This window comes from Nonomuraea wenchangensis, assembly GCF_900111685.1.
Taxonomy (GTDB): Bacteria; Actinomycetota; Actinomycetes; order Streptosporangiales; family Streptosporangiaceae; genus Nonomuraea; species Nonomuraea wenchangensis.
Window position 1 is genome coordinate 523,100 of record NZ_FOHX01000004.1, and the last position, 57,671, is coordinate 580,770.

The 57,671-nt window shown below is 71.7% G+C and carries 52 protein-coding genes (1 of these 52 cut by a window edge); 30 read left to right on the plus strand and 22 right to left on the minus strand.

The window, feature by feature from the left end:
- The 4 genes from BMW85_RS14940 to BMW85_RS14955 all read right to left on the minus strand — a co-directional run.
- Positions 1-409 (minus strand): peptidase inhibitor family I36 protein (locus tag BMW85_RS14940; RefSeq protein ID WP_177240684.1); only part of this gene is annotated, 409 nt, incomplete at its 3' end.
- Between the two features lie 51 nt (positions 410-460).
- Entirely contained in the window at positions 461-1,306 is an 846-nt protein-coding gene (locus BMW85_RS14945; protein ID WP_177240685.1) for a peptidoglycan-binding domain-containing protein, read from the minus strand.
- A 159-nt stretch (positions 1,307-1,465) separates the two neighbouring features.
- Complete coding sequence (locus BMW85_RS14950) at positions 1,466-2,101, minus strand: response regulator (RefSeq protein ID WP_091081619.1); 636 nt, start codon at positions 2,099-2,101, stop codon at positions 1,466-1,468.
- Entirely contained in the window at positions 2,098-3,225 is a 1,128-nt protein-coding gene (locus tag BMW85_RS14955; protein ID WP_091081621.1) for a sensor histidine kinase, read from the minus strand. Before BMW85_RS14955 ends, BMW85_RS14950 begins: the two co-directional genes overlap by 4 nt.
- Positions 3,226-3,337: 112 nt before the next feature.
- Here BMW85_RS14955 and lgt point away from each other — a divergent pair, with 112 nt between their 5' ends.
- The 3 genes from lgt to BMW85_RS14970 all read left to right on the plus strand — a co-directional run bounded on the left by lgt (position 3,338) and on the right by BMW85_RS14970 (position 6,417).
- Positions 3,338-4,159, plus strand: coding sequence for a prolipoprotein diacylglyceryl transferase (gene lgt, locus BMW85_RS14960; protein WP_091081623.1), 822 nt, complete (start codon positions 3,338-3,340; stop codon positions 4,157-4,159).
- Positions 4,160-4,235: 76 nt separating this feature from the next.
- The gene (locus BMW85_RS14965) at positions 4,236-5,129 is read left to right on the plus strand and encodes a CPBP family intramembrane glutamic endopeptidase (RefSeq protein WP_091081624.1); all 894 of its coding nucleotides are present in this window, start codon (positions 4,236-4,238) and stop codon (positions 5,127-5,129) included.
- A gap of 28 nt (positions 5,130-5,157) precedes the next feature.
- Positions 5,158-6,417 (plus strand): sensor histidine kinase, encoded by a 1,260-nt coding sequence (locus BMW85_RS14970; RefSeq protein ID WP_091081626.1) that lies wholly within the window; start codon positions 5,158-5,160, stop codon positions 6,415-6,417.
- 15 nt (positions 6,418-6,432) lie between these two features.
- Here BMW85_RS14970 and BMW85_RS14975 read toward each other — a convergent pair whose 3' ends face one another.
- Positions 6,433-7,080 carry a response regulator gene (locus BMW85_RS14975; RefSeq protein WP_091081627.1) on the minus strand — a complete coding sequence of 216 codons (648 nt, stop codon included), beginning with the start codon at positions 7,078-7,080 and terminating at the stop codon, positions 6,433-6,435.
- A 297-nt stretch (positions 7,081-7,377) separates the two neighbouring features.
- On the opposite strand from BMW85_RS14975, the gene kdpF reads away from it, so the two are divergent.
- The 6 genes from kdpF (at position 7,378) to BMW85_RS15010 (ending at position 15,288) form a co-directional block, all read left to right on the plus strand.
- Positions 7,378-7,467, plus strand: coding sequence for a K(+)-transporting ATPase subunit F (gene kdpF, locus BMW85_RS14985; RefSeq protein ID WP_020545538.1), 90 nt, complete (start codon positions 7,378-7,380; stop codon positions 7,465-7,467).
- Complete coding sequence (gene kdpA / locus BMW85_RS14990; protein WP_091081631.1) at positions 7,467-9,128, plus strand: potassium-transporting ATPase subunit KdpA; 1,662 nt, start codon at positions 7,467-7,469, stop codon at positions 9,126-9,128. Before kdpF ends, kdpA begins: the two co-directional genes overlap by 1 nt.
- Position 9,129: 1 nt before the next feature.
- On the plus strand, positions 9,130-11,244 hold the full coding sequence (kdpB, locus tag BMW85_RS14995; protein ID WP_091081632.1) for a potassium-transporting ATPase subunit KdpB: 2,115 nt from the start codon (positions 9,130-9,132) through the stop codon (positions 11,242-11,244).
- On the plus strand, positions 11,245-12,084 hold the full coding sequence (locus BMW85_RS15000; RefSeq protein ID WP_091081634.1) for a potassium-transporting ATPase subunit C: 840 nt from the start codon (positions 11,245-11,247) through the stop codon (positions 12,082-12,084).
- Between the two features lie 61 nt (positions 12,085-12,145).
- Complete coding sequence (locus BMW85_RS15005) at positions 12,146-14,623, plus strand: DUF4118 domain-containing protein (RefSeq protein ID WP_245774818.1); 2,478 nt, start codon at positions 12,146-12,148, stop codon at positions 14,621-14,623.
- A complete protein-coding gene (locus tag BMW85_RS15010) occupies positions 14,620-15,288 on the plus strand; it encodes a response regulator (RefSeq protein ID WP_091081637.1) in 669 nt (222 codons plus the stop codon). Before BMW85_RS15005 ends, BMW85_RS15010 begins: the two co-directional genes overlap by 4 nt.
- Before the next feature lie 11 nt (positions 15,289-15,299).
- Here BMW85_RS15010 and BMW85_RS15015 read toward each other — a convergent pair whose 3' ends face one another.
- Positions 15,300-18,083 carry an AfsR/SARP family transcriptional regulator gene (locus BMW85_RS15015; protein WP_091081638.1) on the minus strand — a complete coding sequence of 928 codons (2,784 nt, stop codon included), beginning with the start codon at positions 18,081-18,083 and terminating at the stop codon, positions 15,300-15,302.
- A gap of 146 nt (positions 18,084-18,229) precedes the next feature.
- Here BMW85_RS15015 and BMW85_RS15020 point away from each other — a divergent pair, with 146 nt between their 5' ends.
- The 7 genes from BMW85_RS15020 to BMW85_RS15050 all read left to right on the plus strand — a co-directional run bounded on the left by BMW85_RS15020 (position 18,230) and on the right by BMW85_RS15050 (position 35,503).
- Positions 18,230-21,688, plus strand: a complete 3,459-nt coding sequence (locus tag BMW85_RS15020) for a LamG-like jellyroll fold domain-containing protein (protein ID WP_091081640.1) — start codon at positions 18,230-18,232, stop codon at positions 21,686-21,688.
- Positions 21,689-21,737: 49 nt separating this feature from the next.
- The gene (locus BMW85_RS51920; RefSeq protein WP_143082287.1) at positions 21,738-28,703 is read left to right on the plus strand and encodes an RHS repeat-associated core domain-containing protein; all 6,966 of its coding nucleotides are present in this window, start codon (positions 21,738-21,740) and stop codon (positions 28,701-28,703) included.
- A gap of 7 nt (positions 28,704-28,710) precedes the next feature.
- Positions 28,711-29,115 carry a hypothetical protein gene (locus BMW85_RS15030; RefSeq protein WP_091081643.1) on the plus strand — a complete coding sequence of 135 codons (405 nt, stop codon included), beginning with the start codon at positions 28,711-28,713 and terminating at the stop codon, positions 29,113-29,115.
- Between the two features lie 69 nt (positions 29,116-29,184).
- Positions 29,185-30,279, plus strand: coding sequence for an alpha/beta hydrolase family protein (locus BMW85_RS15035; RefSeq protein ID WP_218155784.1), 1,095 nt, complete (start codon positions 29,185-29,187; stop codon positions 30,277-30,279).
- Positions 30,249-32,402, plus strand: a complete 2,154-nt coding sequence (locus BMW85_RS15040; RefSeq protein ID WP_091081646.1) for an NACHT domain-containing protein — start codon at positions 30,249-30,251, stop codon at positions 32,400-32,402. The genes BMW85_RS15035 and BMW85_RS15040 overlap by 31 nt, the downstream gene beginning before the upstream one ends.
- A 123-nt stretch (positions 32,403-32,525) precedes the next feature.
- On the plus strand, positions 32,526-33,665 hold the full coding sequence (locus tag BMW85_RS15045; RefSeq protein ID WP_091081648.1) for a PP2C family protein-serine/threonine phosphatase: 1,140 nt from the start codon (positions 32,526-32,528) through the stop codon (positions 33,663-33,665).
- Positions 33,665-35,503, plus strand: a complete 1,839-nt coding sequence (locus BMW85_RS15050) for a glycoside hydrolase family 15 protein (protein WP_091081649.1) — start codon at positions 33,665-33,667, stop codon at positions 35,501-35,503. The genes BMW85_RS15045 and BMW85_RS15050 overlap by 1 nt, the downstream gene beginning before the upstream one ends.
- On the opposite strand, the gene BMW85_RS15055 is transcribed toward BMW85_RS15050, so the two are convergent.
- Positions 35,442-36,857 (minus strand): MFS transporter, encoded by a 1,416-nt coding sequence (locus tag BMW85_RS15055; protein WP_091081651.1) that lies wholly within the window; start codon positions 36,855-36,857, stop codon positions 35,442-35,444. The two genes, BMW85_RS15050 and BMW85_RS15055, sit on opposite strands and share 62 nt — an antisense overlap.
- 198 nt (positions 36,858-37,055) lie before the next feature.
- Here BMW85_RS15055 and BMW85_RS15060 point away from each other — a divergent pair, with 198 nt between their 5' ends.
- Positions 37,056-37,583, plus strand: coding sequence for a DUF7144 family membrane protein (locus BMW85_RS15060; protein WP_218155786.1), 528 nt, complete (start codon positions 37,056-37,058; stop codon positions 37,581-37,583).
- Between the two features lie 25 nt (positions 37,584-37,608).
- Here the strand turns inward: BMW85_RS15060 and BMW85_RS15065 are convergent, their stop codons facing one another.
- Positions 37,609-38,736, minus strand: a complete 1,128-nt coding sequence (locus tag BMW85_RS15065) for an AI-2E family transporter (RefSeq protein WP_245774797.1) — start codon at positions 38,734-38,736, stop codon at positions 37,609-37,611.
- A gap of 155 nt (positions 38,737-38,891) precedes the next feature.
- Between BMW85_RS15065 and BMW85_RS15070 the strand changes: the two genes are divergently transcribed.
- Entirely contained in the window at positions 38,892-39,299 is a 408-nt protein-coding gene (locus tag BMW85_RS15070; protein ID WP_091081652.1) for an SHOCT domain-containing protein, read from the plus strand.
- Between the two features lie 10 nt (positions 39,300-39,309).
- Here the strand turns inward: BMW85_RS15070 and BMW85_RS15075 are convergent, their stop codons facing one another.
- A complete protein-coding gene (locus BMW85_RS15075; RefSeq protein WP_091081654.1) occupies positions 39,310-40,557 on the minus strand; it encodes an amidohydrolase in 1,248 nt (415 codons plus the stop codon).
- 135 nt (positions 40,558-40,692) lie between these two features.
- Here BMW85_RS15075 and BMW85_RS15080 point away from each other — a divergent pair, with 135 nt between their 5' ends.
- The 7 genes from BMW85_RS15080 to BMW85_RS15105 all read left to right on the plus strand — a co-directional run bounded on the left by BMW85_RS15080 (position 40,693) and on the right by BMW85_RS15105 (position 46,612).
- Entirely contained in the window at positions 40,693-41,394 is a 702-nt protein-coding gene (locus BMW85_RS15080; protein ID WP_218155787.1) for a trimeric intracellular cation channel family protein, read from the plus strand.
- A 167-nt stretch (positions 41,395-41,561) separates the two neighbouring features.
- Positions 41,562-41,717, plus strand: coding sequence for a hypothetical protein (locus BMW85_RS49570; RefSeq protein WP_177240687.1), 156 nt, complete (start codon positions 41,562-41,564; stop codon positions 41,715-41,717).
- A 51-nt stretch (positions 41,718-41,768) separates the two neighbouring features.
- Complete coding sequence (locus BMW85_RS15085) at positions 41,769-42,728, plus strand: MvdC/MvdD family ATP grasp protein (RefSeq protein ID WP_091081658.1); 960 nt, start codon at positions 41,769-41,771, stop codon at positions 42,726-42,728.
- Positions 42,725-43,726, plus strand: coding sequence for a TIGR04500 family putative peptide maturation system protein (locus BMW85_RS15090; RefSeq protein ID WP_091081659.1), 1,002 nt, complete (start codon positions 42,725-42,727; stop codon positions 43,724-43,726). Before BMW85_RS15085 ends, BMW85_RS15090 begins: the two co-directional genes overlap by 4 nt.
- Positions 43,723-43,911 carry a hypothetical protein gene (locus BMW85_RS15095; RefSeq protein ID WP_091081661.1) on the plus strand — a complete coding sequence of 63 codons (189 nt, stop codon included), beginning with the start codon at positions 43,723-43,725 and terminating at the stop codon, positions 43,909-43,911. The genes BMW85_RS15090 and BMW85_RS15095 overlap by 4 nt, the downstream gene beginning before the upstream one ends.
- Positions 43,908-46,043 carry a peptidase domain-containing ABC transporter gene (locus tag BMW85_RS15100; protein ID WP_091081663.1) on the plus strand — a complete coding sequence of 712 codons (2,136 nt, stop codon included), beginning with the start codon at positions 43,908-43,910 and terminating at the stop codon, positions 46,041-46,043. The genes BMW85_RS15095 and BMW85_RS15100 overlap by 4 nt, the downstream gene beginning before the upstream one ends.
- 113 nt (positions 46,044-46,156) lie before the next feature.
- Complete coding sequence (locus BMW85_RS15105; protein ID WP_091081943.1) at positions 46,157-46,612, plus strand: SPW repeat protein; 456 nt, start codon at positions 46,157-46,159, stop codon at positions 46,610-46,612.
- Between the two features lie 48 nt (positions 46,613-46,660).
- Here the strand turns inward: BMW85_RS15105 and BMW85_RS15110 are convergent, their stop codons facing one another.
- The 10 genes from BMW85_RS15110 to BMW85_RS15150 form a co-directional block, all read right to left on the minus strand.
- Positions 46,661-48,061, minus strand: coding sequence for an MFS transporter (locus tag BMW85_RS15110; RefSeq protein WP_177240688.1), 1,401 nt, complete (start codon positions 48,059-48,061; stop codon positions 46,661-46,663).
- Between the two features lie 63 nt (positions 48,062-48,124).
- Positions 48,125-49,009, minus strand: coding sequence for a DMT family transporter (locus tag BMW85_RS15115; RefSeq protein WP_245774820.1), 885 nt, complete (start codon positions 49,007-49,009; stop codon positions 48,125-48,127).
- Between the two features lie 38 nt (positions 49,010-49,047).
- Positions 49,048-49,626: a hypothetical protein gene (locus BMW85_RS15120; RefSeq protein WP_091081668.1), complete on the minus strand. Its 579-nt coding sequence runs from the start codon at positions 49,624-49,626 to the stop codon at positions 49,048-49,050.
- Positions 49,623-50,258: a DUF6286 domain-containing protein gene (locus BMW85_RS15125; RefSeq protein ID WP_143082289.1), complete on the minus strand. Its 636-nt coding sequence runs from the start codon at positions 50,256-50,258 to the stop codon at positions 49,623-49,625. The genes BMW85_RS15120 and BMW85_RS15125 overlap by 4 nt, the downstream gene beginning before the upstream one ends.
- The gene (locus BMW85_RS15130; protein WP_177240689.1) at positions 50,255-50,632 is read right to left on the minus strand and encodes an Asp23/Gls24 family envelope stress response protein; all 378 of its coding nucleotides are present in this window, start codon (positions 50,630-50,632) and stop codon (positions 50,255-50,257) included. The genes BMW85_RS15125 and BMW85_RS15130 overlap by 4 nt, the downstream gene beginning before the upstream one ends.
- Positions 50,629-50,805, minus strand: coding sequence for a hypothetical protein (locus tag BMW85_RS49575; protein WP_177240690.1), 177 nt, complete (start codon positions 50,803-50,805; stop codon positions 50,629-50,631). Before BMW85_RS49575 ends, BMW85_RS15130 begins: the two co-directional genes overlap by 4 nt.
- Complete coding sequence (locus BMW85_RS15135; RefSeq protein ID WP_245774798.1) at positions 50,802-51,203, minus strand: Asp23/Gls24 family envelope stress response protein; 402 nt, start codon at positions 51,201-51,203, stop codon at positions 50,802-50,804. The genes BMW85_RS49575 and BMW85_RS15135 overlap by 4 nt, the downstream gene beginning before the upstream one ends.
- Positions 51,200-51,712 carry an Asp23/Gls24 family envelope stress response protein gene (locus tag BMW85_RS15140; protein ID WP_245774799.1) on the minus strand — a complete coding sequence of 171 codons (513 nt, stop codon included), beginning with the start codon at positions 51,710-51,712 and terminating at the stop codon, positions 51,200-51,202. Before BMW85_RS15140 ends, BMW85_RS15135 begins: the two co-directional genes overlap by 4 nt.
- A gap of 142 nt (positions 51,713-51,854) precedes the next feature.
- A complete protein-coding gene (locus BMW85_RS15145) occupies positions 51,855-52,133 on the minus strand; it encodes a DUF6228 family protein (RefSeq protein ID WP_091081674.1) in 279 nt (92 codons plus the stop codon).
- A gap of 5 nt (positions 52,134-52,138) precedes the next feature.
- Positions 52,139-52,468: an Imm8 family immunity protein gene (locus tag BMW85_RS15150; RefSeq protein ID WP_091081676.1), complete on the minus strand. Its 330-nt coding sequence runs from the start codon at positions 52,466-52,468 to the stop codon at positions 52,139-52,141.
- A 100-nt stretch (positions 52,469-52,568) separates the two neighbouring features.
- On the opposite strand from BMW85_RS15150, the gene BMW85_RS15155 reads away from it, so the two are divergent.
- Entirely contained in the window at positions 52,569-52,952 is a 384-nt protein-coding gene (locus tag BMW85_RS15155; protein WP_091081677.1) for an ArsR/SmtB family transcription factor, read from the plus strand.
- Here the strand turns inward: BMW85_RS15155 and BMW85_RS15160 are convergent.
- Together BMW85_RS15160 and BMW85_RS15165 are read right to left on the minus strand one after the other, a co-directional pair.
- Positions 52,945-53,688 (minus strand): ABC transporter permease subunit, encoded by a 744-nt coding sequence (locus BMW85_RS15160; protein ID WP_091081679.1) that lies wholly within the window; start codon positions 53,686-53,688, stop codon positions 52,945-52,947. The two genes, BMW85_RS15155 and BMW85_RS15160, sit on opposite strands and share 8 nt — an antisense overlap.
- Entirely contained in the window at positions 53,685-54,374 is a 690-nt protein-coding gene (locus BMW85_RS15165; protein WP_091081680.1) for an ABC transporter ATP-binding protein, read from the minus strand. The genes BMW85_RS15160 and BMW85_RS15165 overlap by 4 nt, the downstream gene beginning before the upstream one ends.
- Before the next feature lie 114 nt (positions 54,375-54,488).
- Between BMW85_RS15165 and BMW85_RS15170 the strand changes: the two genes are divergently transcribed.
- The 4 genes from BMW85_RS15170 (at position 54,489) to BMW85_RS48445 (ending at position 57,462) form a co-directional block, all read left to right on the plus strand.
- Positions 54,489-55,586: a sensor histidine kinase gene (locus tag BMW85_RS15170; RefSeq protein ID WP_091081682.1), complete on the plus strand. Its 1,098-nt coding sequence runs from the start codon at positions 54,489-54,491 to the stop codon at positions 55,584-55,586.
- The gene (locus tag BMW85_RS15175; RefSeq protein ID WP_091081683.1) at positions 55,583-56,224 is read left to right on the plus strand and encodes a response regulator; all 642 of its coding nucleotides are present in this window, start codon (positions 55,583-55,585) and stop codon (positions 56,222-56,224) included. Before BMW85_RS15170 ends, BMW85_RS15175 begins: the two co-directional genes overlap by 4 nt.
- Before the next feature lie 117 nt (positions 56,225-56,341).
- A complete protein-coding gene (locus BMW85_RS15180) occupies positions 56,342-56,707 on the plus strand; it encodes an NUDIX domain-containing protein (protein ID WP_091081685.1) in 366 nt (121 codons plus the stop codon).
- A 143-nt stretch (positions 56,708-56,850) separates the two neighbouring features.
- A complete protein-coding gene (locus BMW85_RS48445; RefSeq protein ID WP_143082290.1) occupies positions 56,851-57,462 on the plus strand; it encodes a hypothetical protein in 612 nt (203 codons plus the stop codon).
- Between the two features lie 46 nt (positions 57,463-57,508).
- Here the strand turns inward: BMW85_RS48445 and BMW85_RS15190 are convergent, their stop codons facing one another.
- A protein-coding gene (locus BMW85_RS15190) for a response regulator transcription factor (protein WP_143082291.1) crosses the window boundary here: on the minus strand, positions 57,509-57,671 show its 3' portion. It continues 503 nt past the right edge of the window; only the last 163 of its 666 coding nucleotides appear in the window; the start codon falls outside the window, past its right edge — the gene reads right to left on this strand; its stop codon occupies positions 57,509-57,511.

The window sequence follows — 57,671 nt, forward strand, 5'->3', positions numbered from 1 at the left end:
ACTGGTGCGAGGCGTTCTGGTTCTTCAGCGTGGCGTTGAGGTTGGCCTTGGCGCCGGCGGCGAAGTCCTGGTAGCTGCCGGCGTAGCCGGTGTTGAAGTAGACGCGGACGGTCTTGCCGCTGCGGTTCCAGACCGAGGCGGCGGAGTTCTTGATGCAGGTGCCCTTGCCTGCTCCGGCCCCCTTGAAGTCGTAGCAGGTGGGCTGGGTGGTGCTGTAGTCCGGGATCGATCCGGTGAAGTCCGAGACCGACCCCTGCTGATTGCTGTTGAAGTAGTAGCAGAACTCGCCGGTGTCGCAGACGCCGTCGCGGCTCGCGGCGACTGCGGGGGAGGCGGCGGTGGCGAGGACCGCCCCGCCGAGCGCCATCGCGGCGGTCGTGGCGGTGAGGATCCTGGTGAGCTTGCTCATGGTGTTCTCCTGTCTGTGCTGTGTGGGATCGGGATTCGCGGAGTACGGGGGTCAGCGCCGCCGGTACTCCTCCCAGGTGCGGATGGTCGTCCGCGGGCCGTCGTCGGGGCCGCGGTTGGCCAGCCCGTTCAGACCGAGGTAGTAGTCACCGACCTGGTGCTGGGCCTGGCTGGAGAGGTCCGTGTCGCTGATGGCGACGGCGTGGATGTGCCAGGGCCAGTCGCCCTGCTGAGGGCTGCGCAGCCAGGCGGCGAAGCCGACGAGACGCAGCGCGCGGACGACCGCGGTGCGGGTGGCGGCGTTCATCCCCTCGACCGAGATGTCGACGACGCCGCCGCCGTCGTGGGTGCCGACGGACGTGGGGTCGCCGCCGGGGTTGTACGAGCCCTGGTCCAGCTCGAAGTCCCGGCCGAGCACCCGCTTGGCCTCCGCCAGCATGTCCCGCGTACGGGTGTTGAGCACGGAACCGCCGGCGGACACCCGCGGGCCCGGGGTGATGACGTTGGTGACCGTGAACCGGCCGGCGCCGAGCTTGGTCAGCGACGTCTTGCCCGGCAGGCCGTTGGCGTCGAGGCCGTTGAGGCCGAGCGACTTCTGGTAGTTCGCGTAGGCGGCCACCGTCGTGGTGCCGAAGTAGCCGTCCACCCACTTCGCGTCGAGGAAGTGGAGGTCACGCAGCGCCTGCTCGACGAGGAGCACGCCGGCCTTGGCGCCCGGGGTCAGCGTGCTGTCGGGCCGCCGCGGGTCGATCTGGGCGGCCTTGACGGCGGCTTCCATGTTCACGCCGGGAAGGGCCTCAGCGTCGGCCTTCTGCGCCGCCGCCGCCCCGGTCACCCCGCTCAGTGAGGCGAACAGGACGGCCGCCGCGAGCACGGCGGCGCATGAGGACAGCTTCATCGGGTACTCCTGGTTCACGGGGCCGGGGGGCGGTTCCGGTGTGGCGGAGTCCAAGGTGGCCGTTCGCCCGCGTGTCCGGTAGGAGATCCGTGTTGTCAGCCTGTTCGACGTGCTCCTGCCTGCGGAATTACACGCCGTCTGACAGGCGGCCGGGTGGCGTCAGCCGCCGAGGCGGATGATCCCCCGGGTGGCCGCCACGGTCACGGCGGCGGTGCGGTCGTCCACGCCGAGCTTGGCGAAGACGTGCAGCAGGTGGGTCTTGACCGTGGCCTCGCTGATGCACAGGTGGGCGGCGATGGCCTTGTTGCTCATCCCCTGGGCGACCGCGCCCAGGACCTCGATCTCCCGCCCGCTGAGCGCGCCGGGCGCGTCGGCGCGGGCCCACGACAGCACCCGGCTGGCGATCGACGGCGACAGGGCGCTCTCCCCCTGGGCCGCCGCCCTGATCGCGGCGAACAGCTGCTCGCGGTGGCTGTCCTTCAGCAGGTAGCCGATCGCTCCGGCGTCGATGGCGCGGGAGATGTCGCCGTCGGTGTCGTACGTGGTCAGCACGATCACCCTCGCCCCGGGGTCGTCCGCGCGGATCCGGCCGATCGCCGTCGCACCGTCGAGCTCGGGCATCTGCAGGTCCATCAGCGTGACGTCGGGCCGCAGCTCGCGCGCCAGGCGTACCGCGTCCGCGCCGGAGACCGCCTCGCCGACCACCTCCAGGTCGTCCTGCGTGCCGAGCATCGCCCGGATGCCGTCACGGACCACCGGATGGTCGTCGGCGATCAGCACCCGGATCGTGCTCATCGCGCCCCCACAGGGAGGCTCGCCACGACCGTCGTGCCCTCCCCGGACGCGCTCTCCACGAGGAGCGTGCCGCCGAGCTGTGTCATCCGTTCCGACATGATCAGCAGGCCGTGGCCGGCCGCGGCCCGCCCGGGATCGAAGCCGTCGCCGTCGTCATGGACGTCCAGGACGACAAGGTCCTCCATGTACGACAGGGTCAGCGTGACCCGCTCGGCACGCGCGTGGCGGCGGGCGTTGGCCACCGCTTCCTGCGCCACCCGCAGCAGCTCCACCTGGACCTGCGCGTCCAGGGGCCGCAGCGCCCCGGTGATCACGGCGTGCGCGTCGATGCCGGTCTCGTCGGACAGCCGGCCCGACAGCCGTCGCAGCGCCTCCGGCAGGCCGCCGTCGTCGAGCTCACCCGGCCGCAGCGCCCGCACCACGCGGCGGCTCTCCGCGAGGTTCTCCCGCGCCGTACGCAACGCCTGCGCCAGGTGCCGGTCGCCGGGCGAGCGCTCCTGCGCCGCCTCCAGCAGCATCACCACGCTGGCGAACCCCTGGGTCAGGCTGTCGTGGATGTCGCGCGCCAGCCGCTGCCGCTCGGCGGCCACGCCCGCCTGCCGTTCGGCCGCCGCCCGCGCCTCCTGGGCGGCCTGCAACTGGTCGATCAGCTCCTTGCGCTCGGCGCTCTGCCGGGCCACGGAGGAGAAATAGCCCACCGAGGTGGCCGCGCTGACCGCGATCAGCACGGTGATGGCGAGCTCGGTCCAGCTGATCGACCCGCCGTGGTGGTAGCTGTGCCACAGCCAGCCCCCGGCGCACGACAGCACCGCGACCAGCCCGATCCGCACGGCGTCCATGCAGTACGGCACCAGCACGCACAGGCAGACCACCAGGAACGACCGGTCGATCGCGAACAGCCCCAGGCAGAGCAGCCCGCCGCCGGCGACGTACGCCAGGGGCACCTCGCCGGCCGGAGGCGTGCGCAGCACGAACCACAGCGCGTACCAGGCGGCCAGCCCCGCCACGAGCGCCACCGGCAGGACCTGGCCCACCTCCATCAGCGGGCCGGCCGAGGTCAGCACCAGCCACGACCCGAAGAAGGCATGCTGCCACCGGCGCCGGGACCGCTCCCAGGACTCCACGGCACCGACGATAACCAGCCGCCCGGTGGTCCGGCATCAACCAGTCGACTGACCCGGGAATCGGCGTCCCGCTCGATGCGCGCCCGGCCGCCCCCGGACGAGACTCGGCGGTGTGACAGCCTTCCCCAGCCCGTCCCAGGGCGTCTGGCATCTCGGCCCGCTGCCCATCCGGGCCTACTCGCTGCTCATGGTGCTCGCCATCGTCGTCGGCGTCTGGGTCACCCGCCGCCGCTGGGCCGCCCGCGGCGGCGACCCCGACGTGGTCGTGGACCTCGCCACCTGGGCCGTGCCGTTCGGCCTGGTCGGGGCGCGTCTTTACCACGTGGCCACCGACTGGCGACAGTACTTCGGCCCCGGCGCCGAGCCCCTGCGCGCCTTCGCGATCTGGGAGGGCGGGATCAGCATCTGGGGCGCCGTCGCCGGTGGCGCGCTCGGCGCGTGGCTGGCCTGCCGCCGGCGCGGCATCCCGCTGCGCGACTTCGCCGACGCCGTCGCGCCCGGGATCGCGCTCGGGCAGGCGATCGCCCGCTGGGGCAACTGGTTCAACCAGGAGCTGTACGGCAGGCCGACCGACCTGCCCTGGGCGCTGGAGATCGACGCCGCGCACCGGCCGGCCGGCATGGAGTCCACGGCGACGTACCATCCGGCCTTCCTGTACGAGTCGCTGTGGGACCTGGGGGTGGCCGGGCTCGTCGTCTGGGCCGAGCGCCGCTTCCACCTGGACCGCGGCCGGACCTTCGCGCTCTACGCCGCGGCCTACACCACCGGGCGCGCCTGGATCGAGTGGCTGCGCGTGGACCCCGCCCCTCTCGTCCTCGGACTGCGCCTCAACGTCTGGACCGCGCTGCTGGCGCTCGGCGCGGCCCTCGCCTACCTGACTCTCACCCGTAGACGACCGGCGGGTACCCCTGGCTGTACCTCCATTGGGGCGTAGGGGGGAACGACCGGAAGGGCCCGCCGCTGGTGTGCTGATGACTGTCCATCAAGCGCTCCCCAAGGGAATCACTGACATGGCAGTCTTCGTCCGCCGCCGCCCCCTGCTCAGCTTCTTCATCCTGGCCAACCTGCTGAGCTGGGTGGCCTGGCTTCCGTACATCCTGTCGCGGAACGGCACCGGGGTCCTGGACTTCGAGTTCCCCGCCGTGCTCGGCACCTCGCAGTTGCTCGGCATGCTTCCCGGCGCCTACCTCGGCCCGATCTTCTCCGCCTACCTGGTGACCAGGATCGCGGAGGGCAAGGAAGGCGTCCGCCGGTGGATCGGGCGGATGACCAAGTGGCGGGTGAGCTGGGTCTGGTATCTGGTGACCGCCGTCGGCGTCCCCGCCGCCATCATCGCCACCGGCCTCGCGATGAGCGACGGCGAGGTCACCTTCCCTCCCGCCGCCGTGCTGGTGGCCTACCTGCCCAGTCTGCTGCTCCAGATGGTCACCACCGGGCTGGCGGAGGAGCCCGGCTGGCGGGACTTCGCCCTGGCGCGCATGCAGCGCAGGTTCGGCGCGCTCGGCTCCACGATCATCCTCGGCCCGCTGTGGGGCCTCTGGCACCTGCCGCTGTTCCTGTCCGAGTGGGGCGGGTACCCGGATGTCAGCCTGCAGCGGATCCTCGAATTCGTGGCCTTCTGCTGTACTTTCAACGTGGTCGTCACCTGGGTCTTCAACCGGACCGGGCAGAGCCTGCCGCTGATCATGCTGCTGCACGTCAGCGTCAACAACTTCATGTCGGTCGCCTTCACGGAGATGTTCCCGACGCTGGCCACGCCCGAGCTGGCGTCCCGGGTCACCCTCCTCGCGGGCACCACGGGGGCCGTCCTGGTGCTCATCGCCACCCGCGGCCGCCTGGGCTACCGCCCGCCCGCCGAGCCCGTTCCTGCCGTGGCGGGCACGGAGGCCGTGACGACCCGATGAGCCGGCGAGCGGCGGGAGGTGCACACTCATGACGGCCGGTGAGAACCGGGCCCCGCGGCGCCTGGACCTGGTCGCCCGGGGCCGCGCCGCCCTGGACGCGCTCGAACACCTCGTGGCCGGGATGGGCACGGCGGTCCTGGCGCTGGTGGCGCTCCTGTCGGCGGTCCTCACGGGCCTGGCCTGCCTGGTCGGCGTGGGGGTCCCGCTGGTGCCGGCCGCGCTGCGCGGGTTGCGTGCGGTGACCGACAGGGAGCGGGCCAGGCTGTCGCGCTGGGGCCCGGAGGAGCTCGTCGCCGCGTCCCCGCCGCCCGCCGGATTGCGCGCGGCGCTCGCCGACGCGACGGTGCGGCGGGAGCTGGTCTGGGTGGTCGTGCACGGCTCCGTCGGGCTGCTCCTGGGCATGGTCGCCCTCACCCTCCCGCTGCACGCGGTGCAGGACGCGACGTTCGCGTTGTGGTGGTGGCTGCTGCCTCCCGAGGAGGCCGCGACCGCGGCGTACGGGCTGTGGGAGGTCAGGGACGCGGCGGGCGCGCTCGCCGTCGCCGCGCTGGCCCCGGTCGAGATCGCGCTGACCGTGGTCGTCGCGCCCTGGATGGCCCGGCTGCAGGCGTGGTCCGGGCGTCGCCTCCTGCGGCCCGGCGCCGACGTGGACCTGCACCTGCGGGTGGCGCAGCTCACCGCGACCCGCGCCGCCGTGCTCGACGCGCACGCCGCCGAGCTGCGCCGGATCGAACGTTCGCTGCACGACGGCACGCAGAACCGGCTCGTCGCCGTCAACGTGCTGCTCGGGGCGGCGCTCCGGGCGCTGGAGCGCGACCCGGCCACCGCCAGGGAGTCGCTCGAACGGGCGCAGAGCGCCGCGGAGCAGGCGCTCGGTGAGCTGCGCGGCGTGGTACGCACCATCCTGCCGCCCGTCCTGACCCACAAGAGCCTCGCCGACGCGCTCGCCGGTCTGGCCGCGGCCTGCCCGGTGCCCTGCCGGATCGACGCCGACCCGCCCGTCAGGGCCGCCGCCTCCGTCGAGGCCACCGCCTACTTCGTGGTGGCCGAGGCGCTCACCAACATCGCCAAGCACAGCGAGGCCGAACGGGCCGTCGTCCGCGTGCGCCGCCTCGGCGACCGGCTGCTCCTCCAGGTCATGGACGACGGGCGGGGCGGGGCGGACGAGCGCGGCTCGGGGCTCGCCGGCATCCGCGGGCGGGTCGAGGCGCACGACGGGACGTTCACGCTGAGCAGCCCGGCCGGCGGGCCGACGACCCTCGACGTGACCCTGCCCGCCGGGACATGAGGGCTAGGTGCAGGGTCAGGTGCTCTCCAGGTAGCGCAGCACGGCGGCCACCCGGCGGTCGGTGCCGTCGGCGGGCTGCAGGTCGAGCTTGGCGAAGATGCTCCTGATGTGCTTGTGCACCGCCCCGCCGCTGACGACGAGCCGTTCGGCGATGGCGGAGTTGCCGAGACCTTCGGCCATCAGGGCCAGCACGTCGCGCTCGCGCGGGCTGAGCCGGTCGAGCGGGTTGCCGGGCCGGCTGCGGGTCAGGAGCTGCGCGACCACCTCGGGGTCGATGGCGGTGCCGCCGTCCGCCACCCGGTGCAGCGCGGTCAGGAACTCCCCGACCCGTCCGACCCGCTCCTTGAGGAGGTAGCCGAGGCGGGCGCTGCCGTGGGCGAGCAGGTCGGTGGCGAACGCCTGCTCGACGTACGCCGACAGGACGAGCACGGCCAGGCCCGGCCGGCGCCGCCTGGCCTCGACGGCGGCCCTGATGCCCTCGTCGGTGTGGGTGGGCGGCATGCGTACGTCCACGATGGCGACGTCCGGCTCGTGCGCGGCCACGGCGTCGAGGAAGCCGTCCGCGTCGGGGGCGGTGGCCACCACGTCCAGCGCCTCGGCGCGCAGCAGCAGCGCCAGGCCCTCGCGCAGCAGGGGGTCGTCCTCGGCGATCACGATCCGCAAGGCGGATTCACCTCCAGGCCCGCTGTCACAGTCCTCGCCCTCAGAACCCTAGGCCAGAGCGAGGTGCGGGCAGGCCGTCGCCTGATGGCCGCGTGTAGGAAGGCCGTCAATATTTGGGCTGCGGCCGTATGAAATGCGTCAAGAACCACCAAACCTCCCATTCCGCGTCGTTTGCTGGGGATGGGTCCCTCCGGGCCTCATCGAACTGAGGAGTGGGATGGCAGACGTCATCTTCGTGGCCCTGACGATCGCGGTCTTCGCGGTCCTCGGGCTCGTCTTGAAGGCGGTGGAGCGGCTGTGAGCGCCGTCAACGCCGCCGGTCTCGTGACCGCCGTGGCTCTGGTGATCTTCATGGTCGCCGCCCTGTTGTTCCCCGAGCGGTTCTGATGGGCACGACCACCGCCGGGATGTTCTTCATCGCGTCCCTGATCATCGCGCTGGCCCTGGCGTACCGCCCGCTCGGTGACTACATGGGCCGCGTCTACTCGTCCACCACGCACAGCCGGCCCGAACGGTTGATCTACCGGCTGCTCGGCGTCCACCCGGAGGCCGAGCAGAGCTGGGGCGGGTACGCACGCGCCCTGCTGGCGTTCTCGGCGGTCTCGGTCCTCGCCGTGTACGGCCTCCAGCGCCTCCAGGACCGGCTGCCGCTGAGCCTGGGCCTGCCGCCGGTCACCGACCACATCGCCTGGAACACCGCGATCAGTTTCGTCACCAACACCAACTGGCAGTCGTACTCCGGCGAGTCCACCATGGGCCACCTGACCCAAATGGCCGCCCTGGCGGTGCAGAACTTCGTCTCGGCGGCCGTCGGCATGTCGGTGGCGATCGCCCTGGTGCGCGGGTTCGCCCGCGCCCGGTCGGGCACCGTCGGCAACTTCTGGGTGGACCTGGTGCGCGGCGTCCTGCGCGTCCTGCTGCCGATCGCCTTCGTGGGCGCGCTGGTCCTGGTCGCCGGCGGGCTGGTCCAGAACCTCTCCGCCCCGCACGAGGTGACCACGCTGACCGGCGGGACCCAGGCCGTCACCGGCGGCCCGGTCGCCTCCCAGGAGGTGATCAAGGAGCTGGGCACGAACGGCGGCGGCTTCTACAACGTCAACTCCGCCCACCCCTTCGAGAACGCCGTCCCCTGGACGAACTGGCTGCAGATCTTCCTCATCCTGGTGATCCCGTTCTCGCTCACCCGCACCTTCGGCCGGCTGGTCGGCCAGCTCCGCCAGGGCTACGCGATCCTCGCCGTGATGGGCGTGCTGGCGCTGGCCGGCGTCCTGCTCACCAACGTGTTCGAGCTGTCCGGCGGCGCCACCGTGCCCCAGGCGGTGGGCGCGGCGATGGAGGGCAAGGAGGTCCGCTTCGGCGTCTCGAACTCGGCCACGTTCGGCGCGGCGACGACGCTCACGAGCACGGGCGCCGTGAACTCCTTCCACGACTCCTACACCCCGTTCGGCGGCATGATGACGATGTTCAACATGATGCTGGGCGAGGTCGCCCCCGGCGGCGTCGGCTCGGGCCTGTACGGCATGCTCGTCCTCGCCGTCATCACGGTGTTCGTGGCCGGGCTGATGGTCGGCCGCACCCCGGAGTACCTGGGCAAGAAGATCCGCGCCCGCGAGATCAAGCTCGCCTCGCTGTACTTCCTGGTCACCCCGGTCCTGGTGCTGGTCGGCACCGCGTGCGCGATGGGCTCGGCCGAGCAGCGGGCGAGCATGCTGAACACCGGCCCGCACGGCCTGTCGGAAATCCTGTACGCCTTCACCAGCGCCTCCAACAACAACGGCTCCGCCTTCGCCGGCCTCACCGTCAACACCCCCTGGTACGACGTGGCGCTCGGCCTGTGCATGGCCTTCGGCCGGTTCGTGCCGATCATCCTGGTGCTCGCCCTGGCCGGTTCGCTGGCCGCGCAGTCTCCCGTCCCCGAGAGCGCCGGCACGCTGCCGACGTACCGGCCGCAGTTCGTCGGCATGGTCGTCGGCGTCACGCTCATCCTGGTCGCCCTCACCTTTCTCCCCGCCCTGGCGCTCGGACCGATCGCGGAAGGACTGTCCTGACATGTCAACCTCAGCGCTGGAGGAACCGGCGCCGGAGCGCGACGGCCGGGCCGGCGGCGGCCTGCTCGACCCGCAGCAGCTCATCCGTTCCCTGCCGGACGCGCTGAAGAAGCTCCACCCGTTCGCCCTGTGGCGCAACCCGGTGATGTTCGTCGTGGAGGTCGGCGCGGCCTTCACCACGGTCCTCGCCGTGCTCGACCCGTCGGTCTTCGCCTGGGCGATCACGGCATGGCTGTGGCTGACCGTCCTGTTCGCCAACCTGGCCGAGGCGACGGCGGAGGGGCGCGGCAAGGCCCAGGCGGCCACGTTGCGCAAGGCCAAGACGGACGCCGTGGCCCGCAGACTGGCCGACCCGGCCGACCCCACCCGGTGGGACGTGATCCGCGCGGCCGAGCTGCGGCAGGGCGACCACGTGATCGTCGAGGCGGGGGAGACCATCCCCGGGGACGGCGACGTCGTCGAGGGCATCGCCAGCGTGGACGAGTCGGCCATCACCGGCGAGTCCGCGCCCGTCATCCGCGAGTCCGGCGGCGACCGCTCCGGGGTCACGGGCGGCACGAAGGTGCTGTCCGACCGCATCATCGTCGCGATCACGCAGAAGCCGGGCGAGAGCTTCGTGGACCGGATGATCGCCCTGGTGGAGGGCGCGAACCGGCAGAAGACGCCGAACGAGATCGCGCTCAACATCCTGCTGGCCGCGCTGACGGTCATCTTCCTGGTCGCCACCGTGACCATGCAGCCGCTCGCCATCTACTCCAAGCTCGTCAACCCCGGCGTCGCCGACTCGCCCGCGCTGAACGCCGACGGCGTCACGGGCGTGGTGCTGGTCTCGCTGCTGGTCTGCCTCATCCCGACCACGATCGGCGCGCTGCTGTCGGCCATCGGCATCGCCGGCATGGACCGCCTGGTCCAGCGCAACGTCCTCGCCATGTCGGGCCGGGCGGTGGAGGCCGCGGGTGACGTCTCGACGCTACTGCTGGACAAGACCGGAACGATCACGCTGGGCAACCGGCAGGCCGCCGCGTTCGTCCCGGTCCGGGGCGTCACCCCGTCCGAACTGGCCGAGGCCGCGCAGTTGTCCAGCCTGGCCGACGACACCCCCGAGGGCCGCTCCATCGTCGTGTTCGCCAAGCAGCGCTTCGGCCTGCGCGAGCGGCAGCCGGGGGAGCTGGCACACGCCGAGTGGGTGCCGTTCTCGGCGCAGACCCGGATGTCCGGGGTGAACGTGGACGGGCGCGAGGTCCGCAAGGGCGCCGCCACGGCGGTGATGAAGTGGGTGCGCGACGCCGGCGGCCACGCCGCCGAGGAGGCCGGCCACCTGGTGGACGGCATCTCCGCCTCCGGCGGCACGCCGCTGGTGGTCGCGGAGCGGGGCCGCGTCCTCGGCGTCATCCACCTGAAGGACGTGGTCAAGGCGGGCATGCGCGAGCGGTTCGACGAGATGCGCAGGATGGGCATCAGGACCGTCATGATCACGGGCGACAACCCGCTGACCGCCAAGGCGATCGCCGACGAGGCCGGCGTGGACGACTTCCTGGCCGAGGCCACCCCCGAGGACAAGCTGACCCTGATCAAGCGGGAGCAGGAGGGCGGCCGGCTGGTCGCGATGACCGGCGACGGCACCAACGACGCCCCGGCCCTCGCCCAGTCGGACGTCGGCGTGGCCATGAACACCGGCACCTCCGCCGCCAAGGAGGCCGGCAACATGGTCGACCTCGACTCCAACCCGACCAAGCTCATCGAGATCGTCGAGATCGGCAAACAGCTCCTCATCACGCGCGGCGCGCTGACCACGTTCTCCATCGCCAACGACATCGCGAAGTACTTCGCGATCATCCCGGCGGTGTTCGCGGCTGTCTATCCGGGTCTGGACGCGCTGAACATCATGCGCCTGAGCAGCCCCCAGTCCGCCGTCCTGGCCGCGGTGATCTTCAACGCGCTGGTCATCGTGGCGCTGATCCCGCTCGCCCTGCGCGGCGTGCGCTACCGGCCGTCCAGCGCCTCCAAGCTGCTGTCCCGCAACCTGTACGTCTACGGCCTCGGCGGCGTCGTCGCGCCCTTCGTCGGCATCAAGGTCATCGACCTGCTGATCCAGCTCCTCCCTGGGATGTCCTAGATGAAACACCTCCCGAACCCGCTGCGCCGGCACCTCGCCGCGCTCCGCGCGCTCGCCGTGCTCACCGTCCTGCTCGGCCTGATCTATCCGCTGGCCGCCACCGGCCTCGCCCAGGTGCTCTTCCACGACAACGCGAACGGCTCAGCCGTCCGGGCCGGCGGCAGGGACGTGGGCAGCTCGCTCATCGGCCAGTCCTTCACCGACGCCGACGGCCGGCCGGTCAGGAAGTACTTCCAGTCCCGCCCGTCGGCCGCCGGCGACGGCTACGACCCCACGTCCACCTCGGCGAGCAACCTCGGCCCCGAGGACGTCATCGACGTCCCGCCCGCGGGCGGCGAGAAGGGCAGGCAGTCGCTGCTCACGCAGGTGTGCGCCAGGTCCAGGGCGGCCGGCGAGCTGGAGGGCGTCAGCGGTGCTCGCCCGTACTGCACGCCCGACGGGGTCGGCGCGGTGCTCAAGGTCTTCCCGAACCGCGCGGTCAGCGTCAACCAGCCCTGCCCGGCCACCCCCTTCGTCGCCGCCTACCAGGGCGTACGGGTGGAGTGCGCCAAGCAGGGGGAGGACTACGCGGCCGGCCGCACCGTGCCCGTCCGCGGCAACGCCCCCACACCCCCCGCCGTCCCCGCCGACGCGGTCACCGCGAGCGGCTCCGGCCTGGACCCGCACATCTCGCCCGCCTACGCCGACCTCCAGGCCCCGCGCGTCGCGAAGGAGCGCGGCCTGCCCCTGGACCGGGTCAGGGCGCTGATCGAGCAGCACACCACGGGGCGCATACTGGGCTTCATGGGCGAACCCTCCGTCAACGTGCTCGAACTCAACCTCGCCCTCGACGAGGGCTGACGTGCGCGGACGGCTGCGGGTCTACCTCGGGGCGGCCCCCGGGGTGGGCAAGACGTACGCGATGCTCAGCGAAGGCCGCCGCGGGCTCGAACGCGGCCGTGACGTGGTCGTGGGGCTGGTCGAGACGCACGGCCGGCCCCGTACGGCCGCCCTGCTGGAGGGCATGGAGATCGTCCCGCGCAGGACCGTCCGCTATCGCGGGGCCACCTTCACCGAGCTGGACGTGCCGGCCGTCATCGAACGCCGGCCGAAGGTGGCGCTGATCGACGAGCTGGCCCACACCAACGCGCCGGGTTCCGGGAACGTCAAGCGCTGGCAGGACATCGACGAGATCCTGGACGCCGGCATCGACGTCATCTCCACGGTCAACATCCAGCACCTGGAGTCGCTCAACGACGTCGTCCAGGGGATCACGGGGGTCCCGCAGCGCGAGACCGTGCCCGACGAGGTGGTGCGCAGGGCCGACCAGATCGAGCTGGTCGACATGTCCCCGGAGGCGCTGCGCCGGCGCATGGCGCACGGCAACGTGTACGCCCCGGAGAAGGTCAGCGCGGCCATGTCGAACTACTTCCGCGTCGGCAACCTCACCGCGCTGCGCGAGCTGGCCCTGCTCTGGGCCGCCGGCAAGGTCGACGACCAGCTCGACCGCTACCGCGCCGACCACGGCATCGCCGACACCTGGGAGACCAGGGAACGGGTCGTGGTCGCGCTGACCGGCGGCCCGGAGGGCGACACGCTGGTGCGCAGGGCGGCGCGCATCGCGGCCCGCACCAAGGGCGCCGACCTGCTGGCCGTCCACGTGGTCAGCGGCGACGGGCTGGCCGGCGTGGACCCGGCCAGCCTGGCCCGCCAGCGCACCCTCGTGGAGAGCATGGGCGGCACCTACCACCAGGTCGTCGGCGGCGACGTGCCGCGGGCGCTGATCGACTTCGCCCGCGGCGTCAACGCCACCCAGCTCGTCCTCGGCGCCTCCCGGCGGGGCCGCTTCGCGCAGATCCTCGCGCGCGGCGTCGGCGTGGAGACCATCAGCCTGTCCGGCTCGATCGACGTGCACCTCGTCACCCACGAGGAGGCCAAGAGGGGCCGCAGGAGGCCGGAGCGCGACCGCGCCGCCCTGACCCGCGAACGGCGGATGGCCGGCTGGGCCGTCGCGATGGCCGGCCTGCCGGCGCTGACCGCCGTGCTCGCCCCCTTCCGCGACGTGCTGCAACTGCCGAGCGAGATCCTGCTGTTCCTGCTCCTGGTCGTCGTCGTCGCCCTCATCGGCGGGATGTGGCCGGCCATCGCCGCCGCCGTCGGCGGGTCGCTGCTGCTCAACTGGTTCTTCACCCCGCCCGTCGGGTTCATCACGATCGCCCACCCGGAGAACCTGCTGGCGCTGATCGTGTTCGTGCTGGTCGCCGCCGCGGTCAGCACGATCGTGGACGTGGCCGCCCGGCGTACCCGCCAGGCCGCCCACGCCACCGCGGAGGCCGAGGTGCTGTCCACGCTGGCCGGGCACGTGCTGCGCGGCGACGCCGCGCTGCCGTCCCTGCTGGGACGGCTGCGCGAGACGTTCGGGCTCGACTCGGTCACCCTGCTCGAACGCGTCGGCGACCCCACCCCCGACGACCAGGCCGACCCCCGCGCCTGGCGCATCATCGCGACCTCGGGCGCCGCCCCCTGCACCGCGCCCGCCACCGCCGACACCGACGTCGTGATCAGCGACGAGCTGGTGCTCGCCGCCCGCGGCCAGCTGCTCAACGCCGGCGACCGGCGGGTGCTGGAGGCGTTCGCCGCCGAGGCGGCCGTCGCGCTGCGCCAGGAACGCCTGGAGGAGGAGGCCGAGCTGGCCAGGCCGCTCGCCGAGGCCGACAAGATGCGCACCGCGCTGCTCGCCGCCGTCAGCCACGACCTGCGTACCCCGCTCTCGGCCGCCAAGGCGGCCGTCGAGAGCCTGCGCGGCGACGAGGTGGAGTGGTCGGAGGAGGACCGCGAGGAGCTGCTCGCCACCGCCGACGAGTCGCTGACCAGGCTCGGCCGGCTCGTGGACAACCTGCTCGACATGAGCCGCCTCCAGGCCGGGGTCCTCGGCCTGGCGCTCCAGCCGGTCGCGCTGGAGGAGGTCGTGCCCCGGGCGGTGGACGATCTCGGCCCGCTGTGCGACCACGTGGAGAACGACGTGCCCGTCGAGCTGCCCGACGTCGTCGCCGACCCGGCCCTGCTGGAGCGCGTGCTCGCCAACCTCATCGCCAACGCCGTCCGCTACAGCCCGCCCGGCCACAAGGTGCTGGTCACCGCCGGCCGGTACGGCGACCAGGTCGAGATCAGGGTCGCCGACCGCGGTCCCGGCATCCGGCCCGAGGACCACGAGCGGGTGTTCCTGCCGTTCCAGCGGCTCGGCGACCGTGACAACGGCACCGGCGTCGGTCTCGGCCTCGCGCTCTCGCGCGGGCTCACCGAGGCCATGGGCGGGACGCTCATCCCCGAGGAGACGCCAGGAGGAGGGCTCACGATGATCGTCAACCTGCCGGTCCACACCGGGGCGGCGGCGCCATGACCAGGATCCTGGTCGTGGACGACGAGCCGCAGATCCTGCGCGCGCTCCGCATCAACCTGGCCGCCCGGCACTACGAGGTCGCGGTGGCCGCCGACGGCTCCGCCGCGCTGCGTCAGGCCGCCGAATGGCGTCCCGACCTCATCGTCCTCGACCTCGGCCTGCCCGACATCGACGGCGTGGACGTCATCCACGGTCTGCGCGGCTGGACGCGCACCCCCATCGTCGTCCTGTCCGGCCGGGCCGGGAACGAGGACAAGGTCGGCGCCCTGGACGCCGGCGCCGACGACTACGTGACGAAACCGTTCGGGATCGAGGAGCTGCTGGCCCGCATCCGCGCCGTCTCCCGCCGCACGGGCGTCCATGAGGCCGAGCCGGTCGCCGTCCGTCTCGGCGACCGCCTCGTGGACCTGGTGGGCAAGACCGTCTCCGGAGGGGTGAGGCTCACCCCCACCGAGTGGCACATCCTGGAGATCCTGCTGCGCAACCCCGGCAAGCTCATCCCCCAGCGCTACCTGCTCGCGGAGGTGTGGGGCAGCAAGCACGTCAAGGAGACCCACTACCTGCGCCAGTACATGGCCCAGCTCCGCAGGAAGCTCGAACGCGACCCCGCGCACCCCCAGCACCTGATCACCGAGCCGGGCATGGGCTACCGCTACACGCCGTGAACGGGCGAAGGTCACCCGGGGACGCTGAGCGCGGCGAGCCGGCCCTGGACGCGCTCGGCGTCCGCGCCGCGCTGCTGGGCCAGGTAGAGGCCGAGGGCCTGACGCCAGGTCAGGCGGGCCTGGTCGGGGCGGCCGAGCGCCACCTGGGCATGGCCGATCCTGTCCAGCGTGTCCGCCTCGCTGTAGGAGTGGCCGAGACTCCGGAACAGGACGCGGGCCTGCTCGTAGTGCGCGAGCGCCTCGGTGTGCCGGCCGCTGTTGTGGGCGATGTAGCCGAGACTGCTCAGCATGTCGGCCTCGCCCTCGGGGTCGTCGTGCTTGCGGTAGATGCCGAGCGCCGTCTCGCACTCCGTGACCGCCTCGTCGTGCCTGCCGGCCTCGGCGTGGAACCAGCCGATGGTGGCGAGCGCGTCCGCCTCCCACACCGGGTTGCCGAGAGCGCGGTACAGCCGCGCGGCGCGGGTGAGGTGGTCCACCGCTCGCCGGTCGGCGCCCCGCCCCTTCTCCGCCCACCCGAGACCGATGCGGACGTGGGCCTCCGCCATGGTGTCCGCGCTCCGCTCGGCGAGCGCCAGGGCGAGCTCCAGGTGGTGGCGGGCGTCGTCGTACCGGGCCAGCTCGGCCAGGTCGTTGCCGAGTGACCGGTGGGCCTGGATCCGGGCGGCGACGTCATCCAGCCGTTCGGCGGCGGCGAGGCTCACCTCCCAGAGGGCGAGGTCCTCGTGCAGGCGTCCGCCCCGCCGGTGGTAGGTGCGCAGCGCCCAGGCCAGCCGCCACACCGAGGAGTGCCACCGCTGGTCGTCGGCGAGCCGGTGGGCGGCGAGCAGGCAGGCGTGCTCCGCCTCGAACCACGACAGGGCCGAGGCCAGGTCGGGCAGCGGCTCGGGACGGCATCCGGCGGCCGGTTCGCCGAATTCGATGCGTTCCCGGTGCCGCTGCAGCAGCCGATCGCCGGCCTTGGCGGTGTGGAGGTAGAAGTCGACCAGCCGGCGCAGGGCGGCGGCGCGGGCGTCCTCGGTCAGGTCGTCGCGGGCCCGCTCCGCGGCGAACGCGCGGATCAGGTCGTGCATCCGGTAGCGGCCGGGCAGATGCTGCTGGATCAGGTGCGCGGCGTCCAGTTTGCGCAGCATCCCGCCGGTCCGGCCGAGGGGCAGCGCGGCCAGGGACGCGGCGGCGGCGAGGCTGATGTCCGGCCCCGGAGCCAGGCCGAGCAGGCCGAGCAGGGCGGCCACGTCGGGGTCGAGGGCGTCGTACGACCAGGAGAACACCGCCCGCACGCTCAGGTCCGCCTCGCCGGTGTCCAGCGCGTCCAGCCACGAGGAATGATCGGCGAGCTCCTCGGCGAGCACCGACAGCGGCAGGCCGGGATGGGCGGCGACCCGGGCGGCGACGATGCCCAGCGCCAGCGGCAGGTTGCCGCAGACCCGCAGCAGGTCCTCCACCGCCTCCGGTTCGGCGGCGAGCCAGTCGGCGCCGAGGTGCCGGACGAGCAGGTCGCGTGCCTCGTCCCCGCTGAGCACGTCCAGCAGGATCAGGCGGGCGCCGTGACCGGCCACGAGGGTGGTCAGCTTGTTGCGGCTGGTGACCAGCACGGTGCAGGCGGAGCCGCCGGGCAGCAGGGGGATCACCTGGCTGCTGGTGGCCGCGTTGTCCAGGACGACGAGCATCCGCTTGCCCGCGACGAGGCTGCGGTACAGCGCGGCCTGCGCGTCGGGATCGGCCGGGATCGCGGCGGCGGCGACGCCGAGCGCGTCGAGGAAGCCGCGGACCGCCACGGCCGGGGACACCGGCTGGGTGCCAGGGGCGAAGCCACGGAGATTGACGTACAACTGCCCGTCGGGGAACCGGCCGGCCTGCTGGTGCGCCCAGTGCAGGGCGAGCCAGGTCTTGCCGATCCCGCCCGTCCCCGCGATCACGGAGATCCCCATGGCGTCTCCGGGGTTCCGCGACGCGGCGGTGAGGACGCGCAGCTCGTCGGCACGGCCGGTGAACGGCTTCGGCGGCGCGGGGAGCTGCCGGGGGACCGGCGCCGGCCCGGCCTTGGGCTCGGCCTCCGGAGCGGCCAGCGCCGGATCGGCGGTCAGGATCTGCTGGTGCAGCCGGCGCAGCGGCGGGCTGGGGTCCGCGCCCAGCTCCTCGGCCAGGTGGGTGCGGAGGCTCTGGTAGCGGTCGAGGGCGTCGGCCTGGCGGCCGTTGCGGTAGAGAGCGAGCATGAGCTGTCCGGCCAGGCGCTCGTCCAGCGGCCGCTCGGCCGTCCGTGTGGTCAGCGCGGCCAGCAGCTCGTGATGCCGGCCGTGGCGCAGCAGCAGATCAGTGCGGTCCAGCTCGGCCCTGATCCGCTCGTTCTCCGCCTCCGTGCGGACGGCGCGGATCCAGGGGGTGTCCAGCTCGGCGAAGGGCTCTCCCCGCCACAGTGCGAGGGCCTGGTCGAACAGGTCGATGGCCGCCGGGCCCTCCGTGGTGGCGCGGGCCCTCGCGACCAGGCGGTGGAAGCGGTGCAGGTCGACGTTCTCCGGGTCGAGGGTCAGGACGTATCCGCCGGCGCGGCGGGTGATCTCCGCCTCGCCGGCGAGGGCGGCCCGCAGCCGGCTGAGATAGGTGCGCAGAGTCCCTTTGGCCTGGTGCGGGGCGCGGTCCCCCCACACGCGCTCCACCATCTGGTCCGCCGAGACGGGCTGGTCGGGCTCGACCAGCAGGGCGGCCAGCAGGCTGCGCTGGCGGGCCGGCCCGATGTCGACCGGGCGCCCGTCCACGTACGCCTCGATGCTGCCTAACAGCCGGAACTCGACGGCCATGCGGCTCCAATCCTGGGCGTCGCCGCCCGATCTTGTATATCGGCCTTGACTAGGTGATTCAAGGTTCTTTCCATCCATCATCAACGTTCGGAGGCGCACCATGTCCGCGGCCGCGTAGGCCGTCACGCACGCTTCTTGGAGGCTTCATGCGCCGCCGCACCCCCCAAGGTCTCCTGGCCGTCGTCCTGACGTTGCTGGCCGGCTGCCTGACCACGGTGCACACCGCTTCCGCCCACGCGGCGGCGGCGGAGGACGTGCCCGCGCGGACGGAACCGGAGGCCCTGGACCGGGCCCGGCACCTCCAGAAGCGGGTCGAGGTGGGGCCGCTGCGCACGGAGACCCGCCAGGTGTTCGCCAACCCCGACGGCACGTTCACCTCCGAGACCTCGGCGCTGCCCGAGCGGGTACGGCGGGACGGCGGCTGGGCCGACGTGGACCCGACCCTGACCTTCGCCGCCGACGGCAGCGTACGGACCGTGGCGACCCCGCTGGAGCTGACCTTCTCCGGCGGCGGGACGGCGCCGCTGGCCGCCATCGGCCAGGGCGGCCGCTCGGTCGCGATGACCTGGCCGGGCAGCCTGCCGAAGCCGGTGCTCGACGGGGACACCGCGACCTACGGCGAGGTGCTGCCGGGCGTGGACCTCAAGGTGACCGCGTCGGTGCTCGGCTTCTCGGAAGTGCTGGTGGTGCGGACCAGGGAGGCCGCCGCCAACCCCGCGCTGGACGAGCTCGCCTTCGGCATGCGCGCGAAGGGTCTGTCGGTACGCAGGACGGAGACCGGCGGCCTGAGCGCCGTCACCGAGTCGGGGGCCGAGCTGTTCCACGCCCCGGCGCCGCGCATGTGGGACTCGTCGGGCGCCACGGCCGCCCTCGCCACGCTGGAGGCGGGGCCGCGACGCGAGGGCAGGCAGGCCGTCATGGGCGTGGACGTCGGTCAGGACCGGCTCGCGATCACCCCGGACAAGGCCCTGCTGACCGGTCCGGACACCGTCTATCCGGTGTACCTCGATCCGCAGTGGTCGGGATCGAAGCTGGCCTGGACCTATGTGGACAAGGCGTACCCCGCCCAGAAGTACTGGAACTCCAGCCACATGCCCGAGGCCGGCGCCTACGGCGGCGGGGTCAAACGCTCGTTCTTCCGCATGGACTCCGACAACGTCAACGGCAAGCACATCCTGCGGGCGACCTTCCGCATCACGCAGATCAAGTCGTGGGGCTGCACGTCCGACCCCCAGGCCGTGCAGCTCTGGCTCACCGGCGGCATCTCGACCTCGACCACCTGGAGCCACCAGCCGTCCTGGTCGGAGTGGCAGGACAGCGTGTCCTCCGACGCCGGCTACAGCTCCTCCTGCCCGGACAAGGGCATCGAGTTCGACGTGACCAAGGCGGTCGTCAAGGCGGCCAAGGGCGGCTGGTCGAACACCACGTTCGGGCTGAAGGACTACAACGACACCGGCGGCAGCGTGTGGGGCTGGAAGGGCTTCAGCAGCTCGCCCAAGCTCGTCATCGACTACAACACCCCGCCGGCGGCCCCGTCGGGCATCGGCACCTACCCGGCCACGCCCTGCGCCACCGGCGCCGCCCGCCCGGCCGTCAACGCCGGCGACGCGGCGAACCCGCTCCAGCTCAAAGCCAAGATCTACGACCCGGACAAGGCCAACGACGGTGTGCGGGCGGAGTTCGTCCTGCACCACTGGAACACCGCCACCGCCGCGTGGGACGACATCACCTCGACCATGCCCGGCGGCGGGAAGACCGCCTACAAGTACACCACCTCGGCCACCGACCACTCGGTGAAGCTGGCCGGCCTGGTCACCGGCCACAGCTACGCGTACAAGGTCAAGGCCTACGACGGCACCGACTCCAGCGCCTGGAGCAAGTGGTGCGAGTTCACCGTGGACACCGTCGATCCGACCACCCTGCCGAAGGTGACCTCGCTCGACTACCCGGCCGGCACGCCGGACGCCTGGCAGGGCAGCGTGGGCTGGGCGGGCAGCTTCACGCTGGCCCCCGGCGACGGCGAGAGCGACGTTACCGCCTTCCGCTGGGCGCTCGACGACAAGGAGCAGGCCACCGCCGCCACCCAGGTCGCGATCCCCGCCGGGCAGACCTCCGTCAACGTGCGCATCGCCCCGCGCCACGACTGGCTGAACGCCCTGCTCGTCTTCCCCGTCGACCGGGCGGGCAACGTCGGCACGACGCCCGCCGTCTACAGCTTCTACGTCAACGCCGGGTTCGGCCCCGAAGGACACTGGCGGCTGGACGAGAAGGCCGGGACCACGGCCGCCGACTCCGGGGCGACGACCCACCCGGCGACGCTGGGCGGCGGCGCCACCTGGTCCGGTGGCCGCGTGGCCGGGGCTCTGCACCTGGACGGCGGCACCGGCTACGGCAGCACCTCGGGACCTGTCGTGCACACCGACCGGAGCATGAGCGTCTCGGCCTGGGTGCTGCTCAACGACAAGAGCAAGAACTCGACCGTGGTCAGCCAGAACGCCGTCCGCGGCTCCGGATTCCAGCTCTACTACTCCTCCGGCTACAAGCGGTGGATCTTCAACAAGTTCGACGCCGACGTGGACGACATGACCATCGTCCGCGCGATCAGCGACGCCGAGCCGACCACGGGGATCTGGACGCACCTGACGGGGGTGTGGGACGCGCCCGAGCGGCAGCTCCGGCTCTACGTCAACGGCATCCCGCAGACGACGACAGGCGCGTATCCGTACAAGCCGTGGGACGCGACCGGCCCGCTGCAGCTCGGGCGGGTGCAGTGGCACGGCACGTACATCGAGAACTTCGCCGGCGACATCGACGAGGTGAAGATCTGGAAGCGGGAGCTGTCCGACCACCCGGACACCGTCACCGACCCCGCGCTCGGCAACGAGATCGCCGCAATGGCCAAGCAGCCGCCCATCCAGCGCGGCTGGTGGAAGTTCGAGGAGGGCACGGGCGCCACCGCGGTCAACGTCACCGACAGCCGCTGGCCGGCGGCCCTCGCCGGCGGCGCCGGCTGGACCGGCGACGGCTTCGACGGCGGCGGCGCGCTCAGCCTGAACGGCACCACCGGCTACGCGGCCACCCCGTCGGCACCGCTGCGCACCGACCACAGCTACGCCGTGACGGCGTGGGTGCGGTTGTCCGGTGACGACACCTGCGTGCTGCCGAGCCGCGCCATGACCGTCCTCGCCCAGGACGGGGGCACGTACAGCTCCTTCTATCTCGGCTACCGGCTCATCGCCGAGAACGGCGTCGCGGTGCCGCACTGGTCGTTCTCGACCAGCCCCAGCGCCACGAGCGGCACCCTGACGCACGCCACCTCGGCCGAGCGCGTCGACTGCTCGGCGCTCAACACCTGGACCCACCTGGCCGGCGTGTACGACGAGCAGGCCAAGCGGATCCGCCTCTACGTCAACGGCCAGCTCAACGACGAGCGTCCGGTGACCGGCGGCTGGGCCGGGGGCGCGCTGCAGCTCGGCCGCGCCAGGTACAACAGCGCCGCCGTGGACTACTTCGGCGGCGACATCGACGACGTCCGCGGCTACACCGGCACCCTCACCGACCGCCAGGTCGTCAACATCGCGATGAACCTGCCGCTCGACGGCTAGACCTGCCCCTCCCTCACGCTCACCGACGCCCCCCTTCCGGAGGAAAGCCGTGCCCGGTTCACAGCGAGGCTGGACCCAGTTGGCCGCCGTCCTGGCCGTCGCGCTGCCGGTGACGCTGACCGCGCCGGTCGCCGCCCGGGCCACCGGCGGCGATCCGGCCTGGCAGCAGGTCCAGGAGCAGCGTCCGGTGCCCGGCCACGCCGTCAAGGCACGCGCGCCACTGACGGACCCCGGTGCCGCGTACGACCTGAAGGCCCCACCGGCCGTGGCCTGGCCCCGCGCAGGCACAGCGGTGGTCCAGCCCCCGGCCCCCGCCGCCGCCAGCGCCGCCGCCTCTTCCGGACAGCCGGGCGGCGGGCGGCCGGTGCGGGCCGGTGACCTGCCGGTCTGGCTGAGCCAGGCGGCGGGCGCCGGAGGTGAATCCCTGGCCGCCGCGCGGCCCGCCCCCGCCGTCCAGGTCCGGACGCTGGACGCGGCCACCGCCGGCCGGTCCCGCATCGCGGGCCTCGGCCTCCAGCTCACCCCGCAGACCCCGCCGCCTGGCGAGGCCCGCACGACGGTCGAGGTCGACTACTCGGGCTTCCGCTACGCCTACGGCGGCGACTGGGCCTCCCGCCTGCGCCTGGTCCGGCTGCCCGCCTGCGCGGCCACCACGCCCGACCTGCCCCGCTGCCAGACCAGGACGCCGCTCCCCACCCGCAACGACGTCAAAACCGGCCGGCTGGCCGCCGACGTCGACCTCACCGGGGCCGCGACGACCACGCTGGCGGCCGAGGCGGCCCCGTCGGGCGCGGCCGGCACGTACGAGGCCACGTCGTTGTCGCCGTCGGCGACCTGGAGCGTCAGCAACCAGAGCGGCGCGTTCACCTGGTCCTATCCGCTCCGGCTGCCCCCGACCCCGGGCGGGCCGACCCCCAACGTCGGCTTCGTCTACTCCTCGGGCAGCGTCGACGGCCGCACGGTGGCCACCAACAACCAGGCGTCCTGGATCGGCGAGGGCTTCGACTACTGGCCCGGCTTCATCGAGCGCCGCTACAAGGCGTGCGCCGACGACGGCGTGACCCCCAAGCGCAACGACCAGTGCTGGGGCAACCACAACGCCACCCTGTCGCTGAACGGCCAGGCCACCGAGCTGATCCTGGACGACGCGACCGGCACCTGGCAGCCGAAGGACGACGACGGCTCCAGGATCGAGAAGTTGTCGGGCGCGGACAACGGCGACCTCGACGGCGAGCACTGGCGCGTCACCACCCCCGACGGCACCCAGTACTACTTCGGCCGCAACCACCTGCCCGGCTGGGGCGACGGCCAGGCCGAGACGCAGTCCACGTGGACCGTCCCGGTGTTCGGCGACGACGACGGCGAGCCCTGCCACAAGAGCTCCTTCTCCGACTCCTGGTGCCAGCAGGCGTGGCGATGGAACCTCGACTACGTCGTGGACCCGCACGGCACCGTCAGCACCTTCTGGTACGGCAAGGAGTCCAACTACTACCGCCGCGACGTCACCACCCTGACCGACGGCGTCCCCAACGGCACGCCCACCCGCTACGACCGCGGCGGCTACCTCAAGCGCATCGACTACGGCCAGCGCTCGGACGCGATCTTCACCTCGTCCGCCCCCGCCCGGGTCGTCTTCGACGCCAAGGAACGCTGCGTCCCGACGTCGTCCTTCGACTGCGCCGAGGGCAAGTTCACCAAGGACAACGCCAAGTACTGGCCGGACGTCCCCTACGACCAGAGCTGCGACGCGGGCGACAAGTGCCTCGACCGCTACTCGCCCACGTTCTGGACCCGTAAGCGGCTGGCGTCCGTCACCACCCAGGTGCTGTCGGGGAGCGCGTACAGGAACGTCGACACCTGGACGCTGGACCAGCAGATGCGCGCGCCCGGCGACGGCACGGCGGCGGGGCTCTGGCTGGCCGGGATCCAGCACACCGGCAAGGTCGGCGGGGCCGCGTCGCTGCCGGCGGTGAGGTTCGCCGGCGTGCAGCGGCCCAACCGGGTGGACGCCCTGGAGGGACGGCCGCCGCTGACCAAGTGGCGGATCTCGGCGATCGACAACGAGACCGGCGGCGCCCTGTCCGTCACGTACTCCGGCGAGGACTGCACCGCGGGCAACACCCCCGCGCCGGACTCCAACACCCGCCGCTGCTACCCGCAGTACTGGTCCCCGGAGGGCGCCACCTCGCCCAAGCCCGACTGGTTCCACAAGTACGTCGTCACCCAGATCCAGCAGATCGACCGCACCGGCGGCGCCCCCGACGTCCTGGAGACGTACGAGTATCTGGGCGGCGGCGCCTGGCACCACGACGATGACGACGGGCTGACCAAGGAGAAGTACAAGACCTGGTCGGAGTGGCGCGGCTACGGCAAGGTCCGCGTGCTGCGCGGCGCGGCGGGGGAGCAGCGGTCGAAGGCCGAGTTCACCTACTTCCGCGGCATGGACGGCGACGAGCTGTCCGGCGGCGGCAGACGGGACGTCAAGGTCACCGACTCCACGGGCGCCGCCGTGACCGACGCCGACCCCCTGCAGGGCCGCGTCCGCGAGGAGATCCACTACGACGGCCCGTCCGGGCCCGCTCTGACCGGCACGATCACCGGCTACTGGACGAAGCGGACCGCCCAGCGCGTCCGCTCATGGGCCACGACCAGCGCGCACATGGTACGCACCGACAAGGAGCGCACGCGCACCGCGCTCGCGTCGGGCGGCTGGCGGTACACCACGACCGACACCGACTACAACACCGACGGCCTGCCCACCCAGGTCGACGACCTCGGGGACGAGGCCACCGCCGACGACGACAGCTGCGTCAGCACCACGTACGCCCGCGACACCGCCCGCTGGATGCTCTCCTACGCCAGCCGCGTCGAGACCCTCAGCAGGGCGTGCGCCGCCACCCCCGACCGGCCCGCCGACGTGACCTCCGACGTGCGCAAGTTCTACGACGGCAAGGCGTTCGGCGTGCCGCCGTCCAAGGGCGACGTCACGAGGACCGAGAAGCTCGGCTCGTGGAACGGCGGCCCGCAGTACGTCACCGCCGGCTCCACCACCTTCGACGTCTACGGCCGCCCGCTGGTGGTCACCGACCCCAACGGCACCACCACGAAGACCTCCTACACCCCGGCCACCGGCCTGGTCACCGCCAAGCAGGAGACCAACGCGCTCGGCCACGTCACCACCACCGAGGTCGAGCCCGCCTGGGGCCTCCCCACCGCCACCACCGACGCGAACGGCAAGCGCGCCGACCTGGCCTACGACCCGCTCGGCCGGCTCACCGGCGTCTGGCTGCCCGGCCACGCCAAGGGGAGCTACGCCTCCACCCCGAACCTGAGGTTCGGCTACCAGATCCGCGCCGACGGCCCCACCACCGTCTCCACCTCGACCCTGCGCGCCGACAACGCGACCTACACGACCGGCTACGCCCTCTACGACGGCCTGCTGCGCGCCCGGCAGACCCAGCAGCCCGCCCCCGGCGGCGGCCGGCTGATCAACGACACCTTCTACGACACCCGCGGCCTGGTGTACAAGGCGAACGACGACTACTACACCGAGGGCGACCCAGGCAGCACCCTGTGGGTCCCCGGCAGCGACGACGACGTCCCCGGCCAGAACGTCACCGTCTACAACGGCATGGAGTGGCCGACCGCGCAGATCTTCCGCAGGCGCGGCACCGAGCAGTGGCGCACCACCACCACGTACGGCGGCGACCGGATCAGCGTCGACCCGCCGCCGGGGAGCACCCCCACCACCACGATCACCAACGGGCAGGGCGAGACCGTCGAGGTCCGCCAGTACAAGGGCGACGCCCCCACCGGCGACTACGACGCCACCAAATACACCTACACGCGGGCGGGAAGGCCGGCCACCGTCACCGACACCGCCGGCAACGTGTGGGCCTACCACTACGACCTGCGCGGCCGGATGACCCAGGTCGACGACCCCGACAAGGGCACCGCGAAGCTCACCTACGACGACAGGAACGACCTGCTCACGACGGTGACCGACGCCCGCGGCTCCAGCGTGTTCCTCACCTACGACGCCCTCGGCCGCAGGACCGCCGCGTACGCGGGCACCTCCGCCGCCGGCGCCAAGCTCGCCGAGTGGACGTTCGACAAGCTGCCCGACGGCACCGTCGTCAAGGGCCAGCCCACCGGCTCCACCCGCTACGTCAAGAACGCCGCCACCGGCGCCACGGACGCCTACAGCAGCGCCGTCACCGGCTTCGACCACGCCTACCGGCCCACCGGCACCCAGGTCGTCATCCCGGCCGCCGAGGGCGGGCTGGCCGGGACGTACAAGACCACGACCGACTACAACCCCGACGGCACCGTCCACCGCACCGTGCTGCCCGCCGCGGGCGGCCTGCTCGGCGAGACGCTCCTGTACGACTACGACCAGCTCGGCAACCCGACCACGATGCGGGGCCTGACCAACTACGTCACCTCGACGACGTACTCCAAGCTCGGGCAGATCCTCAGCCTGACGATGAGCACCGGGCTGAAGCGGGTCAAGGAGACCAACTTCTACGAGGAGGGCACCAACCGGCTCACCCGCTCGGTGTTCGAGCGGGAGACCGCCCCCATCTCGGTGGCCGACACCCACTACAGCTACGACCCGTCCGGCAACATCACCAAGATCGCCGACACGCCGTCCGGCCAGACGCCCGACACGCAGTGCTTCCGCCAGGACTGGCTGCAACGCCTCACCGACGCCTGGACCTCCACGGACGACTGCGCCACCGGGCCGTCGCAGGGCGTCGTCGGCGGGCCCGCGCCGTACTGGCAGTCCTTCGCCTACGACGCCGTCGGCAACCGCACCAAGGAGACCGAGCACCGGGCGGCGGGCGATGTCACCAAGACCTACACCTACGCGGGCGCCGGCAAGCCGCAGCCGCACACGCTGACCTCGGTCGCGCACCAGGGCGGGACGCGCGACGGCCAGATCGACACCTACACCTACGACAAGGCGGGCAACACCACCGAACGCGGCTCCGGCCGCGTCCTGGAGTGGGACGTCGAGGGCCATCTGGCGAAGTCGACCGACCCCTCCGGCGTCAGCACCTTCGTCTACGCCGCCGGCGGCGAACGGCTCATCCGCCGCGACCCCACCTCCACCACCCTGTACGTCGCCGGCATGGAGATCCGGCTCGACGCCAGGACGGGCGCCAAGACCGCGACCCGCTACTACGACTTCGCCGGCCAGACCATCGCCACCCGCACCGGCAAGGGCGTGACCTGGCTCGGCGCCGACCACCACGGCACCGCCGACTCCTCCGTCGACGACACGGCCACCCAGACGACCAGCCGCCGCCGCTTCACCCCGTTCGGGCAGCAGCGCGGCCTCGCGCCCACGTCCTGGCCCGGCCAGAAGGGCTTCGTCGGCGGCGTCATCGACGAGGCCACCGCCCTCACCCATCTCGGCGCCCGCGAGTACGACCCCGAGACCGGCCGCTTCATCTCCGTCGACCCCGTCTTCGACGTCTCCGACCCGCAGAGCTGGAACGGCTACGCCTACGCCGACAACAACCCGGTGACCGGCTCCGACCCCGACGGCCTGATGTACGACGGCGGCACCCAGTGCGGCATCATCTCGTCGAACCCGTGCAACCCGCCCTCCCGCGGCGGAGGCGGCGGCGGTGGGGGCGGCGGCGGTGGCGGGGGTGGCGGCGGTGGTGGTGGCTACTCATCGCCTCCCCCGCCGAGCAACCCGCCGCACTGCGGCCGGTGGAGCTTCGGCTGCAAGGCGAAGAAGATCTGGCAGGAGCACAAGGCCACCATCGTCAACGTCACCGTCGCGGTCGTCGTCACGGTCGGCTGCGAGGCCGCGACGGCAGGGGCCGGCAGCATCGGCTGCGCCGCCGCCGGCGGAGCCGCCGGCAACCTGGCGGGCTACCTGGTCTCGACCCCACGCGACGAGTGGAGCGCCGGGGGCGCGGTCAAGTCCGCGGCGATCGGCGCCGTCACCGGCGCGGCGGGCTGGGGCGTCGGCAAGGGAGTGGGCGCCGCACTCGGCAAACTCGCCACGACCGCGACCGGCAGGGCGGTCGCCGGAGCGGCGAGCAAGGCGGCCAGCAGGACCAGAAACGCCCTGGGCCGCGGCGGCGGAGCGGCCGCCGAGGGCGGCGAGTCCGCCGGCGCCGCGGTTGGCAAGGCGGCGGCGGGCAAGGCGGCGGCCAGAAGGGCGGGCAAGCCCAAGGCGTCCTCCGGGGCAGGCCCGAGCTGCAACAGCTTCGCCGCGGGCACCATGGTCAAACTGGCGGACGGCACCACCAAGGCGATCGAGCGGATCAGGCCCGGCGACAAGGTCCTGTCCACCGACCCGCTGACGGGCAGGACCGTGCCGAAGCCGGTTCTCGCCGCCTTCTCGGGCGTCGGCTACCTCAATCTCATCCAGATCACGGTCGACACCGACGGCAAGAAGGGCAGCGCCACCGGCGTCATCCTCGCCACCGAACACCACCTGTTCTGGGACACCCGGGATCGAGAGTGGGTCCGCGCGGACCAGCTGACGCGCGCCGACCGTCTGCGCACTCCGGACGGCGACATCGTCAGGGTTCTCGGCACGAGGCCCACGGAAGATCACCCCGCTGTCTACGACCTCACCGTCGCGGACCTGCACACCTTCTATGCGGCAGCGGGAGCCACGCCGCTGCTCGTCCACAACTGTGGGGAGCAGCACATCGTGCTCGGTCTAGAGCACCGTGCCGAGGCCTTCGCCGCAGAAAGGGAGGGCGCCGAACACCTCATGAACGACAAGGACTGGAGAGGAACGGTCTGGACCGCCGCGAATCTGCTCAAATTCGAGAGTCCTGGATTCCGCGTCTCGTTCGTCCTGGACGACATGCATGGCGCGGAGAACGGTGTCCGTTCTGCGGTGGGGCAGTCGTTGAGCAGAAATGCCCGTCAGATAGGTGGGGCGACGGATCTGGAGCTCGCCTTCTTCCACGACGCCGGCACCCTGGGTAAGATCGATTTCTATATCGGCGGAGTCAGGCAGGTGAACCCCTATGCATGAAAGGTCGGTGCTCGCCATCGAATTTCCGCTGCGCATGGACAGGCAGTTTCAACTGTGGTCATATCAGGTGAGTCATCGCGTGTTGCTGCTACGCAGCAACATCACGAGAGACGCGACCTCGCGTGTCGATCTGATGTTCAGGTCTGTCAGCGCCATGGAGCTGCGGAGCCGTTACGAATGGATTTCCGTTGACCTCGCCTCAGACAGCCGACGGGAACAGCTGTCGAGCCTCGGCGTCGAAGTCGCGGCCGGGGCTCATCTGTTCTCGATCGAGTCCGCCTTTCCTGGTGCGGGATATGTGGTTGCGGGAAGCTTCTATTACGCCGAGGACGATATGGATTACGGTCAGCCCAGCTCCATCGATCACCCCGAGTTGGCGCATCGCCAGATTTCCTCGGGAGAGTTCGGCTGACCATTGTCCATGACATCAGGCGGTGAGAGGCGGCCCCGGTGGCGGCGGAAGGCGTTAGTCGCGGGGGTGGTGGTGCTCGTCGCTCTCGTCGCGGCGGCGGGGGCGGGGGCGTGGTACGGCAGTGACCAGGGAATCAAGGTCATCCACTACGGCACGAGCAACACCAGGGTGCTCGCCGTGGAGGGTGATCGGGTGACGCTGGAGCAGACCCCGGAGACCGGCAAGCCCGGCACGTACTGGCTGGAGTGGACCGGCGCGTACTCCATGCTGGGCGACGTCGTCGCCCGCGCTCCCGGGCGGGTGACGCGCCGGGTGCTGCGCGGTGCGGTGCCGTCGCTCGGCACCCCCGGCTTCTTCGGCAACGTGCCGCCCGGGGACCCCGAGGTCGCCTGGGGGATCGGCTTCACCGAGACCATGGTGCCGACCGAGCTCGGGCCCGCGCCGGCCTGGCAGGTGCCCGGCAAGGGCGACACGTGGGTGGTGGCCGTCCACGGGCAGAACGGGCGGCGCAAGGCGGAGCTGAAGATCCTTCCCGTGGTGCACCGGCTGGGGCTGCCGTTCATGGCCGTCAGCTACCGCAACGACGAGGGGGCGCCGCCCTCCCCGGACGGGCTGCTGCACCTGGGCGACTCGGAGTGGCGCGACCTGGAGGCCGCCCTGCGGCACGCCCAGACGATGGGGGCGCGGCGGTTCGTCCTCTACGGCACCTCGATGGGCGGCCAGATCGTCGGCCAGTTCCTGGCCAGATCGCCGCTCGCCGGCCTGGTCGACCGGGTCATCATGGACGCACCCATGATCGACGTACGGATGACCGCGGAACAGGGCGCCAGGAACAACGGCCTGCCCGGCTTCGTCGCGGGCCTGTCGACCCTGGTCACCGAATGGCGCACGGGGGTCGACACCGACCGGCTCAGCCTGATCCGCCACCCGCCGGGGACCAGGCCGCCGCTCCTGCTGATCCACACCGTTCCCGACACCGACCACCCGATCCAGGAGGCGTACGGCCTGGTCGAGGCCGGCCGGCGGCTGCACTGGCGGATCCAGTTCGAGCCGTTCCCCGCCGGCGCCCACACGGAGGCGTGGAACGTCGACCGCGCTCGCTACGACCGGCTCGTCGGCGACTTCCTGGCCGGATGCGCGCTCCCGACCGGCTGCCGGGCGTGAACCGGCGCACGCGGGCCCGGTGGTCGTGGGCGGGCGTGGCGGCGGGGACGGCCGTGCTGGTCGCGGCCGTGCTGCGGCTGTGGCAGCGCTATCCAGGCGACGTGGACCCGGCCGGCGCGGCGTTCGCGCTCGTCGGCACCGCGGTCACCGTGATCGCGTGGTGGCAGGCGCGGCGGCTGGCCGACACCGACCCCCAGGCGGCGGCGATCCTGCTGGCCGGGCGGGTGCTGGCCGAGGAGAGGGCGCAGCGGGCGCAGTTGCTGGGCCGCAAGGGCAAGGACGCCGTCATCGACGTCGAGTTCGCGTTCCACCCCACCGGGGGCCAGGTCTCCGCCCCGCCCACCGGCGACCTCGGGCACGTGGCCGCCTACTTCCTCGGACTTCCGGCGCCTCGGCGACTCGTGATCTCCGGCGTGGCGGGCTCGGGCAAGACCGTGCTCGCGATCGAGCTGATCCTGGAGCTGCTCCGCGGCAGGCAGCCGGACGACCCCGTCCCGGTGCGGATCTCGGCGGCGAGCCTGGATCCCGACCTGCCGGTGAGGGAGACGCTCGCCCGGCACCTCACCGCGGCGTTCCGCCTGAAGCCGGTGACCGCGCGCACGCTCGTGGAGGCGGAGCGGATCCTGCCCGTCATCGACGGGCTGGACGAGATGGACGAGACCGACGAGCCGGGCTACGGCTCGCGGGCCGCCCGCGCCCTGCGCGCGCTGGAGGACTACGAGCACGGGCTGGAGCGCTGCAGCCTGGTGGTGACCTGCCGCACGGACCAGTACGACACCCTGGTCGCCGACCGGGCCGCCCCCCGAGGCGTCGCCCGCGTCACCGTGGAGGAGGTGACCAGCGACAAGGCGTGGCGGTTCATCCAGGCCGTCACCGACCAGGAGGACCCGGACCGCTGGCGGCCGGTCCTGGACGCGCTCACCCGCGACGGCCACGTCCTGGCCGGGGCGCTCGCCACCCCGTGGCGGCTGACCCTGGCGGTCAGCGTCTACGAGGAACGCGACCCGCTCACCGGGCGCTACGTGCGCTCCCCGCAGGACCTCACGGAGTTCCCCGACGAGCCGTCCGTACGGGAGCATCTCCTCGGCCTGTTCATCCCCGCCCGCCTGGCCGCGGCGGATCCGGCAGGAAAGGGGCCGAGCGCCGAGCAGACCCGCGCCTGGCTGGCCGTCCTCGCCCGTCATCTGCACCGCAACGAGAGCCGGCCGCCGTTCCACGGACGTGTGCTGTCCAGCACCGATCTCGTCCTGTACGAGCTGTGGCCGCTGGCCGGAGACCGCCCGCGGGCCATCGGCGCGCTGGTGGCCCTGGCCACCTGTCTTCCCGGGGTCGCCGTCGTCGTCGCCGCCTTCGTCCTGGTGATCTCGCAGCTCGACGTCGTTGACGGCCAGGTGCAGGGCCGTACGGTGATGGCGCTGGGGCTGCTCCTCCTGCCAGGCACCGTGGCTCTGAGCCTGCTGAAGGAGCCTTTCAGCGCCTGGCGGGAGGTGTGGTCCCCGGCGGACGAGGTCGGCTTCCGCGGGGTCCGCGGCGTACGTGACCGCAGGAGCGCCGTGCTGGGAGGCGTGCTCGCGGCGGCGGGCGGCTCGCTGGCGGGAGTGGGGATCGTACTGAAGTTCGGCACCGATCTTCCGCTGTGGGTGCCGATCGTGTTCGGCCTCCTGTTCGGAGCCGGGATGACGAGCGGGAGGAGCGGGGAGGACGGCCCCGCCGGTCTTCGCAGGGGCGTCGAGGCGCGGATGATCGTCAGGAACGACGCCCTCCTGACCCTCGTGGACGCCCTCACCTTCGGCCCGGGGCTCGGGTTCATCCTGGGCATCTGGTTCGCCGGGCTGCTGGACGGGCTCCCGGCCGTGACGGCGGTCGCGGCGGGCGCGGTGTTCGGGATGTCGCTCGTGGCGTCATGGTCCCCGCTGCTGTCGCGCCGCTACCTGGGGCTTCTCCTGTCGACGCGAGGCCGGCTGCCGTGGCGGCTGGGCCGCTTCCTGCACTGGTGTTATGACGCGGGGCTGCTGCGGATCTCCGGGATCGCCTACCAGTTCCGTCACCGTGAGCTCCAGGACCATCTGGCCGCGGCGCCGGCTCCGCCGGCCGAGGAGATCAAAGCCTTCCCCAAGAGCTGACCATGCGTCTTTCGGCCTCCGGATGGCAACAGGTAGACAGAAAACGTGGGATTTCGGGGAAACCCGCATCCGTGGGGGCGACCATCACTGCGCGACCACGCACTGGCGGTGATTCCGCTGGCCATGATCGTGATAATCACGGCTGCCGACCTGTTGTCCCCCAGCACCGTCCGCTTCGGCGCCCTGCTGGTGGCGGCCCCCGCGATCACGGCCTCCTTCGCCGGAGCGTGGTTCACGGGCCTGATCGGGCTGCTCGCCGTCGGGGCCGAGATGATCATCGGCTTCCATCACCATCTGATGGGCACCGGGAACGAGCGGGCGGAGCTCATCGCCATGATCCTGGTCTCGGCGTTCGTGGTGCTGTTCTGCCTCGTCCGGGACCGCGAGCGGCGGGTCCTGGTGCAGGTGCGCTCGGTCGCCGAGGCCGCGCAGCGAGCGTTGCTGCGCCCGCTGCCCGAGTCGCTCGGCTCGCTCCGGCTGGCCTCCGTCTACCTGGCCGCCGCGGCCGAGGCCCGGATCGGCGGCGACCTGTACGCGGCCGTACGCACCGAAGGCGCCACCCGTCTGATCATCGGCGACGCCCGGGGCAAGGGCCTTCCCGCCATCTCCGACGCCGCCGCGCTCGTCGGCGCCTTCCGCGAGGCCGCGCGCCGGGGCCTGTCCCTGCCGGAGCTCGCCGCCGACCTCGAGGACAGCGCGGGGTTCAACCCGTACGAGTCCGCCGGGACGTGGCAGGCGGACGACGAGAGCTTCGTGACCGCGATCACCCTGGACATAGCGGACGACGAGCCGGTGCTCACCATGGTGAACTGCGGCCACCCGCCGCCGCTGCTGGTGCACGCCGGCAAGGTCACGCCGCTGGAGTGCGAGCGCCCGGCGCCGCCGCTGGGCCTGGGGCACCTCGGCGACGAGGGATACAGCGTCTGCTCGTTCCGCTTCGAGGAGGGCGACCTGCTGCTGCTCTACACCGACGGCGTCACCGAGGCGCGCGACACCGCGGGCGTGTTCTACCCGCTGGCCGACCGGATCGCCGCCTGGACGAAGGAGTTCCCCGACGGGCTGCTGAAGCGGGTGTGCGCCGATCTCACCGTCTACACCCGCGGGCGGCTCGGCGACGACGCCGCCATGATCGCGATCCGCCGCCTGCCCCTGCCCGCCGCCCCCGAACCGCCGGGCGCGTCGAGCGTCACCGACCTGGAGCCGGTGGGAGCGGCCAACCGTCTGGTCCGCCCGGCGTCCATGGCGACACGATGGAGGCACTGATGGACACGTACCCGCAGATCGCGGACCACGGCGTGGTGGGGGACCTGCAGACCGTCGCGCTCGTCTCCGAGACCGGCACGATCGACTGGTGGTGCGCGCCCCGGTTCGACTCCCCGAGCCTGTTCGCCTCCATCCTCGACAGCGAACGCGGCGGATACTGCCGGCTCTCCGTCGATTCCGGACGCGTCGCGGGAGTCACCGTCCGGCAGCTCTACCTGTCGGACACCGCGGTCCTCGTCACCCGTTTCATGGCTCCCGACGGCGTGGGGGAGGTCGCCGACTTCATGGAGCCGAACCCCTCGGGCAGCCCCTCCGGTCGGCACCGGCTGATCCGGGTCGTCCGGGTGGTACGCGGCGCGCTGCCCTTCACCCTCGTCTGCCGCCCCCGCTTCGACTACGGGCGGGCGCCGCACGCCCTCACCCTCCTCGACGACGGCTCGGCCCTCTTCCACGGCCCCGGTACGGACCTGCGCCTGCAGGCCACCCCGTCCGTCACGCTGCGTCCCGACGGCGACGACCTGACCGCCGAACTCACCCTCCAGGCCGGGGAGACGGCCTTCGTCGCCCTGACCACCACGAGCGGCCCCGGCGAGCGGCCCCCGCCCCTCCTGACCACCGACGAGGTACGCGGCAGCGTCGAGTCCTGCCGCGCCTTCTGGCACGACTGGCTGCGCGCGTCCCGCTACCGGGGGCGCTGGCAGGACATGGTCAACCGGTCGGCGATCACCCTCAAACTGCTCACGTACGCGCCCACCGGCGCGCCGATCGCCGCGGCCACGATGGGCCTGCCCGAGCAGATCGGCGGGGAGCGCAACTGGGACTACCGCTACACCTGGATCCGCGACGCCTCCCTGTCCGTCCGGGCTCTGATCGACCTCGGCTTCGTCGAGGAGGCCCAGTCCTTCCGCGCATGGCTGCGTGAGCGTCTGGAGGCCGGGAACACCGCCTCGGGCGAGCCTCTGCAGATCATGTACCGGGTCGACGGGGACCCGCACCTGACCGAGGAGGTCCTCGGCAACCTGGAGGGATACCAGGGATCCGGGCCGGTCCGGGCCGGCAACGCCGCCGCGAGCCAGCTCCAGCTCGACATCTACGGCGAGGTCGCCGACGCCCTGGCGCAGGCCCAGGAGGTCGGCGGCATCCACGGCTGGCGGTCCTTCTCCGGGGTGCTCGACTGGCTGGCCGACGCCTGGGACCGCCCCGACGAGGGCATCTGGGAGACCCGTGGCGGACGCCAGGACTTCACCTACAGCCGCCTGATGACCTGGGTCGCCTTCGACCGCGGCATCCGCATGGCCTCCGCCTACTCGCGGCCTGCCGACCTCGCCCGCTGGACGGGCGCCCGCGACGCCGTCTTCGACCAGATCGTCGAGCGCGGCTGGAACCCGCGGCGGCAGGCGTTCGTCCAGCACTACGCCACCGACGTGCTGGACGCCTCGCTCCTGCTCATGCCCCGCGCCGGCTTCATCGCCCCCCACGACCCGGCCTGGCTGAGCACCCTCGACGCCATGGGCCGGGAGCTGGTCAGCGACAGTCTCGTCTACCGCTACGATCCCGACGCCTCCCCGGACGGGCTGCGCGGCAGCGAGGGGACCTTCAACCTGTGCAGCTTCCTCTACGTCGAGGCCCTGGCCCGAGCCGGCCGGCTGCAGCAGGCCCGCTACGCCTTCGACAAGATGCTCACCTACGCCAACCACGTCGGCCTGTTCGCCGAGGAGATCGGCCCGTCGGGGGAGCAGCTCGGCAACTTCCCGCAGGCGTTCACCCACCTGGCGCTCATCGCCGCGGCCATGGCTCTGGACGAGCAGCTCGACCGCGTGGAGACCCGGGGAGGCTGACGGCGGCGGCGAGTCCGATCAGGGCGAAGATCGCCAGAGCGACCATGGCGAGCGCGTAGGCCCGGTTCCCCTCGGCCGCCCTGGCGATGAGCATCGTTCCGACGATCGCCGTGCCGAACGACGAGCCGAGGTTGGAGACGCTGCGCGACAACCCGGATATCTCGCCCTGCAGTCCCTCCGGGAAGCTGGACTGCACGACGTTGACCGACGGGGTCAGCATCACGCCCACGCCCAGGCCGATCAGCAGCAGTCCCGGCGTGAAGGCGATGACCCTCGACGCCGCCCCGACCAGGACGAGCAGCACCACGACCCCCGCCACGGTCATGGCGAAACCGGCCACGATCAGCGTCTTCTGCGTATGCCTCCTGGCGAGCCGTTCCGCCGCCAGCGAGGAGACGAGAGCGCCCACGGTCGCCGCGGTGAAGATGACGCCGGTCTGGATCGCGTTGTAGCCCCGGACCGTCTGGAGGAAGACGGAGACGGTGAACGAGGTACCCATGAGGATCAGCCACTGCATGTTCTGGGTGACCAGGCCGAGGTTGGACGTACGGTCGTGGAACAGCCCCGTCGACAGCAGCGGCTCCTTCCCCGCGCGCTCACGGGAGCGGATGTGCAGGAAGAACCAGGCCAGCAGGACGGCGCCCACGGCGAGGAACACCACCAGCAGCGTGGTGTCGGCGCCGGCCTGGAGGATCCCGAACACCACGAAGAACATGCCGGTCGCGGACAGGACCGCTCCCGCGACGTCGAAGGGGCGGGCCGGATCCGGGGCCACGGGATCGACGAGCCGGCGGCTGAGGAGGACGATCAACGCGACGACGGCCGCCTGGAAGAGGAACGCGGCCCGCCAGTCGATCGCCGTGGCGATGAACCCGCCGATCAGCGGGCCCGCCGCCGCTCCGACCCCGGCCATCCCGCTGATCAGGCCGAAGGCCCTGGCGCGTGAGGGGAGGTCGTCGTACGCCATCGTCGCGAGGATGTAGACCGGCGGGATCAGCAGCGCCGTCCCCACCCCCTCCAGCAGCGAGTTGCCGAGGATCAGCACGCCGAGACCGGGGGAGAACGCGCTGATCAGGGCGCCGGCCCCGTACATGGCGAGGCCCGTCAGGAAGCACCGCTTGCGGCCCCAGCGGTCGGTCAGCTTGCTGGCGGGGATCATGAGCACCGCCATGACCAGCAGGAACAGCGTGATCGTGCCCTGCACGCCGCGCACCGTCGTGTTCAGGTCCGCGCCTATGTCGTTGATCATCACGTTCATGTTGGAGCCCGCGAAGCTGCAGATGAACTGGGCGAGGGCGAGCGGCGCCAGTGGCCGGCGCGGCGCGGCGGCCACGGCCTGGGCGTCGGGGGTCATGTTCCCGTGGTCCCCTTTTCTCGGCCCGGCGAGCGCCGCGAACAGGCAAAAAAGCCTCCATGGGAATTTGCCCACTTTTGTAGCGATTTGCGAAGAAGGGGAAAGGCCCCGGGTAGGAAACAAGGGCAGGAGCGGCGAGCATGCGCCTGAGCTGTTCGACCGCTGAACGCAAGCTCCGCCGTGCGGAGGGAGCCGATCATGGAAGAACCACGTTACGGACGCACCCAGCAGCACCCGGTGTCCCGGGAGGACATCTCGGAGGCGGTGCCCCAGCAGCGTCAGGTGGAGCGGGCGGAGACGGCTCCCGTGACGAGGGAGCCACAGCCAAGCGGCTGGCTCGGCTGGGTGATGTTCGCCGGCATCAGCATGATCATCCTGGGCTTCTTCCAGGCGCTGATGGGCCTGGTGGGGCTCCTTCACAGGGGCTTCTACGTCATCACGCCCAACAACCTGGCGGTCCCGGTCAACTTCACGGCCTGGGGATGGTTCCACATCGCCATAGGGGTGGTCGTCTTTCTCGCCGGACTCGCCGTCATGTCGGGCAAGACCTGGGGACGGGTGGTCGGGATCACCCTCGCCGCCATCCAGGCGTTCGTGAACTTCGCCTGGCTGCCCGCCTACCCGTTCTGGTCCGTCATCATCATCGTCTTCGACGTCCTCGTCATCTACGCGCTGGCCGTGTACGGGAAGGACATGAAGGCGTTCAACAGAGCGGGCATGCCGTAGGCGGCCCTCGCGGAGGAGGCCGGCGTCACTTCGGTGGCGGCGGCTTCTTCCGGTCGGCCGGTGGGGGCACCCGGGTGGCGGCGGCCGGCTCCTGCAGCTCCTGACGGGTGACGAACGTGTCGATCAGCGAGTGCAGCATGGCCACCACGGGGATGGCCAGCAGCGCGCCCATCGCGCCGAACAGCGACGCCCCCAGGATGACGGCCGCGAAGGACACCCCGGGATGGATGTCCATGGCCCGCGAGCTGATCTTCGGCTCCAGCGTCAGGTTCTCCACCTGCTGGTACAGCACGCCCCAGACCAGCGCCGCCAGGCCGATCCAGGGACGGGGCGACACCAGCCCCACGACCACCGGCAGGGCGATGGAGATGTAGGTGCCGATGGTGGGCACGAGCTGGGCGACCAGGCCGGTCCACGCCCCGAGCGCGAGCCAGGACGGCATGCCGATCGCCAGGAACACCAGCGCCGAGGCGATGCCGTTGATCGTGGCGAGGACGAGCCTGGAGGAGACGTACCCGCCGGTCTTGGCCGTGGAGACGTCCCACACGTTGATGAAGACCTGCTGGGTCCGGCCGGGCAGCAACTGCGCGATCCACCGGCGCAGCGCCGGCCCGTCGGCCGAGAAGTAGAACGTCAGCAGCACCAGGGTGAACAGGTTGAACACCGTCCCCGCCACCGTCCCCAGCAGGCCGAGGACGCCGTTGAGCGCTCCCTGCGCGTACGAGGCCGCCTGCTGCGGGGTCAGGTTGAGTGAGGCGAGGATGGCGGAGATGTCGTAGCGCGTGCCGAAGCGGGCGTTGACCCAGTCGACGACGGCGGTGATGACGTCGGGCAGCGCCTTCAGCAGCACCGCGACCTGCCGGACGAACAGGCCGCCGAACAGCAGGAGGAAGATCGCCAGGGTGAGGATGAACAGCGCCATCACCAGCAGCGTGGCCGTGCCGCGGCGCATCCGCCGGGACAGGCGGCGCACGGCGGGCTCCATGGCGAGCGACAGGAACCACGCCATCACCAGCATGGCGATCAGCGATCCCGCGTCGACGAGCACGAAGCGGACGAAGAACGCCGCGGCGACGACGGCCGCGAGGACGAGCCCGGCACGCCAGATGTTCGCGGGCGCGAGCAGCACCTGCACCGCGGGTCTCGGTTCCATCGGTCATCAACGTACAAGGTGGGGCCGCTTGAACTGGGCCTTCACCGCCTGGCCCGGTGCGGAAGATTGGCCGAATGTTGGGACTAGCAGAGCCGGGAAAGCGGGCATAAACCCTGAAGGGCGCAAAACGGTCTAGTGCCGAAAGGAGCGCCGCGATGGGCGACTACCCTCTTCTCAACCTCTTCTGGACCATGCTCCTGTTCTTCATGTGGGCCCTCTGGTTCATGCTGCTCTTCCGGGTCATCGGCGACCTGTTCCGTGACGACGACGTCAGCGGATGGGGCAAGACCGGCTGGACCGTCGTGCTGGTGCTCCTGCCCTTCGTGGGGGTCCTCCTCTACCTGATCGTCCGCGGCAAGGGCATGGGCCGGCGCGAGACGGCGCGGCTGCAGGCGAACGAGGAGGCGTTCCGCGCGTACGTGCGCGAGAGCGCCGCCGGCACGGGCGGCACCGGCTCGGGCACCGGGGACGAGCTGGCCAGGCTCGCCGACCTGAAGCGCCGGGGCGACCTCACCGACGACGAGTACGAGCGCGCCAAGTCCAAGGTCCTCGCCGGGGTGTGACCCCCGCCGGTCAGCCCGCCCCGTTCCCCAGATAGGCCAGCGCCGAGACCACGGCCGCCCGTACGCCGGTGTCCAGGGTGGGCTGGATGACCGGGGCGAAGGCGGCGTTGTGGTTGCCGGGGACGTCGGTGGCGATCGTGCCCCTCTCGGCCGCCCGCGCGTACAGCTCGGGGTCCGTGCCGCCGAACCCCCAGTACGTGAACGGCACGCCGAACGCCTTCGGGATCTCGCTGAAGTCCTCGCTGGCCGTCTGGAGATCGAGCACCTTCGCCCGGTCGCCGAAGCAGGCGGAGAAGGCCGCGGCGACCCTGCGCGTCGTGTCCTCGTCGTTGACCGTGGCGGGAAAGGCCCCGAACCGCTCGATCTCGGGCCCGCGGAGAGCGCCCGAGGCGGCGCACTCGGCGCGGGTGATCCTGACGATCGCGTCCCTGACGCGCCGCCGCACGTCCTCCTCGTACGTACGCACGTTGAGCTGGATCTCGGCCGTCTCCGGGATGTTGTTGGGGTTGGCGCCGGAGTGGATGCTGCCCACCGTGAGCACGGCCGGGGTGAGCGGGCCGACCTCGCGGGAGACGATCGTCTGCAGCCGCACCACGAGCATCGAGGCCATCACCACCGGGTCGATGCCCCGGTCGGGGGCCGAGCCGTGGGCCGAGCGGCCGTACACGGTGATCCGGTAGTTGTCGGCGGCCGACAGCGCCGGCCCCGGCCGGGTGAGCACCTGGCCCGCCGGATAGGGCAGCACGTGCTGGGCCAGGCACACGTCGGGCTTCGGGATCCGGCCGGTCAGCCCGTCGTCGATCATGCCGCGGGCGCCGTCGCCGGGCTCCTCCGCGGGCTGGAACAGCGCGACGTACGTGCCCTTCCACGCCTCCCTGGCCTGCGCCATCAGCCGGGCCGCGCCCAGCAGGGCGGTGACGTGCGTGTCGTGCCCGCAGGCGTGCATGACGGGGCCGCCGTCATCGCCGACGGCCGTGCTCGCGTACGGCAGGCCGGTCCGCTCCTCGATCGGCAGGGCGTCCATGTCGGCACGGAACAGCACGCACGGCCCGTCGCCGTTGGCCAGCACGCCGACGACGCCGGTGCCGCCGATGCCGTCGGACACGTCGTACCCGTACGCGCGCAGCCGCTCGGCCACTCGCGCCGAGGTGCGTCTCTCCTGGTGCCCGAGCTCGGGATGGGCGTGCAGGTCACGGTAATACGCCTCTAGGTCGGGCCTGATCGCGTCAAGCCCGGCCAGCACGGTGTCGGCGGACATCGATCGCTCCCCTCAGCCTCACCCGCGGATGCTTTCCTGATATCCGTCTGGAGTAGTCCAGACGGGCGCAAACGTTCCCCCATCCGGGGGCGGACCGGCGCCGGTTCCCGCGTGGGCGTCCCTAGGCTCCTGCCTGTGCGGGTCGAGACGATCACGACGGTGCTGGACCTGGTCGGGGTGTTCATCAACAGCCTGCTCGGCGGCTCGGTGGCCCGCCGCAGGGAGCTCGACCTGTTCGGGTACGTCGTGATCGGCGTGGTGTCCGGCCTGGGCGGCGGGATGATCCGCGACGTGCTGCTCCAGCACGGGCCGCCCCTGGCCCTGACCAACCCCCTCTACATCCCGATCGCGCTGGCCGGCGCCGGGGTGGCGTTCCTGCTGAAGTTCAGCGAACGGGAATGGACCCGGATCTTCTACGTCCTGGACGCGATCGCGCTGAGCGTGTGGGCCGTGGCAGGGGCGCAACGGACGCTGGCCGCCGGGCTCTCCTGGCTCCCGGCGATCCTGCTGGGCACCATCACCGCCGTCGGCGGCGGCGCCACGCGCGACCTGCTGGTGCAGCGCGTCCCGGTCGTCTTCGGCGGCAACGGCCTGTACGCGTCGGTCGCGGCCCTGGTCGCGGCCCTGCAGGTGATCTGCACGGCGCTCGGCGTGCCCGTCGCGGTGGGCACCCCCGTGGCGATCGTCGCGGGCACCGTGCTGCGGCTGGTCGCCTACCGGCGGGGGTGGGAGCTGCCCGGCGGCGTCGGCTGGGAGGCCCGCGACGTCCTCGGCAAGGCCATCCGCCCCCCGCCCCTCCGCCGCCGCCGCGACCGGCGCGGGGACGGCGACGAGTAAGACGGCGACGAGTGCGCGGAGGCGGGCGCCCGCCCGGCCGCCGGGCTCCGTCTGCAGGATGACAGATGATCACCCATGCGACGGACGACGCCCTGCCTGCCGTCTCCCTAACGTGCTCCTCGCGATGGGGCGCATCCGGCTCCCCATGCGGACAAGAAGGATGACGAATGAGCACGGGGAAGACGCGTACCAGCCTTGACGACATCGCGGCGCTGGGCGCTGAGCTCGACGAGGGCCAGCTGCTCCAGGTGAGCGGCGGCGCCAAGAGCCAGGTCATCGTGATCTGCGGTGGCCACACGCACACCTCCGGCGACAGCAACTAGTCAGCCGCGGGGGGCACGGCCTGGTCGCGCCCCCCGACCGGAACCATATTGATGATCCTCGTACTGACCTGCGACGGAGACGAGCACGCCGAGCGCGTCGTGGGGACGCTCGCCGGGGCGGACGTCACCGTCTTCGACCCCGCGCGGTTCCCCGCCGCCGCGACCCTGGAGATCGGCCATCCGGGGGACGGCTCGACCGTCCGGATCCTCGGCCACGGCGGGCGCCGTCTCGTCCTCGACGAGCTGACCGCGGTCTGGTACCGCCGCCCGGGGAATCCGGTGGCCCACCCTTCGACCGTCGCCCGCGAGCACGTCGAGGAGGAGTGCCGGGTCATGGTCGAGAGCCTGTGGGACGGCCTGGGCTGCCTGACGGTCCCCGCGTCCAGGCCGGTCATCGACCGGGCGGGGCGCAAGCCGTACCAGCTCGAAGTGGCCAGGCGGCTGGGCTTCGACCTGCCCGCGACGCTGATCACGAACGACCCCGAGCGCTTCCTCGACTTCTACGTCCAGCACGAGGGCCGGGTGATCACCAAGCCCGTGCACGGCAATCAGCTGGAGGCGGGCGGTGAGCGGTTCGGGCGGTTCGCGGCGCCCGTGACCCCGGCGGACCTCGGTCACGCCGACGCCCTGCGCCTGTGCCCGGTCATCGTCCAGGCGTACGTCCCCAAGCGGGTCGAGGTGCGGGTGACGGTGGTGGGCGGCGAGCTCTTCGCGGCCGAGATCCACTCGCAGGTCAGCAACCACACCCGCTACGACTGGCGGCACTACGACCCCGGCGCCACCCCCATCCTGGCGCACGACCTGCCGGACGAGGTCTCCCGGCGCTGCCTGGAGCTCGTCGGACGGCTCGGACTGTCCTACGGCGCGATCGACCTGATCCTCACGCCGGACGGCCGGCACGTCTTCCTGGAGATCAACCCCAACGGCCAGTTCCTGTGGATCGAGGACGCGACCGGGCTGCCCATCAGCGCGGCGATCGGTGAGCTGCTCAAGAGCGGAGTGAAGCGATGACGTACGGGCCGATGCTCGCCGACGCGGTCGGCCTGCTCAGCTCGGGGGAGCCCGAGCGCGGCCTGGAGGGGTTCCGCGCGGCGTACCCGCGGGTCCGGACGCGGCTGGTGGCCCAGCGCGAGGAGTTCGACGGGTCGCTGCACCACGCCCTGCTCATCAAGGACGGCGACGGCGCCACGATCTCGCTGTCCCGGTGCGCCGAGCGGGCCCTGCCGTGGCCGCTGCGCGGCGTGCACCGCGCGGGCGAGCACCTGCTGCTGCGGGTCAACGGCGTCGAGACGCCGGTCGCCAGGGCGATCGCCTGCCTGGACTTCATCTGGGACGAGTCCGCGCTGGCCGACCGGCTCGTCGCCGACAGCCTCGTACGCGAGGAGCTGGAGGAGACCCGCGAACCGCTGAGCGACGCCGCACTCCAGGAGGCGATGGACGCCTTCCGCCGCGCCCGCGGCCTGCTGACCGGGGAGGCGACCCGGGCCTGGATGGAGCGCAACCGCATCTCACACCGGGAGCTGGAGGAGCTGGTCGCCCTGGAGGCCGCCGTGGCCGCGCTCCGCTCGCGCGTGGCCGAGGGGCGGGTCGAGGACTGGTTCGCCGAACACGGAGCGCAGCTCGACGTGGCCCGTGTCGCGCGGGCGGTGTTCGTCACCGAGCCGGCCGCCGTGCCCGACGCGGCAGGGTTCCTCGGCGCGGTCGAGCGGGCCTTCGCCGACGGCAGTGCCCGTCCGGGCGAGGTGTTCGCCACCGTCCGCCGGGGCGACCTCGACGGGGAGACGGCGGAGCGGATCTTCGGAGCCCCTCCGGGGACGGTCGCCGGGCCGTTCCCTGTTGAGGGCGGGCACCTGCTGGTCAAGGTCCTCGCGGTGGAGCCGGCCGTGCTCGACGCGACCGTACGCGACCTCGTCGAACGCCGCATCTTCAGCGAATGGATCGACGAACGCAGGAACGCGGCCAAGATCGAGTGGTTCTGGGGGATCGCGGAACGGACGGCCGGCGGGTGAGCTCGCTTCCGTACCGGGAGAAGGCGGTCCACCACCATCAGGGCGTCCGGCGGCACGTCGAGCGCCCCTACCGCGTCTCCAGGACGCTCCTCGTCTGGCTGTGGACGTACGTGGGCCTGCTCGCGCTGGCGCTGGCGATCGTGGTGCTGCTCGGCGTCCTTCCCGCGCTCGGTGACCCGCGATGAGACGGGCCAGGGTGCCCGTGCTGAGGCAGAACACCATGGCCGACTGCGGCGCGGCCTGCCTGGCGATGGTGCTCGGGCACCACGGGCGCCGCGCGAGCGTGCGCGAGGTGGTCGCGGACGTCCAGGTGTCCAGGGACGGGCTGACCGCCTTCGCGATCGTCGAGGCCGCCAAGTCGTACGGCCTGCGCGCCAAGGCGCTGTCGATCGCGCCCGAGCGGCTCGGCTCGGTGCCGGGGCCGTTCGTCGTGCACTGGGAGTTCAACCACTTCCTGGTCGTCGAGCGCTGGCGCCCGGACGTCGTCGAGGTCGTCGATCCGGCCTCCGGGCGGCGCCGGCTCACGCCGGAGGAGTTCGACCTCGGGTTCACCGGGGTCGTGCTGGCCTTCGAGCCGGGCCCGGACTTCAACGCCCAGGGGCCCGAACGGCGCCCGTGGCGCGCGAACCTCCTGCGCGCCCTGCTCGTCCGCCACCGCGGCCTGCTCGTCCAGGCGCTGCTCGCCTCGCTGCTCCTGCAGGTGGCCGCGCTCGTGCTGCCCCTGCTGTCCGGGCTCGTCGTCGACGAGGTGCTGCCCGGCGGCGACCGGTATCTGCTGCGCGTCCTCGTCGTCGGCCTGCCGATCGTGGTGCTGATCCAGGGGATGCTCAACTACCTGCGTACGGCCGTGCTGCTCATGCTGCGGGCACGGGCCGACACGGAGTTCACGGGCGGGGTAGTCGGCCGGCTGTTCTCGCTGCCTTACGGGTACTTCACCCTGCGCGGGGCGAGCGACCTGGTCATGAGCACGCAGAGCGCGGCCAGCCTGAGAGCCATGCTGTCCGGCCAGGTGCTGTCGGCCCTCCTCGACGGCCCGCTGGCCGTGGTGCTCATGGTCCTCGTACTGGTGCGCGACCCCCTGCTCGGCGGGTGCCTGGCCGCGATGGCGGCCGTCCAGGTCGTCCTGCTGCTGCTCACCCGGCGACGGATCGCCGACCTCACCGGGCGCGGGCTGACCGCCGCCGCCACGACCCAGGGCCGCCTCATCGAGTCCATCCAGGGCATCGAGTCGATCAAGGCGTCCAGCTCGGAACGGCGTGCCGTCGAGCGGTGGTCGGCGATGTTCACCTCCCAGATGAACGCCGACCTGCGCCTGGGCCTGACCCGCGGGCTCCTGGACTCGGTCCTGTCCGCCATCAGGATCCTCGCTCCCGCGCTGCTGCTGCTCGTGGGCACGGTCCGGGTGCTCGACGGCGGGCTGAGCCTCGGCACGATGCTCGCGCTCAACGCGCTCGCCGTCTCCGCGCTCACCCCGCTGACCTCGCTGCTGACCAGCCTCCAGGAGCTCCAGGAGGCCGGAGCACACGTCGAGCGGCTCGCCGACATCATCGAGGCCGAGCCGGAACGCACCGGCGGCGCGCGGCCACCGCTGCGCGGCGAGGTGACGCTGAGCGGCGTCGGGTTCCGCTTCGACCCCCGTTCGCCCTGGACGCTCAGGAACGTCACGCTGAGGATCGCCCCAGGGCAGAAGGTCGCGCTGGTGGGCAGCTCGGGTTCGGGCAAGAGCACCCTCGGCAGGATCCTGCTCGGCCTGTACGAGCCGGTCGAGGGCGAGCTCCGCTACGACGGGACGCCCGCGCGCGACCTGGACCCGCGCTGGCTGCGCGGCCGGTTCGGCGTGGTCACCCAGGACCCGCACCTGTTCACCGGGACCATCAGGGAGAACATCGCCCTGACCGTCCCCGGCGCCCCGCTGGAGCGGATCGTGGCCGCCGCCAGGCTGGCGCACGTCCACGACGACATCATGGCCATGCCCATGGGGTACGAGACGATGCTCGCCGAGGGCGGCGGCCTGTCCGGCGGCCAGCGGCAGCGGATCGCCCTCGCGCGGGCCCTGCTGCCCGAGCCGCGCATCCTGCTGCTCGACGAGGCCACCAGCCACCTCGACACCGTGGCCGAGGCGGCCATCGAGCGCAACCTCGCGGCCCTGCCGCTGACCCGCGTCGTGATCGCCCACCGGCTGAGCACCGTACGCGACGCCGACCAGATCCTCGTCATCGAGGCCGGCCAGGTCGCCGAACGGGGCACCCACGACGAGCTGATGCGATCCGGCGGCCGCTACGCGACCCTCTCCGACCTGGCCCGGTCGGCGGTCTGATCCAGGGTGAGGATATGGGGGAACGTTTACCTGATCAGGGGTGTCGGCAAGGCGAGAGGGGCAGATGGGGAGTGTGATCTGCCCTCTGCGAGAGAGGAAGGGTGGTGTGCGACATGGCTGACCAGCCGACGCGAGCCACTTACGACATCGGCCAGCACCCCGACATAGCGGCGCTCCGCGCTCGCTACGACATGGCGGCCCAGCAGCCGACAGGGCAGTCCGTCAGCGGGGTCGCCTTCCTGAGCGGGCTTTACCTGGCCATCTCACCATGGGTGGTGGGCATCTTCGGCCATACGACCCTCGCCATCAACAACCTGATCACCGGGATAGCGGTGGTCCTGCTGGCGGCCGGAATCGCCTCGGCCAACGGGCGCTTCCACAGCCTCGCCTGGACCCTGCCGATCATCGGTGTGTGGACCATCATCACGCCGTGGGTGCTCCCGCCACACGGGGCCGGCGCCTCGACGATCATCAATCAGATCATCACGGGAGCGGTCATCCTTCTGGCCGGCCTGGCCTGCGCCTCGCTCGGCATGATGGCCAAGCGCCGCGGCGGGCGTCCACGATGACCGCTGTGGTCCTGCGATGACGCACCGGAGGGCCGCTTCAAGGGCGGCTCACCGGCGCATGCGTTCGGAGGCGGCGGCCGCGGAGACGTCGCGCGGATAGGCGTGCCTGCCGCGCAGGAGCACCACCCCGTTCGCCACCAGAGGCAGCAGCATGATCAGGAACGCGTACCGCAGCCCCTGCGCGCTGGTCGTGCCGCCCGGGCCGAGCGCGTCGGCCAGCACGCCGAAGAGCACCGGGGCGATCGCCTCGCCGCCCACGCGCAGGAACGTGCGGATGCTCTCCGCGCGTCCCCAGAGCCGGTAGTGGACGACGTCGAGGCGGGCGGCGTCCAGCGGGGGAATGGCCGCCGCCGACGACGCGGCCGCCACGAACAGGAACGGCAGCGCGACAGTCGTCGACGTGGTGAGCAGCCCGGGTACGAAGAAGACGGCGGCGGCGACGTACGCGATCGCGGGGACCACCATGCGGGCGCTGACACGCCCGCGGCGGGTGAGGTGGTCGGCGAGGCGCCCGCCGCTGAGCACCCCGAGCAGGGCCCCGAGGCCCACCAGCAGCACCAGGCCCATCAGCGCGGCCTGGCCGAGGCCGTACTGCTGATGGACGAAGACGACGGCGAAGGTGCGCACCCCGGCGAAGAAGAAGTATCCGACCACGGAGGCGACGATCAGGGCGACGTTGGTCCGGATGCTGAGCACGTACCGGATCGCCTGCCACAGGGACATGTGCACGGGGTCACGGCGCAGCACGGCCGCGGGGTCGGGCTCGATCCCGCGCCTGCGCACCGCGCGCCGCGCCGTGTCGTCGGGCGCCGCCTCGGGCAGGCGGCTCTGAACGCCGCGTTCGGGCTCGGGCAGCTTGCGCGCGAGAACGAAGACGAAGGCGCCGCCCGCTAGCGCGAGGAGCCAGAACGCGGCGCGCCAGCTCAGCAGATGCGCGAGGGCGCTGCCCGCCAGCAATCCGAAACCGGCGCCGATCATCTCGCCGCTCAGGATGAAGCCGTAGATCCGGCCCCGCTCGGCGGCGGGGAAGAAGTCGCCGACCAGCGAGACGACCGAGGGCGTGGCGGCGGCGGTCAGCGCCCCGACCGCCACCCGGGAGGCCAGGAGCCACGAGAGCGAGTCGGCCAGGGCGCCGGCGACCATGGCCAGGCTCCACAGGGCGATGCAAGCGGTGAGGAGCCGTACGCGGTTGACGCGATCGGTCAGGACGCCGACCGGCAGGACGGCGACGGCGCCGGCCGCGGAGGAGACGGCGACCAACGATCCGAGCTCGGTGTTGCCGAAGCCCATCGACTGCTGGATCTCCAGCCCCACCGCGCCGACGGTCCCCTGGTCGGCGCTGACGAGCGCGAGCACGCAGGCGAGCATCGCGACGACCCGGAACCGTGCGGGGCCTCCCAGCAGGACCGTCAACCTCCGCGAGATCCCGCCGAACGCGGCGCGCGCCAAGCGGTTGAGCCTGGGGTGCCGCCTATTCCACGGATTCGCGGACATCGGCGCCTCTCCCACTGATCACCGTTCCTCCTCGTGCGTGCCTTGGAGGGCGGGCTGCCCGGGTTGTTTGGCCAGGAACGGGGATCGACCGAGTATGACGATGCCGGTCGCCATCGCGATCAGACCGGACACCTCGCCCGCCAGCGCCGCCGGGGTGACCTGCAGGCGTTCGGCGAAGATCGCCACGCCCAGCACGATCCCGCAGATCGGTTCGGCGACCGTGGTGGCCGGCAGGGAGATCTGGAGCGGAGCGGCGTCGAACGCGCTCTGGTTGAGTAGCAGGCCCACCACGGCGACGCACGGCAGGACGTACAGCTGCCAGGTCATGAACACGCTCAGCCCGCTGTCCAGCGTGAGCAGGGAGCTGCGGGTCAACACGTCCTGCAGCCCGTAGAGCACCCCTGCGGAGGCGGCGAGCAGGATCGCCTTGATCTTCAGTGACCGCCGCAGACCGTACGAGACCAGCGCGGTCGCCACCACGACCACCGGGAGCGCCGCCAGCCAGCGCGGGGAGAGCGTGTCGGGCAGGCGGCCCCCGTGAGGCTGCCCGGCGAACAGGAAGAGTGCCACTCCTCCGCACACCAGTACGGCGCCCAGCTGCAGCATGCGGCCGAACGGCTCCTGGTAGACGACGTGGGCGGCGGTCAGGGCGAACAGCAGGTTCATCGCGAGCAGCGGCTCCACCTTCGCCACCTCCGCCTCTCGGAACGCGATGGCGCCGAGGATCTGCCCGCACGCCATCAGCCCGACCCCGGCCAGCCACAGCCGCTTGCGCATGAGGTCGAGCAGCAGGCGCGGACGCAGCATCTCCTCCAGGGGCTGGCGGTACGCGGCATGCTGCTGGGCGACGAAGCCGAGGCCGAGCAGGCACGCCGCACCCAGGGAGACGACTATGACGAGCACCAATGGTGAGCTCTCGGCTTCCCGTGTCGCCGACGGGGTCAGTGCACCATGCGGTGCGAGGCGGGCGGCGGCTCCAGGCTGACGCGGGCCACCGCGTGGACATGATCGGAGTTCAGGGCGTCGCGCAGGTGCTGGAGCGCGATCGCCGACAGGTGCCATCTGAGCTCCCCGATGGGCGCCCTCTCGTCGGCGACGACGCGCAGCCGCACTTCAGGGGGATAGTGCGAGTCGGCCACGCCCGCGTCGGCGCTGAGCACGGCCGGGCTCGACGCCACGTCGGCGGCGACCGCGTCCGCCACCCCGTCCGCGGACACCTCCGAGAAGCCGGTCGGCGACCTTTCCAGCCGGATCGGGCGGTGTGTGACCTCCCTGCGGGTCTGCACCAGCAACCAGCGCAGCGCCAGCAGCGCAACCACGATCGCCACGATCGCCACGACCCACCAGATGGCCGGGCCGCTGCCGGCGAAGAACTGGCGTACGCCGCCGTCCACGATCGGGGTCTGCGCTGATCCGAAGCCGCCCAGCCCGCGGGCCGCCACGAGCCCGCCCAGGACGAACAGCACCGATCCGATCAGCGCGAGTCCCCATCGGTTGCCCCGGCTGGTCTTCCTGTTCACTTGCGCTCCTTGACGTCCACGGTCACCCGGTACGGCTCCACGAGATCCAGTCCCGCCAGCCTGGTGAGCACGGCCTCACGCACCTCATGGGTGAACCTCTCCTTGTCCCACCCCGATGTGGAAGGCGTGACGGCGACGGTCCCGCCCCGAAGCGTGGCGCGGGCCGAATGCACGCCCGGCACCTCCTCGGCCGCGTGCGCCAGGGCCCTGGTGACGCTCTTGGGGCGCAGCCCGATGATCACGTCGGGGTCGTGGCTGCGTACCGGCATCATGCGCGGCCGTCCCGGCACCAGAGCGGTGATCAGCAGCGCCAGCCCGATCAGCGCCACGATCACCGAGGCCAGCACGAACAGCGGGTTCGACCACAGCGTGGAGGACGCCCAGCCGAGCATCCGGTCGTACGGCACCAGGCGCAGCGGGCTGCCGACCAGCGCCGAGACGGTCTCGACGGCCACGAGCAGGCCCAGAAGCGTGAGCAGCACGGCCACCACGACGGCCGGAGCCCTCCTGGACGGGCGGAACGCCCGCATGGCCGCCCGGTCGGCGGCCTTGTCGCGCTTCGCCTGATGGGCGCCTACAGGGCCGCCCTCAGGAGGGTTGGTGTCCTCTTGAGTCAGTGTTAGCCCGGTCACGACAGATCACCGCCGAAGTCGGTAATGGTCACGTCCAGATGGGTGACGTCCAGGCCGGTCTGGGCGGCGACGCGAGCGATCACGTGCTGCCTGACCCGCGCCGCCACCTCGCGCAGCGGTGACGGGTAGGCGACGCTCACGCTCAGGTAGACCGCCGCCTGCTCACCGTGCACCTCGGCGTCCGACGAGGGCGAGCGCCACGTGCCTCCTCCGGGACGCACCCTCAGCACCTCGGGAACCTCCCCGGCCGCGCAGCAGGCGATCTTGGTGACCACCTGGTCCGCGATCCGGGTACGCCCGCGCACCTCGGGCGGCGGCGGCGCCGGACGCTGCCCGGGCACGGCGAAGGTGCCCGCGCCGGTGGCAGCGGTCACTTCCGCCTCACGGACAGGTTCACCTCGCCGGTCTCGACCAGCCGGCCGACCAGCCAGCCGACGGCGCCGAGCACCAGCACGATCAGGAACGGCACCAGCCCGCCGAACGCCCCGACGATCCCGAGAACGATGCCGACGGTCAGCCCGATCACCGGTAGCCATTGGTTGTTCATGGTCCCTCCACGATGTCGTCGACGCGGATGTCGTCGATGCGGATGTCGGCGATGCGCACGTCCACCCGGCGCTCGCCGGCCAGGTCTGACACGGCTCGACGCACCTCGTCCGCCGTCTCCGGGAGCGGGCGGTCCATCGTGGCCACGATGGCGATCTCGACCGTGCGGTCGTTCACGGAGACGCCCGCCACCCGCCGGCCAGGCAGGTAGGTGGCCACGGTCCCGAACGGGCCACTGGACAGCGCGGCCACGCCGTCACACGACCGGGCCCGCTCGGCGATCGCCAGCGCCTCGTTCTCGGGGCCCGTCCCGAGGCCGTCGTCCGCCCCGGAGCCCGCTTGGCGCGTTCCGGTTCCGGGGCTCGCACCGGACCTTGGCGCCGGGCCCGTGTCGGTCATCGGGTTCCCGGCTCCGATCCGGTGTCCTGCCCGCGGCTCTTGTCGCCTTCCCGGCCGCGGTCCTGGTCGGGCAGATGCACGTCGTCCACGCGGATGTTGACCTCGGTCACCTCAAGCCCGCACATGCGCTCGACGGCGTTGATGACGTTCTTCCGCACGGCCCCCGCCAGCTCCGGGATCGCCATGCCGTACTCGACCACCAGGTCGAGGTTGACGGCGGCCTGCCGTTCGCCTACTTCCACGGACACGCCCTGCGTCACGCTCTCGTCGACACCGACGATGCCGCGTACGCTGCCCAGCGCACGCGCCGCGCCCCCGCCCATGGCGAAGACTCCGGACATCTCGCGGGCGGCGAGCCCGGCGATCTTGGCGACGACGGCGTCCTCGATCCTGGTGGCGCCCTTCTCAGTGACCAGCGCGGCCCCCGGACCGCCCTCGTATGTCCTGGCCCTCGGCACGGTCGCGGTCTGACCGGCTTCTGTAGTTCGGTTGGACATTGTGTCCGACATATCCCGTCACCTCCCCGTTTGTCCTCCTCAGTAAGCAGTGATAACCACCCCAGGCCGCCTGATGCCTACATCAAACAGACTTTTAGGACATTTATGACAAATATCGACTTACGGGCAGTTGAGGCGGTGACGGAAGGACCGGCTACGTCAGAAGGAAGCGATCAAGATCAGCGGCGAAGCCGCCCAGATCCTCCCCGTCCCAACCCCGCCAGTCGGCCGCGAGCCCTGCGACGAAGGCGGGCAGGGTGCACTCAAGGCTGGCGTACCGTCCATCGATCTTGGCCACTGTCGACGCGGTCATACCGTCGTCGTGCAGCTCTGTCGCGACGGTCCGAACGTAGCCGTCTCCATAGGGATCTCGCGGGGAACCGACGATCCACCGCCGCCCTCCGGCGGCCTCCAACACGAATGGCTCGCTCATGGGTGCTAGAGCATAGGGCCGTCGATGTCATCCTCGAATTCCCACTCTCCGATCCGGCCGATCCTCTCCGCGAGTTCCCCCCATGTGGGAGCCTCCAGCACGGCAATGCGATCGCTCAGCCACTCGGTCACCTTGTCGATGAGAAAAGGGTGCCGCCCGAGTTGCTCCTTGAGCGCCGACGGAGTGCAGACGGTGAGTTGAAATCGTTCCCCGCCCGGCTCACCCTGGGGCCGACATACATTTCCAGGAGTTCGCAGGCGTGGGCCGGGTCGTCGATCCTTCGCCCCGCCTCGAGATCGACCCAACGGAACTCCGCATGTGCTCTCACCTCCCATCTCCTGGTGGCGGCCACCTGGGGCTGGGACGGCTCGACCTCTCCGGGTGGTCCGGCCACCGCCTATAATTTCGACAGGCTTCTAATCAGAAGGGGTTGTCATGACCGTCCCGCCCGGCCAGTGCTGCGCCCCGATCGCCCGCGAACCGCTGGCCGAGGACACCGCCGCCGAGCTCGCCGTCCTGCTCAAGGCGGTCGCCGACCCCGTGCGGCTGCGCCTGCTGTCGATGATCGCCTCCCACGCCGGCGGCGAGGCGTGCGTCTGCGACCTGACCGGCGCCTTCGACCTGACCGCCCCGACCATCTCCCACCACCTCAAGGTCCTGCGTACGGCGGGCCTGATCGACGGCGAGCGGCGCGGCACCTGGGTCTACTACCGCGTCGTCCCCGAGGCGGTGAACAGGCTCGGCGCCCTGTTCACCCCCCTCGCCTCACGGGTTGGCACTCTCCACGACGAGGCCGCGCCGTCCCCTGTGCTCAGGTGACGTCGCGGCGCAGAGTCACCAGCCGGGCCGCGAGAACGACCGCGGCGACGTAGGCGGCGAACAGCAGTCCTCCGGCCCACGCCGGCAGGAGCGCTCCGGCCTGCAGGTGCATGCCGCTCAGCGCGCGGGCCGCGCCCGTGGGCAGCCAGCGCCCGAGGTCGGGCGCCACCGACGAGAGCACGTAGTCCCCGTACATGAACCACAGCAGCGCCACGACCAGCGCCACCACCTGGTTGCGGATCAGCGCGCCGAGCCCCACGCCCAGCAGCGCGTACGCCGTCGTGCTCAGCACCGCGCCCAGCAGGACGAGCGGGACGCCGGGGGTCAGCATCGGCAGCCCGCGTACGGCGAGCAGCACCGCCCCCGACGCCAGCGTGGCCAGTGCCGACACGCACGCGATGGCCAGCCCGACGAGCCCCCAGGCCACCAGCTTGGCGGTCACCACTCGGCTCCTGACCGGAGTGACGAGGAAGGTCCAGGTGATCGTCTGGTGCCGGTACTCGCCGGTCATCGCGAGCACCCCGAGGATCAGCGTGAACACGTACGCCTGCTGGGCCATGGCGTAGACGTTCTCCACCCGCGAGGCCGCGGGCAGCTCGCCGAGGCCGTCGAAGACGAGGGCCTGCAGCGCCGCCCACAGGGCGCAGGTGACGGGCGCGATCACGGCGAGGGCCGGCCCGGTACGCCCTGCGCGCGCCTTGACCAGCTCGGCACGGACCAACCGGTCGCGGATCATGAGGTCGCCTCCATGTAGAGGTGTTCGAGGTCTGTGGAGTCGGGGGTGAGTTGCGCCTGCCGTACCAGCCGGCCGGCCGAGATGATCAGGGCGCGGTTGGCGATGCGCTCGATCTCGGCCAGCACGTGCGTGGACACCAGGACGGCCCGCCCTTCGTGCGCGTGGGCGCGCAGGAACCCGCGCAGCCATGAGATCCCCCGGGGGTCCAGCCCGTTGGAGGGCTCGTCGAGGATGAGCACCTCCGGGTCACCGAGCAGCGCACTGGCGATCGCCAGGCGCTGGCGCATGCCGAGGGAGAAGCCGCCGATCCTGCGGTCGGCCGCCTGGGTCAGATCGACCTGTTCCAGGACCAGGTTCACGCGGGCCGGGTCCAGGCCGGCAGCCGTGCGCAGCACCTCCAGGTGAGCGCGGGCGGACAGGCCGGGGTGGAAGGCGGTCGCCTCCAGCACCGCGCCGACCTTGGTGATCGGGTTGGCCAGCCGGTTGTACGGCGTGCGCCCGATCAACGCCGTGCCCGATGTGGGGGTCACCAGCCCGAGGATCATGCGCAGGGTGGTCGTCTTCCCCGCGCCGTTGGGCCCGAGGAAGGCGGTGACCGTGCCCGGCTCGACGGTGAACGACACCTGGTCGACCGCGCGGACCGCGCCGAACGACTTGCTCAGGTCGGTGACGGTGATCGCTGTCATGGTAGGCAGCATGGCCCGCGCCGGGCGGGAGATTCATGGCCGCCTGGGTGGATATGACGGTCTCCACCGTGGGGTGGATGGTTCCGTCCGCGGGCGGTGGCTACGGTTGCTGGTGTGTCCTTCCTGCGCCGTCCCCTCGTCCGCGCGGTGTTCCGCGCGTTGGTGGTGTCGTACCTGCTGTTCGGGTCGGTGTACGCCGTGGTGGACGCGTGGCCGAGGCTTGGCTGGGCGGTCGGAATCGGGGTGCTGCTGCTCTCCGCGATGACCTTCGCGGCGTCCGTGCGCGGTGCGGTGTTCCCCGGTTCCGGCCATCTGCTGCTGCCGGCCCTCGCGGGCGGCCTGGCGATGCACGCCGTGTCCCCCTACAGCGGCCTCGCCGTGCTGTACGTGGTCGTCTACGCCGCGCCGTACCGGCTGCCGCTGAGGTGGGCGGCGGCGTTCGTGGCCGCTGACATCGGCGGGACCGTCCTGGTGTCCCTTCTGCTCGGACTGCCCGTACCAGAGACGTTCGGGAACACCATGGGCCTCTGCTACAGCGTGATCCTGGCCTTCCTGCTGCGCCAGCTCACGCTGAGCAGGGAGCTGGCCGAGTCGCGGGCCCGCGAGTCCGCCCAGGCCGAGCGCGCCCACCTGGCCAGGGAGATCCACGACATTCTGGCCCATGCCCAGTCCGCGCAGATCGTCCACCTGGAGGGGGCGCGGCTCCTGCTGGAGCGCGGCGACGTGCCCACCGCGCTGGACCGGGTCACCCGTGCCTTACGGCTGGCCCGCAGCGGCCTGGAGGAGACCAAGCGGGCCGTGGACGCGCTGCGCGGCCAGGACATACGGCTGCTGGAGCTCCTGGAACGCCTGTCCGTCGAGCACCGTTCGGCCGGCGGCGCGCCGTGTGAGGTGGAGGTCAGCGGCGACGTTTCCGCCCTGCCCGCCGGCGCCCGCCTGGCGGTGGCCCGTACGGCTCAGGAGGCGCTCACCAACGTACGCAGACACGCGCCAGGCGCGGCGGTCACGGTCACCTTGCGCAACGTCCGCGGCTGGTGCGAGCTGGAGGTCCGCGACGACGGCGGCGCGGCGCCGCCGGCGCAGGACAGCGGCGGTTACGGCCTGGTCGGCATGAGGGAACGCGCCGAACTGCTCGGCGGGTCACTCACCACCGGCCCTGAGGGCGCGGGCTTCCGTGTCCTGCTGCGGCTGCCCGCGGGGGCGGCGTCGTGACCGTACGGGTGCTGGTGGCCGACGACCAGACCGTGGTCAGGGAAGGCCTGGTGCTGCTGCTCGGGCTGCTGCCCGGCGTGGAGGTCGCGGGCGCCGCGGCCGACGGCGAGCAGGCGGTACGGCTGGCCGCCGCCGAGCTCCCCGACGTGGTGCTGATGGACCTGCGCATGCCCAGGATGGACGGGGTGGAGGCGACCCGCAGGATCCGCGCCTCCCATCCCGGCATCCAGGTGGTGGTGCTGACGACGTACTCCGACGACGAATCGGTGTTCGCGGCGCTGCGCGCCGGCGCGCGCGGCTACCTCACCAAGGACACCGACCCCGAGACGCTGGCCAAGGCCATCGCCACCGTCTCCGGCGGTCAGGCGCACTTCGACCCCGAGGTGCAGCGGCGGCTGGCCGAGGAGGTCGCCCGGCGACCCCACCGATCCAGCGACCTCCCCGACGGCCTGACCGCGCGCGAGGGCGAGGTGCTGCGGCTGATCGCGGCGGGCAGGTCGAACGCGGAGATCGCCGGTGAGCTGTACATCTCGGCGGGCACCGTCAAGACCCACATCAACAACCTGTTCGCCAAGGCGGGCCTGCGAGACCGCGCCCAGGCCGTCACCTACGCCCACCGCCACGGCCTGGCAGAGTGACCTCGCCGTCCGACACGGGCGACCTCCAACCCGGTCGAATCCGCGCTTGCACTTCCCGGGGATCGTCACGAGCCTGAGAACGCGCACCCCATCGGACTCCGCCGGACCGACTGTGCGATGTGCGATGCCGCAGGCCGGCAGGGGGAGCCGTGTCCCGGGCACCACTACGCGATTCTTCCCGGAGGCCACGTGGAGGACGGCGAGTCGCCGGAGAACGCGGCGGTCCGCGAACTCCACGAGGAGACGACTCTCACCGGCACGATCGACCGCCTGCTCTTCTCCGGCTCACACGGTGGCCGGCCGGCCTTCTACTTCCTCATGCGTGACGTCAACGGCACCCCGTTGCTCTCCGGCGAGGAGGCCACGGAACACGGACCGAACAACAGCTTCGAGCTCATATGGGCGACGACCACCGAGTTCGAACAGCTGAACCTGTACCCCGCGAATGTGCACGGGCCCCTCACGGAGCTACTCCGTAGTTGACCCCCCTCATACGCCGGGTCGGGCACGCTCGTGGCTGGCGAAGCAGACCCACTGCCTGCTGAAACGCGTGGACCTGACTCAGCGGAATACAGCGCGCCGTCTTTTGCCCAGGCCCTCTGTCGGGCCTCGTGTACCCTCACGCCATGGAGAAGGGAACGATATTCCGAATCGATCGAGGGCCGATTGTCGAAGAAGTTTTCCTGAGAGAGATCGAGAAGCTCTGCGCCGCCAGTTACCTGAGTGCGCCATGGAGTCTGAACGAAACGACTGCGGCTCATGCGGTTGACCGCATCCGCCGTCAACTCGCGCTACGGGAAGCTACTGCTTACAGCAGTTGGAGTCTCCCAGAGGGTCTGGCCCCTCTCAAAGACATAAAGCCGGCTCATCCGAGCGTCAGAAAACCGTCGCCCCTTTTCGATCAACCGGGGGCATCCGTAGCTGTCATGGCTTTCGGATTCCCGATTGACGGTGATGCCGGTTCATCGGTTTACGCCGAATGGGCGCAACCCGCGCCTCGCAGCCGCGACTACCTTATGAACATCTTCGCATCTCCTGGCGCCAAGGGCATGTCCATCGAAATCACCATGAGGGGACTGACGGCTGTGTGCCGAATGGATCGGGGCTTTGTCGTCCTTCCCGAAGGGGATGACGACATCGCCGCCCTCCTGGAACGCCGACATTGGCACCAGGCCGGGCGCATCTACGATGACCTGCCCGGCCTCATGCTCAACATTTACGCTGGTCCGTTGCACTGATCCCGCGCTTCAGCGTTTAATGAGCGTGGCGTCAGGCCGCGCCCAGTCAATCTGGCGAGTGGCGTCCAAGCCCGGCATCGCGTGCGCGAACTATTGCTTGTGAGCGGTCAGACACGGCGAGCTTGGTGAAAATGTTCGACACGTGGTTGCGCACAGTTTTGATACTGACGAAGAGCTGCAGGGCGATATCCTGATTGCGGAATCCTTGC

Coding starts and splice junctions, on each gene's coding strand:
- BMW85_RS14945 (WP_177240685.1), bottom strand. CDS start 1,306: ATGAAGCTGTCCTCATGCGCCGCCGTGCTCGCGGCGGCCGTCCTGTTC.
- BMW85_RS14950 (WP_091081619.1), bottom strand. CDS start 2,101: ATGAGCACGATCCGGGTGCTGATCGCCGACGACCATCCGGTGGTCCGT.
- BMW85_RS14965 (WP_091081624.1), top strand. CDS start 4,236: ATGGCAGTCTTCGTCCGCCGCCGCCCCCTGCTCAGCTTCTTCATCCTG.
- BMW85_RS14970 (WP_091081626.1), top strand. CDS start 5,158: ATGACGGCCGGTGAGAACCGGGCCCCGCGGCGCCTGGACCTGGTCGCC.
- kdpA (WP_091081631.1), top strand. CDS start 7,467: ATGGGCACGACCACCGCCGGGATGTTCTTCATCGCGTCCCTGATCATC.
- kdpB (WP_091081632.1), top strand. CDS start 9,130: ATGTCAACCTCAGCGCTGGAGGAACCGGCGCCGGAGCGCGACGGCCGG.
- BMW85_RS15000 (WP_091081634.1), top strand. CDS start 11,245: ATGAAACACCTCCCGAACCCGCTGCGCCGGCACCTCGCCGCGCTCCGC.
- BMW85_RS15005 (WP_245774818.1), top strand. CDS start 12,146: ATGCTCAGCGAAGGCCGCCGCGGGCTCGAACGCGGCCGTGACGTGGTC.
- BMW85_RS15010 (WP_091081637.1), top strand. CDS start 14,620: ATGACCAGGATCCTGGTCGTGGACGACGAGCCGCAGATCCTGCGCGCG.
- BMW85_RS15015 (WP_091081638.1), bottom strand. CDS start 18,083: ATGGCCGTCGAGTTCCGGCTGTTAGGCAGCATCGAGGCGTACGTGGAC.
- BMW85_RS15020 (WP_091081640.1), top strand. CDS start 18,230: ATGCGCCGCCGCACCCCCCAAGGTCTCCTGGCCGTCGTCCTGACGTTG.
- BMW85_RS15040 (WP_091081646.1), top strand. CDS start 30,249: ATGCGCGCTCCCGACCGGCTGCCGGGCGTGAACCGGCGCACGCGGGCC.
- BMW85_RS15045 (WP_091081648.1), top strand. CDS start 32,526: ATGATCGTGATAATCACGGCTGCCGACCTGTTGTCCCCCAGCACCGTC.
- BMW85_RS15050 (WP_091081649.1), top strand. CDS start 33,665: ATGGACACGTACCCGCAGATCGCGGACCACGGCGTGGTGGGGGACCTG.
- BMW85_RS15055 (WP_091081651.1), bottom strand. CDS start 36,857: ATGACCCCCGACGCCCAGGCCGTGGCCGCCGCGCCGCGCCGGCCACTG.
- BMW85_RS15060 (WP_218155786.1), top strand. CDS start 37,056: ATGGAAGAACCACGTTACGGACGCACCCAGCAGCACCCGGTGTCCCGG.
- BMW85_RS15065 (WP_245774797.1), bottom strand. CDS start 38,736: ATGGAACCGAGACCCGCGGTGCAGGTGCTGCTCGCGCCCGCGAACATC.
- BMW85_RS15070 (WP_091081652.1), top strand. CDS start 38,892: ATGGGCGACTACCCTCTTCTCAACCTCTTCTGGACCATGCTCCTGTTC.
- BMW85_RS15075 (WP_091081654.1), bottom strand. CDS start 40,557: ATGTCCGCCGACACCGTGCTGGCCGGGCTTGACGCGATCAGGCCCGAC.
- BMW85_RS49570 (WP_177240687.1), top strand. CDS start 41,562: ATGAGCACGGGGAAGACGCGTACCAGCCTTGACGACATCGCGGCGCTG.
- BMW85_RS15085 (WP_091081658.1), top strand. CDS start 41,769: ATGATCCTCGTACTGACCTGCGACGGAGACGAGCACGCCGAGCGCGTC.
- BMW85_RS15090 (WP_091081659.1), top strand. CDS start 42,725: ATGACGTACGGGCCGATGCTCGCCGACGCGGTCGGCCTGCTCAGCTCG.
- BMW85_RS15100 (WP_091081663.1), top strand. CDS start 43,908: ATGAGACGGGCCAGGGTGCCCGTGCTGAGGCAGAACACCATGGCCGAC.
- BMW85_RS15105 (WP_091081943.1), top strand. CDS start 46,157: ATGGCTGACCAGCCGACGCGAGCCACTTACGACATCGGCCAGCACCCC.
- BMW85_RS49575 (WP_177240690.1), bottom strand. CDS start 50,805: ATGAACAACCAATGGCTACCGGTGATCGGGCTGACCGTCGGCATCGTT.
- BMW85_RS15135 (WP_245774798.1), bottom strand. CDS start 51,203: ATGACCGACACGGGCCCGGCGCCAAGGTCCGGTGCGAGCCCCGGAACC.
- BMW85_RS15140 (WP_245774799.1), bottom strand. CDS start 51,712: ATGTCGGACACAATGTCCAACCGAACTACAGAAGCCGGTCAGACCGCG.
- BMW85_RS15145 (WP_091081674.1), bottom strand. CDS start 52,133: ATGAGCGAGCCATTCGTGTTGGAGGCCGCCGGAGGGCGGCGGTGGATC.
- BMW85_RS15150 (WP_091081676.1), bottom strand. CDS start 52,468: ATGGGAGGTGAGAGCACATGCGGAGTTCCGTTGGGTCGATCTCGAGGC.
- BMW85_RS15155 (WP_091081677.1), top strand. CDS start 52,569: ATGACCGTCCCGCCCGGCCAGTGCTGCGCCCCGATCGCCCGCGAACCG.
- BMW85_RS15160 (WP_091081679.1), bottom strand. CDS start 53,688: ATGATCCGCGACCGGTTGGTCCGTGCCGAGCTGGTCAAGGCGCGCGCA.
- BMW85_RS15165 (WP_091081680.1), bottom strand. CDS start 54,374: ATGACAGCGATCACCGTCACCGACCTGAGCAAGTCGTTCGGCGCGGTC.
- BMW85_RS15180 (WP_091081685.1), top strand. CDS start 56,342: ATGTGCGATGCCGCAGGCCGGCAGGGGGAGCCGTGTCCCGGGCACCAC.
- BMW85_RS48445 (WP_143082290.1), top strand. CDS start 56,851: ATGGAGAAGGGAACGATATTCCGAATCGATCGAGGGCCGATTGTCGAA.